Annotated in this window: 52 protein-coding genes (2 of these 52 cut by a window edge); 24 read left to right on the top strand and 28 right to left on the bottom strand. The window is 72.6% G+C overall.

All coding sequences use genetic code 11. The features are described from left to right. The 3 genes from ACZ52J_RS15450 to ACZ52J_RS15440 all read right to left on the bottom strand — a co-directional run. On the bottom strand, positions 1-388 hold the beginning of the coding sequence (locus ACZ52J_RS15450) for a hypothetical protein (protein WP_465619011.1). The gene continues 392 nt to the left of window position 1, outside the view; the window shows 388 of its 780 coding nt (coding positions 1-388); the start codon lies at positions 386-388; its stop codon lies off the left edge, out of view. An 18-nt stretch (positions 389-406) separates the two neighbouring features. Then, positions 407-670: an ABC transporter permease gene (locus ACZ52J_RS15445; protein WP_465619009.1), complete on the bottom strand. Its 264-nt coding sequence runs from the start codon at positions 668-670 to the stop codon at positions 407-409. Between the two features lie 378 nt (positions 671-1,048). Beyond that, positions 1,049-1,675 carry a TetR/AcrR family transcriptional regulator gene (locus ACZ52J_RS15440; RefSeq protein WP_465619007.1) on the bottom strand — a complete coding sequence of 209 codons (627 nt, stop codon included), beginning with the start codon at positions 1,673-1,675 and terminating at the stop codon, positions 1,049-1,051. A 158-nt stretch (positions 1,676-1,833) separates the two neighbouring features. Here ACZ52J_RS15440 and ACZ52J_RS15435 point away from each other — a divergent pair, with 158 nt between their 5' ends. The 4 genes from ACZ52J_RS15435 to ACZ52J_RS15420 all read left to right on the top strand — a co-directional run bounded on the left by ACZ52J_RS15435 (position 1,834) and on the right by ACZ52J_RS15420 (position 5,379). Further along, the gene (locus tag ACZ52J_RS15435; protein WP_465619005.1) at positions 1,834-2,592 is read left to right on the top strand and encodes an SDR family oxidoreductase; all 759 of its coding nucleotides are present in this window, start codon (positions 1,834-1,836) and stop codon (positions 2,590-2,592) included. Then, on the top strand, positions 2,589-3,377 hold the full coding sequence (locus tag ACZ52J_RS15430) for an SDR family NAD(P)-dependent oxidoreductase (RefSeq protein ID WP_465619003.1): 789 nt from the start codon (positions 2,589-2,591) through the stop codon (positions 3,375-3,377). The genes ACZ52J_RS15435 and ACZ52J_RS15430 overlap by 4 nt, the downstream gene beginning before the upstream one ends. Then, complete coding sequence (locus tag ACZ52J_RS15425; RefSeq protein WP_465619001.1) at positions 3,374-4,345, top strand: NADPH:quinone oxidoreductase family protein; 972 nt, start codon at positions 3,374-3,376, stop codon at positions 4,343-4,345. The genes ACZ52J_RS15430 and ACZ52J_RS15425 overlap by 4 nt, the downstream gene beginning before the upstream one ends. An 80-nt stretch (positions 4,346-4,425) precedes the next feature. Then, complete coding sequence (locus tag ACZ52J_RS15420; protein ID WP_465618999.1) at positions 4,426-5,379, top strand: ADP-ribosylglycohydrolase family protein; 954 nt, start codon at positions 4,426-4,428, stop codon at positions 5,377-5,379. Between the two features lie 194 nt (positions 5,380-5,573). Here ACZ52J_RS15420 and ACZ52J_RS15415 read toward each other — a convergent pair whose 3' ends face one another. After that, positions 5,574-6,395, bottom strand: coding sequence for an NAD(P)H-binding protein (locus ACZ52J_RS15415; protein WP_465618997.1), 822 nt, complete (start codon positions 6,393-6,395; stop codon positions 5,574-5,576). 80 nt (positions 6,396-6,475) lie between these two features. Here ACZ52J_RS15415 and ACZ52J_RS15410 point away from each other — a divergent pair, with 80 nt between their 5' ends. Continuing rightward, positions 6,476-6,889 (top strand): winged helix-turn-helix transcriptional regulator, encoded by a 414-nt coding sequence (locus ACZ52J_RS15410; RefSeq protein ID WP_360506992.1) that lies wholly within the window; start codon positions 6,476-6,478, stop codon positions 6,887-6,889. A gap of 282 nt (positions 6,890-7,171) precedes the next feature. Next, positions 7,172-7,555, top strand: a complete 384-nt coding sequence (locus ACZ52J_RS15405; RefSeq protein ID WP_360506981.1) for a VOC family protein — start codon at positions 7,172-7,174, stop codon at positions 7,553-7,555. Between the two features lie 116 nt (positions 7,556-7,671). Here the strand turns inward: ACZ52J_RS15405 and ACZ52J_RS15400 are convergent, their stop codons facing one another. The 8 genes from ACZ52J_RS15400 to ACZ52J_RS15365 form a co-directional block, all read right to left on the bottom strand. Next, positions 7,672-8,115: a hypothetical protein gene (locus tag ACZ52J_RS15400; protein ID WP_465618994.1), complete on the bottom strand. Its 444-nt coding sequence runs from the start codon at positions 8,113-8,115 to the stop codon at positions 7,672-7,674. 254 nt (positions 8,116-8,369) lie between these two features. Continuing rightward, complete coding sequence (locus ACZ52J_RS15395) at positions 8,370-10,268, bottom strand: Ig domain-containing protein (protein ID WP_465618992.1); 1,899 nt, start codon at positions 10,266-10,268, stop codon at positions 8,370-8,372. A gap of 406 nt (positions 10,269-10,674) precedes the next feature. Further along, positions 10,675-11,952 carry an alpha/beta hydrolase family protein gene (locus tag ACZ52J_RS15390; protein WP_465618990.1) on the bottom strand — a complete coding sequence of 426 codons (1,278 nt, stop codon included), beginning with the start codon at positions 11,950-11,952 and terminating at the stop codon, positions 10,675-10,677. 261 nt (positions 11,953-12,213) lie between these two features. After that, positions 12,214-13,443, bottom strand: a complete 1,230-nt coding sequence (locus ACZ52J_RS15385) for an acyl-CoA dehydrogenase family protein (protein ID WP_465618988.1) — start codon at positions 13,441-13,443, stop codon at positions 12,214-12,216. Positions 13,444-13,446: 3 nt separating this feature from the next. Next, entirely contained in the window at positions 13,447-14,475 is a 1,029-nt protein-coding gene (locus tag ACZ52J_RS15380) for a phosphotransferase family protein (RefSeq protein ID WP_465618986.1), read from the bottom strand. 131 nt (positions 14,476-14,606) lie between these two features. After that, positions 14,607-15,119, bottom strand: coding sequence for a hypothetical protein (locus ACZ52J_RS15375; RefSeq protein WP_465618984.1), 513 nt, complete (start codon positions 15,117-15,119; stop codon positions 14,607-14,609). Positions 15,120-15,346: 227 nt separating this feature from the next. Beyond that, entirely contained in the window at positions 15,347-15,556 is a 210-nt protein-coding gene (locus ACZ52J_RS15370) for a DUF397 domain-containing protein (RefSeq protein ID WP_465618982.1), read from the bottom strand. 3 nt (positions 15,557-15,559) lie between these two features. After that, positions 15,560-16,384, bottom strand: a complete 825-nt coding sequence (locus ACZ52J_RS15365) for a helix-turn-helix domain-containing protein (RefSeq protein ID WP_465618980.1) — start codon at positions 16,382-16,384, stop codon at positions 15,560-15,562. 106 nt (positions 16,385-16,490) lie between these two features. Between ACZ52J_RS15365 and ACZ52J_RS15360 the strand changes: the two genes are divergently transcribed. The 3 genes from ACZ52J_RS15360 to ACZ52J_RS15350 all read left to right on the top strand — a co-directional run bounded on the left by ACZ52J_RS15360 (position 16,491) and on the right by ACZ52J_RS15350 (position 18,429). Beyond that, positions 16,491-16,841, top strand: a complete 351-nt coding sequence (locus ACZ52J_RS15360) for a recombinase family protein (RefSeq protein WP_465618978.1) — start codon at positions 16,491-16,493, stop codon at positions 16,839-16,841. Continuing rightward, on the top strand, positions 16,838-17,050 hold the full coding sequence (locus ACZ52J_RS15355; protein ID WP_465618976.1) for a hypothetical protein: 213 nt from the start codon (positions 16,838-16,840) through the stop codon (positions 17,048-17,050). The genes ACZ52J_RS15360 and ACZ52J_RS15355 overlap by 4 nt, the downstream gene beginning before the upstream one ends. 107 nt (positions 17,051-17,157) lie before the next feature. After that, a complete protein-coding gene (locus ACZ52J_RS15350; RefSeq protein ID WP_465618974.1) occupies positions 17,158-18,429 on the top strand; it encodes a polysaccharide deacetylase family protein in 1,272 nt (423 codons plus the stop codon). Positions 18,430-18,472: 43 nt separating this feature from the next. Here ACZ52J_RS15350 and ACZ52J_RS15345 read toward each other — a convergent pair whose 3' ends face one another. Next, positions 18,473-20,344 carry a transglycosylase domain-containing protein gene (locus ACZ52J_RS15345; protein WP_465619234.1) on the bottom strand — a complete coding sequence of 624 codons (1,872 nt, stop codon included), beginning with the start codon at positions 20,342-20,344 and terminating at the stop codon, positions 18,473-18,475. 333 nt (positions 20,345-20,677) lie between these two features. Here ACZ52J_RS15345 and ACZ52J_RS15340 point away from each other — a divergent pair, with 333 nt between their 5' ends. Next, complete coding sequence (locus ACZ52J_RS15340) at positions 20,678-21,787, top strand: hypothetical protein (RefSeq protein ID WP_465618972.1); 1,110 nt, start codon at positions 20,678-20,680, stop codon at positions 21,785-21,787. Between the two features lie 166 nt (positions 21,788-21,953). Here the strand turns inward: ACZ52J_RS15340 and ACZ52J_RS15335 are convergent, their stop codons facing one another. The 3 genes from ACZ52J_RS15335 to ACZ52J_RS15325 form a co-directional block, all read right to left on the bottom strand. Next, positions 21,954-22,853 carry a Gfo/Idh/MocA family protein gene (locus ACZ52J_RS15335; RefSeq protein WP_465618970.1) on the bottom strand — a complete coding sequence of 300 codons (900 nt, stop codon included), beginning with the start codon at positions 22,851-22,853 and terminating at the stop codon, positions 21,954-21,956. A 32-nt stretch (positions 22,854-22,885) separates the two neighbouring features. Beyond that, positions 22,886-23,557 carry an O-methyltransferase gene (locus ACZ52J_RS15330; RefSeq protein WP_465618968.1) on the bottom strand — a complete coding sequence of 224 codons (672 nt, stop codon included), beginning with the start codon at positions 23,555-23,557 and terminating at the stop codon, positions 22,886-22,888. Positions 23,558-23,672: 115 nt separating this feature from the next. Beyond that, the gene (locus tag ACZ52J_RS15325; RefSeq protein ID WP_360503082.1) at positions 23,673-24,338 is read right to left on the bottom strand and encodes a DedA family protein; all 666 of its coding nucleotides are present in this window, start codon (positions 24,336-24,338) and stop codon (positions 23,673-23,675) included. A 540-nt stretch (positions 24,339-24,878) separates the two neighbouring features. Between ACZ52J_RS15325 and ACZ52J_RS15320 the strand changes: the two genes are divergently transcribed. Beyond that, positions 24,879-26,381, top strand: coding sequence for a tyrosinase family protein (locus ACZ52J_RS15320; protein ID WP_465618965.1), 1,503 nt, complete (start codon positions 24,879-24,881; stop codon positions 26,379-26,381). 171 nt (positions 26,382-26,552) lie between these two features. On the opposite strand, the gene ACZ52J_RS15315 is transcribed toward ACZ52J_RS15320, so the two are convergent. The 3 genes from ACZ52J_RS15315 to ACZ52J_RS15305 form a co-directional block, all read right to left on the bottom strand. After that, positions 26,553-27,392, bottom strand: a complete 840-nt coding sequence (locus tag ACZ52J_RS15315; protein ID WP_465618963.1) for a class I SAM-dependent methyltransferase — start codon at positions 27,390-27,392, stop codon at positions 26,553-26,555. Between the two features lie 214 nt (positions 27,393-27,606). Continuing rightward, the gene (locus ACZ52J_RS15310) at positions 27,607-28,467 is read right to left on the bottom strand and encodes a spermidine synthase (protein WP_465618961.1); all 861 of its coding nucleotides are present in this window, start codon (positions 28,465-28,467) and stop codon (positions 27,607-27,609) included. Then, complete coding sequence (locus ACZ52J_RS15305; protein ID WP_465618959.1) at positions 28,464-29,510, bottom strand: alpha/beta hydrolase; 1,047 nt, start codon at positions 29,508-29,510, stop codon at positions 28,464-28,466. Before ACZ52J_RS15305 ends, ACZ52J_RS15310 begins: the two co-directional genes overlap by 4 nt. A 416-nt stretch (positions 29,511-29,926) precedes the next feature. On the opposite strand from ACZ52J_RS15305, the gene ACZ52J_RS15300 reads away from it, so the two are divergent. Then, the gene (locus tag ACZ52J_RS15300; RefSeq protein WP_465618957.1) at positions 29,927-31,315 is read left to right on the top strand and encodes a selenium-binding protein SBP56-related protein; all 1,389 of its coding nucleotides are present in this window, start codon (positions 29,927-29,929) and stop codon (positions 31,313-31,315) included. Positions 31,316-31,382: 67 nt separating this feature from the next. On the opposite strand, the gene ACZ52J_RS15295 is transcribed toward ACZ52J_RS15300, so the two are convergent. Then, a complete protein-coding gene (locus ACZ52J_RS15295; RefSeq protein ID WP_465618955.1) occupies positions 31,383-32,303 on the bottom strand; it encodes a helix-turn-helix domain-containing protein in 921 nt (306 codons plus the stop codon). A 189-nt stretch (positions 32,304-32,492) separates the two neighbouring features. Here ACZ52J_RS15295 and ACZ52J_RS15290 point away from each other — a divergent pair, with 189 nt between their 5' ends. Beyond that, positions 32,493-33,614: an NAD(P)-dependent alcohol dehydrogenase gene (locus ACZ52J_RS15290; protein WP_465618953.1), complete on the top strand. Its 1,122-nt coding sequence runs from the start codon at positions 32,493-32,495 to the stop codon at positions 33,612-33,614. Positions 33,615-33,713: 99 nt separating this feature from the next. Here the strand turns inward: ACZ52J_RS15290 and ACZ52J_RS15285 are convergent, their stop codons facing one another. From ACZ52J_RS15285 to ACZ52J_RS15275, 3 genes are all read right to left on the bottom strand, one after another. Continuing rightward, positions 33,714-34,238: a DUF6114 domain-containing protein gene (locus ACZ52J_RS15285; RefSeq protein ID WP_396287964.1), complete on the bottom strand. Its 525-nt coding sequence runs from the start codon at positions 34,236-34,238 to the stop codon at positions 33,714-33,716. A 65-nt stretch (positions 34,239-34,303) separates the two neighbouring features. Further along, a complete protein-coding gene (locus ACZ52J_RS15280) occupies positions 34,304-34,957 on the bottom strand; it encodes a DUF6230 family protein (RefSeq protein WP_360503066.1) in 654 nt (217 codons plus the stop codon). A gap of 139 nt (positions 34,958-35,096) precedes the next feature. Further along, complete coding sequence (locus tag ACZ52J_RS15275; RefSeq protein ID WP_465618951.1) at positions 35,097-35,903, bottom strand: TetR/AcrR family transcriptional regulator; 807 nt, start codon at positions 35,901-35,903, stop codon at positions 35,097-35,099. Positions 35,904-36,419: 516 nt separating this feature from the next. On the opposite strand from ACZ52J_RS15275, the gene ACZ52J_RS15270 reads away from it, so the two are divergent. The 3 genes from ACZ52J_RS15270 (at position 36,420) to ACZ52J_RS15260 (ending at position 39,702) form a co-directional block, all read left to right on the top strand. After that, on the top strand, positions 36,420-37,088 hold the full coding sequence (locus ACZ52J_RS15270; RefSeq protein ID WP_360503061.1) for a Tat pathway signal sequence domain protein: 669 nt from the start codon (positions 36,420-36,422) through the stop codon (positions 37,086-37,088). Positions 37,089-37,339: 251 nt separating this feature from the next. After that, positions 37,340-38,227, top strand: coding sequence for an AAA family ATPase (locus ACZ52J_RS15265; RefSeq protein WP_465618948.1), 888 nt, complete (start codon positions 37,340-37,342; stop codon positions 38,225-38,227). Then, entirely contained in the window at positions 38,224-39,702 is a 1,479-nt protein-coding gene (locus tag ACZ52J_RS15260; RefSeq protein WP_465618946.1) for a vWA domain-containing protein, read from the top strand. The genes ACZ52J_RS15265 and ACZ52J_RS15260 overlap by 4 nt, the downstream gene beginning before the upstream one ends. 41 nt (positions 39,703-39,743) lie before the next feature. On the opposite strand, the gene ACZ52J_RS15255 is transcribed toward ACZ52J_RS15260, so the two are convergent. Continuing rightward, positions 39,744-40,724: an alpha/beta fold hydrolase gene (locus ACZ52J_RS15255; protein ID WP_465618944.1), complete on the bottom strand. Its 981-nt coding sequence runs from the start codon at positions 40,722-40,724 to the stop codon at positions 39,744-39,746. Between the two features lie 157 nt (positions 40,725-40,881). Next, entirely contained in the window at positions 40,882-44,391 is a 3,510-nt protein-coding gene (locus tag ACZ52J_RS15250) for a S8 family serine peptidase (protein WP_465618942.1), read from the bottom strand. Positions 44,392-44,832: 441 nt separating this feature from the next. Between ACZ52J_RS15250 and ACZ52J_RS15245 the strand changes: the two genes are divergently transcribed. Together ACZ52J_RS15245 and ACZ52J_RS15240 are read left to right on the top strand one after the other, a co-directional pair. Further along, entirely contained in the window at positions 44,833-45,123 is a 291-nt protein-coding gene (locus ACZ52J_RS15245; protein WP_465618940.1) for a hypothetical protein, read from the top strand. A gap of 166 nt (positions 45,124-45,289) precedes the next feature. After that, positions 45,290-47,083, top strand: coding sequence for a S8 family peptidase (locus ACZ52J_RS15240; RefSeq protein ID WP_465619232.1), 1,794 nt, complete (start codon positions 45,290-45,292; stop codon positions 47,081-47,083). Positions 47,084-47,123: 40 nt separating this feature from the next. Here ACZ52J_RS15240 and ACZ52J_RS15235 read toward each other — a convergent pair whose 3' ends face one another. Further along, positions 47,124-47,321 (bottom strand): hypothetical protein, encoded by a 198-nt coding sequence (locus ACZ52J_RS15235; RefSeq protein ID WP_360503044.1) that lies wholly within the window; start codon positions 47,319-47,321, stop codon positions 47,124-47,126. Positions 47,322-47,509: 188 nt separating this feature from the next. On the opposite strand from ACZ52J_RS15235, the gene ACZ52J_RS15230 reads away from it, so the two are divergent. From ACZ52J_RS15230 to ACZ52J_RS15220, 3 genes are all read left to right on the top strand, one after another. Beyond that, positions 47,510-48,925, top strand: coding sequence for a D-alanyl-D-alanine carboxypeptidase family protein (locus ACZ52J_RS15230; protein ID WP_465618938.1), 1,416 nt, complete (start codon positions 47,510-47,512; stop codon positions 48,923-48,925). Between the two features lie 52 nt (positions 48,926-48,977). Then, positions 48,978-49,391, top strand: coding sequence for a PPOX class F420-dependent oxidoreductase (locus tag ACZ52J_RS15225; protein ID WP_360503041.1), 414 nt, complete (start codon positions 48,978-48,980; stop codon positions 49,389-49,391). A 107-nt stretch (positions 49,392-49,498) separates the two neighbouring features. Further along, the gene (locus tag ACZ52J_RS15220) at positions 49,499-49,897 is read left to right on the top strand and encodes a PIN domain-containing protein (protein ID WP_465618936.1); all 399 of its coding nucleotides are present in this window, start codon (positions 49,499-49,501) and stop codon (positions 49,895-49,897) included. Positions 49,898-49,923: 26 nt separating this feature from the next. On the opposite strand, the gene ACZ52J_RS15215 is transcribed toward ACZ52J_RS15220, so the two are convergent. Beyond that, on the bottom strand, positions 49,924-51,435 hold the full coding sequence (locus ACZ52J_RS15215) for a TROVE domain-containing protein (protein WP_465619230.1): 1,512 nt from the start codon (positions 51,433-51,435) through the stop codon (positions 49,924-49,926). Between the two features lie 565 nt (positions 51,436-52,000). On the opposite strand from ACZ52J_RS15215, the gene ACZ52J_RS15210 reads away from it, so the two are divergent. Genes ACZ52J_RS15210 through ACZ52J_RS15200 form a run of 3 tightly spaced genes read left to right on the top strand, consistent with a single transcriptional unit; the run spans position 52,001 to position 55,091 of the window. After that, entirely contained in the window at positions 52,001-52,162 is a 162-nt protein-coding gene (locus ACZ52J_RS15210; RefSeq protein ID WP_360503033.1) for a hypothetical protein, read from the top strand. After that, a complete protein-coding gene (locus ACZ52J_RS15205; protein WP_465618933.1) occupies positions 52,159-54,525 on the top strand; it encodes a heavy metal translocating P-type ATPase in 2,367 nt (788 codons plus the stop codon). Before ACZ52J_RS15210 ends, ACZ52J_RS15205 begins: the two co-directional genes overlap by 4 nt. Before the next feature lie 50 nt (positions 54,526-54,575). Then, the gene (locus ACZ52J_RS15200) at positions 54,576-55,091 is read left to right on the top strand and encodes a copper chaperone PCu(A)C (RefSeq protein ID WP_465618931.1); all 516 of its coding nucleotides are present in this window, start codon (positions 54,576-54,578) and stop codon (positions 55,089-55,091) included. An 88-nt stretch (positions 55,092-55,179) separates the two neighbouring features. On the opposite strand, the gene ACZ52J_RS15195 is transcribed toward ACZ52J_RS15200, so the two are convergent. Then, a protein-coding gene (locus tag ACZ52J_RS15195; RefSeq protein ID WP_465618929.1) for a universal stress protein crosses the window boundary here: on the bottom strand, positions 55,180-55,547 show its final stretch. Its footprint extends 511 nt past the window's final position; only the last 368 of its 879 coding nucleotides appear in the window; its start codon lies beyond the right edge, outside the window; it ends in the stop codon at positions 55,180-55,182.

Below are 55,547 nucleotides of genomic sequence, written 5' to 3'. Positions count from 1 at the left end.
ACGGCATCTCGTCGGCGGTGGTCGCGGCGAGCGCGATGTGGGACTGGACGGCCGCTGCGGGCAGCCGGCCGATCTCGGTGACACCCAGGCCTTCGCCGTAGACCAGGCCCTGGGTGAAGAACGCGGCCGTGTCACCGACCTTGAGCAGATCGGCGTCGGGCGCCAGTTGGACGGTGACCTCGCTGCCCGCGAGCTGCCGGAAGGCGTCGGGCGCGTGCAGCACCTCGTCCACCTTCACCACCGCCGTCCGTTCGTTGCGGTCCTCGACCGGAACGGCCGCCAGGGACGTACCGCCGACCCTGGTCACGGTGCCGCGGAAACTGAGCGGGGCCTGCCGGACGAGTGCGGTCAGCTGGTCGTGCTCGGCAGTCGATGTTGCGTCAGTCATGACGATCTCCCTCCCCCCTCATCGCGCGGCGCGGACCGAGGAAGGGTGCGCCCGGCGCCACTCGATCCGCGCGCCGAGCAGGCAGGCGGCGGTGACGGCGGCCGCGAGCGCGACCACGAGCCACTCCGCCGCGCCGCTGCCGGCGTCCGGGTCGATGCCGAGGAGCGTCTCGATCCACTGCGGCCACACCAGGGTGAGCAGGAACAACAGTCCGGACAGCCCGCCGAGGGCCGTCTCCAGCCAGAAGCGGGGCCGGACCGGATTCGATTGTCGGAAGGGCATCACTGCGCCTCCCCTTCTCCAACCGCCCGGGCCGCGCCGCGACGCAGTGCGCGCCGTTCCCGTGCCGCCGCACCGTGGCGGCGGCACGGGCCGGCCGGGCCGGCCCGGGTCGGGGGTCGCTCCCCTCGGCGCCGCCGGTCGGGGGCGCGGTCGCCGTGGGAGATGGGTTGCTTCGATCCGCAGTGTCGGGCTGCGGTGGGAGTGCGTCGGGGAGGGCTCGCGGTGTGACGCTGCGTGCCGCTCCCAGCGCTGTACGCCTACGAGGCACACGTACTTCGTATACGAGTCTGCGCGCCGCGCCCGGCCAGGTCAAGGGCGGGGCGGGGCGGGGCGGGGCGGGGCGGGGCGGGGTCGGGCAGTCGGCGGACGGGGCTCGGGTCAGATCCGGGCGCCGAGCATCCGCAGCACCAACTCACCGTAGCGGCGGCCGAGTTCCTCGGGCGTCTCGGTCGAGCGGTCGGTGTACCAGCGGGAGACGTCGATGCCCAGCGAGGTGACCGCGCGGGCCGCCGTCCGCACCTCCGAGACCTGGAACTCGCCGGCCGCCGCGCCCGCCTCGATCAGTGCGCTGACCTCGCGCTCGATGTCCAGCCGCAGTGCGGCGACCACCGCGTAGGCGTCCTCGGGCAGCGCGTGCAGCTCGTAGTTGACCACGCGGCCGACCGTCCGGGCCCGGGCGTGCCAGGCGGTGAACTGCTCGACCAGTCGCCGCATCCGCACCGCCGGGCCGCCCTCGCCGACCACCGCGTCCCGCACCAGGGCCAGCGTGGCGGCGTGCCCGGCCTGGCTGATCTCGGCCAGCAGCGCGGCCTTCGACTGGTAGTGGATGTACAGCGCGGCCGGGCTCATCCCGGCGGCGGTGGCGATGTCCCGGGTGGTGGTGGCGTGGAAGCCGCGCTCCGCGAACGACTCGACGGCCGCCTGGAGCAGCCGGTACGCCGCTTCGGGGCGGGTATCGGCGCCGGGCAGGGTCGGCCAGAGGTCGGCCATCGGGGTGCTCGTCATGGCGTCATCCTCCCAGAGAACCCACACGGGGACTCGCACAAACTTTCCCACCGGCCGGGTCGGCGGGCTGTTGACAGGCTCCCGCACCGACACCATGCTGAGCAAGCGCTTAGTCAGCGATGGTAAGCCGGATCCTCGCACGAAAGGCAGGACGCTCCGTGGTGCACTCCTTCAAGGGCCGGGTGGCCGTCGTCACCGGATCGAGCCGGGGCATCGGCCTCGGCATCGCGCGCGAACTGGTCGACCGCGGCGCCAAGGTCTGCCTCACCGCCCGCAACCCCGAACCGCTGGCCGAGGCCGTCCAGGACCTGGGCGGCCCGGAGAACGCCATCGCCGTCGCGGGCAAGGCCGACGACCCGGCCCACCAGGAGGAGGCGATCGCCCGCACCCTGGAGGCCTTCGGCCGACTCGACCACCTGGTCAACAACACCGGCATCAACCCGGTCTACGGGCCGGTCCTGGACACCGACGAGGACGCCGCCGCCAAGATCATCGCCGTCAACGTGCTCGGCCCGCTGGCCTGGACGCGCCGCGCACACGCCGCGTGGATGGGCGAGCACGGCGGCTCGATCGTCAACGTCGCCTCGATCGCCGGCATCCGCGCCTCCGCCGGGATCGGCATGTACGGCGTCAGCAAGGCCGCGCTGATCCGGCTCACCGTCGAACTCGGCGCCGAGCTGGGCCCGCAGGGCATCCGGGTCAACGCCGTCGCACCCGCCGTGGTCAAGACCAGGTTCGCCGAGGCGCTGTACGAGGGCCGCGAGGAGCAGGTCGCCGCCGCCTACCCGCTCGGCCGGCTCGGCGTCCCCGAGGACGTCGCGGGCGCGGTCGCCTTCCTGCTCTCCCCGGACGCCGGCTGGATCACCGGCCAGACCCTGGTCGTCGACGGCGGGGTCACGCTCGGCGGCGGGCTGTGACGGCCGGGGCGTTCCACGACCAGGGCGTCGTGGTCACCGGCGCCGGGCGGGGCATCGGCGCCGCGCTGGCCCGGGCCTTCGCCGCAGCCGGGGCCCGGGTGGTGGTCAACGACCTCGACGCCGAGGCCGCCCATGCCGTCGCCGAGGACTGCGGCGGCACCGCCCTGCCCGGGGACGCCGCCTCCGCCACCGGCCTCGCCACGCTCGTGGACCGGGCCCGCGCGGCCCTCGGCGAGATCGACGTGTGGTGCGCCAACGCGGGCGTCGCCCCCGTCGGCGGGGCCGACGCGCCGGCCGCCGCCTGGGCCAGCGCCTGGGAGGTCAACGTGCTCGCCCACGTCCGGGCCGCCGAACTGCTGCTCCCCCGCTGGCTGGAACGCGGCGAGGGCCGCTTCCTGTCCACCGTCTCCGCCGCCGGGCTGCTCACCATGCTCGGCTCGGCCCCGTACGCCGTCAGCAAGCACGGCGCGCTCGCCTTCGCCGAGTGGCTCTCCGCGACCTACCGCCACCGGGGCGTACGGGTGCACGCGCTCTGCCCGCAGGGCGTGCGCACCGACATGCTCGCCTCCACCGGGGCGGTCGGCGAGGCCCTGCTCGCGCCGACCGCGCTGGACCCCGAGGACGTCGCCGAGGCGGCCCTGGCCGGGCTGCTCGAGGACCGCTTCCTGATCCTGCCGCACCCCGACGTCGCCGAGTACTACCGGGTCCGGGCCACCGAACCGGACCGCTGGATCGCCGGGATGAACCGGCTCCAGCAGGGACTGGAGAGGAGTGAGGCACTGTGAGGGCCTGGCAGGTGGGAGAGCTCGGTGAGCCGGCCGCGGTGCTGCGGCTCGTCGAGGACGTGCCGCGACCGGTGCCGGGCCCGGGGCAGCTGCTGGTCCGGGTGCGGGCCGCCGCCGTCAACTTCCCGGACGCGCTGATGGTGCGCGGGCAGTACCAGGTGCGCCCGCCGCTGCCGTTCACGCCCGGAGTGGAGCTGTGCGGCGAGGTCGCGGACGGGCCGAGGCAGGGCGAACGGCTGATCGGCAACCCGGTGCTGCCGCACGGCGCCTTCGCCGAGTACGCGCTGCTGGACGCCGCGGCCGCCTTCCCGGCACCCGAGGCGCTGGACGACGCCGAAGCCTCGGCACTGCACATCGGCTACCAGACCGCGTGGTTCGCCCTGCACCGCCGGGCCCGGCTGCGCTCCGGCGAGACGCTGCTGGTGCACGCGGCGGCCGGCGGCGTCGGCAGCGCGGCCGTCCAACTCGGCCGGGCCGCCGGGGCCAGGGTGATCGCGGTGGTCGGCGGGCCGTCGAAAGCGGAGGCCGCGCGGGCGCTCGGCGCCGACCTGGTCGTGGACCGGAAGGCCGAGGACTTCGTCACCGCCGTCAAGGAGGCCACCGGCGGGCGCGGCGCCGACGTGGTCTTCGACCCGGTCGGCGGCGACGCCTACACCGGCTCCACCCGGTGCGTCGCCTTCGAGGGCCGGATCGTGGTGGTCGGCTTCGCCGCCGGGCAGATCCCGGCGCCGGGGCTCAACCACGCGCTGGTGAAGAACTACGCGATCCTCGGCCTGCACTGGGGCCTCTACAACACCCACGACCCGCGCGCCGTCCGCGCCGCGCACGACGAGCTCACCAAGCTCGCCGAGCAGGGCACGGTCCGCCCCCTGGTGAGCGCCCGGGTGCCGCTGGCCGGGGCCGCGGACGCCGTCCAGCGGGTCGCCGACGGGCTGAGCACGGGCCGGATCGCCGTCCTGGGCGACTGACCCCGGCCCGCGCGGGCGGAACCGGCTGCCCGGCCGGTAATCCGGCTGCGCGGGCACCACGGCCCTGCCAGGATGCCGGGATGACATCCTTTTCCGCCGCTCGCGACTCATTGGAGGGCCTGGCCCTCGGGGACGGATTCGGGGAGCGCTGGTTCCCCCTCTTCCGGTCGCCCCAGGAGGCGTTCGAGCAGATCCGGGCCCGGCGCACGCCGGAGGAAGGGCCCTGGCACTGGACCGACGACACCGCGATGGCGCTGTCGGTGTACGGGATCCTGACCGCCTTCGACGCGGTCCACCAGGAGCGGCTCGCCCGGGCCTTCGGGGCCTCCTACCGGGCGGACTCGGGCCGCGGCTACGGGCACGGCATGCACCTGCTGCTGCCCAAGCTGGCCGAGGCGCCCGGGAGTTGGCGCACCGAGGCGCGGGAGCTGTTCGACGGCCAGGGCAGCCTCGGCAACGGCGCGGCGATGCGGGTGGCCCCGCTGGGCGCCTGGTTCCACGACGACCTGGACGAGGCGGCGGAGCAGGCGGCGCTGTCCGCCGAGGTCACCCACGCGCACCCGGAGGGCGTCGCCGGGGCGGTGGCCGTCGCCCTGGCGGCAGCCCTCGCCGCGCGCGGCCGCTCCGGGCCCGCACCCGCTCCCGCTCTCGCCCTCACCGGCGCCGAACTGCTCACCGAGGTCGCCGAGCGCACACCGGCCGGCGAGGTCCGCGACGGGCTGCACCGGGCCGCCGGGCTGTCCGCCGGCACCGAGCCGTGGCGGGCGGCCGACCTGCTGGGCAACGGGCAGCAGATCCGGGCGGGCGACACCGTCCCCTTCGCGCTGTGGTCCGCCGCGCACCACCTGGACAGCCTGACCGACGCCCTGTGGACCACCGCCGAGGGCCTGGGCGACGTGGACACCACCTGCGCCATCACCGGCGGTGTGGTCGCCGCCCGCACCGGCCTCGCCGACGTACCGCAGGAGTGGCTGGCCTGCCGCGAACCGCTTCCCGACTGGGTCGCCAAGGCCGAGGCGGAGGCCACTGTCTGACGCTCCATCGGGTCGGAGTCCGGTCCTGGGCCCAGTCGGCCGGGACCGGGCTCCGGGCTGATGCCGCACACCTCGCGCCTCGCGCCTCGCGCCTCGCGCCTCGCTTCTCGCTTCTCGCTTCTCGACGGCGATCCGGAACCGACGGCGATCCGGGACCGGCGGTGTGACGACAGACCGTGACCGCCCGAGCGGCCTCATCGCCCGGCGGCGATGACCTCCAGGGCCGGGCGGGGCGGGCGGCCGAGCAGGGTCGCGAGGTCGCCCGGCTTGCCCGGCCCGGCCAGGAAGCCGTGGGCGATCGCCGAGTAGGTGGCCACCACCATCGGCACCTGGAAGTCCAGCGCGTCCGAGGCCGCCACCGCCGTACGGGCTTCGGCCAGTCGGCCCGGCCGGTACTCGGCGCCGAGCGCCTCGGCCACCTCCGCACCGCCCAACGCCCGCTCCCCCACCAGCTCGTACGTCCGGCCGGTGTGCTCCTCCGGCGCCAGAGCCACGTTCACCGCCGCTTCGGCGAGGTCGGCGCGGGCCACGGCCGCCAGCTTCCCGTCCCCGAGCGGCGCGGTGATCACCCCGTCCGGGTCCGGTGCGGCGACCGCGGCCAGCAACTCCGCGTACAGCCCGTTGCGCAGCACCGTCCAGCGCAGGGATGCCGACTCGCGCAGCCGCCGCTCGGTCCAGCGGTGGGCGAGGGCGAACGGCAGGTGGTCGCCGTCGCCCGACAGGCTGGTGTAGACCACCTGCCCGACGCCCGCCTGCTCCGCCGCCTCGATCGCCGCGCCGTGCCGGGCGATCACCACATCGTCCTCGGCGGCGCCGGCCGAGATCAGCAGCAGGGTCCGTACCCTGGCGAAGGCCTCGGCCAAGGTGTCCGGGCGATCGAAGTCCACCAGCCGGGCGGGTGTGCCGCCCGGCGCCTTCTCGGGAGTGCGGGAGCCGGCCACGACCCCTTCCCGTCCGGCGAGGCGCTCCAGCACGAGGGCGCCCAGACCTCCGTTGACACCGGTGACGAGCAGCATGGGTTCCTCCAGGGGTGATCGGCGGTCGGCGACGTGACCATCCTCGATAGCCTGGGCGTTCGGCATAAGGAGGCACTTTCATGTCAGCAGGGCACAGCGCGGTAACCACCCCCCGCCCGGTGGTCTGGTGCGAGGACGGCGTGGACTGCGGGATCCGCGACCTTCTGGACCGTCTGGGCGACAAGTGGTCGGTCCTCACCGTCGTCGAACTCGCCCAGGGCGTACGGCGGTTCCGTGAGCTGCAGCGCGCGCTGCCGGGGATCTCGCAGCGCATGCTGACCCTGACGGTGCGCCGCCTGGAGCGGGACGGCCTGGTGTCACGGACCGTCCACCCGACCGTCCCGCCGCAGGTGGAGTACGAGCTGACGCCGCTCGGCCACAGCCTGACCCACCTGGTCCGGGCGATGGCGGACTGGTCCTACGGCCACCACGACGCGATCGTCGCCTCCCGTCGCGACTGGGACGAGGCCAATCCGGGCTCGGAGATCCGGTAGGACCTGCGCCGGGGCTCGCCCCTCGCGCGCCACGGTGCCGCTCGGCGGGGCCGCTCGGCGGGGCCGCTCAGCAGTGCCAATCAGCGGGCCAGGGCCCGGGCGCCGTGCCGTTCCCGTCAGCTGTGGCGGCCTGGTCGGCCGGGTCCGTCGTGTCATCCTCACGGCTGCTGAACGCGATGGGCGACGCACCGGGTTGCCTGCTGAGCGAAAGAATTTTACGGCGGGGCGGAACGAGCAGGAACCCGGTGGCATCCGGGGTGGAAATCGGGAAGGCTCACCCGCATGGTCTCAGTACTGCAGAACGTGGCGATCGACTGTGCGGATGCCTACGAGCTGGCCCGGTTCTGGAGCAGGGTGACCGGCCGGCCGCTGCATCCGGAGGACGAACCGGGTGTTCCGGAGGCTCAGGTGATGCTGGCGGACGGCCCGGTCCTGTACTTCAACCAGGTGCCCGAGGCCAAGACGGTCAAGAACCGGATCCATCTGTGCCTGCGCCCGGAGACCTCGCGTGAGCAGGAGGTGGAGCGGCTGCTGGGCCTCGGCGCCACCTTCGTCAGCGATCACCGGAATCCCGATGGCTCCGGTTGGGCGATCCTCGCCGATCCCGAGGGCAACGAATTCTGCGTTCTGCGCAGCGCGTCCGACCGGGCCGCCACGACGTCCTGACCTTGCTGGGGCCGTGCTGACGTTGCCGGGCCGTCCTGACGTTTCCCCGACCGTCCTGGCCGGCCCGGCTGTCCCGGCTGTCCCGGCCGGCCTGACGGGCGGGTCCCCCGCGGACCTCAGCCGGTGACCTCGACCGTGACGTCGTAGGCGCGCTGCTCGGGCGGGCAGTTGAGGGCCTCGCCGCAGCTGGTGCGGGTGGCGGTGAGGTGGGCGCTGCCGGGGGCGTGGGCGGCGAAGGAGGCCGTGACGGTGCCGCAGCCGCCGCCGGGGCGGCAGGAGGGGGACGGGGCGGTGGTCGGGGTGCCGTTCGGGGTGACGACGTCGGGGGCGGAGCTGGCGGCGGCGGACCAGTAGGTGTTGTGGAGCGCGAGCGTGATGGTCGTGCCGACGGCGACCTTCACGGTGGTGTGGTCGGCGTGCTCGTCCACCGTGACGGTCGCCGGGCTCGGGGTGGTCGCGGCGGGGGCGGTCGCCGAGGGGCTCGTCCCGGTGGAGGCGCAGCCGGCCAGGGTGAGCAGGGCGGCGGCCAGGGCCAGGGTGGCGGGTCTTCTCAGGTTCACGGTGGTTCCTTCTGCCGGTGTGCGAGCGGTACCGGTGGGTGAGCGGTGCTGACGGTGTCGATTCGACGCACCGGGGGCCTGATCGGATCCACGATTCCCGATCCCGGTTCCCGATTCCGGATCCCGACCCCGGATCCCGGTTCCCTCCGAACAGACGGACGGACAGACAGGCGGACAGACGGACGGACGGACAGACGGAAAACGGCACCGGGGCGGGCGCTGGGCCCACCCCGGTGCGTTCGGCGCGGTGATCGTCAGGAGACGGTCACGTCGTCGTAGTAGGTGTAGGTCGGGTCACCCGGGTAGTTGTCGTCGTGGTTGCTCAGGGTGAGCGTGTAGGAGTGGCCCGGGGTGACGGTGGCCGTCTTGTTGGTCCAGCTGCCGGTGGTGGTGCAGGTCTTGGCGAGGACCGTGGTGGTCGTGCCGGTGGTGTTGTCCTTCAGGGTGGCGGTGGCCCAGTCGTAGGTGACCGTGTCGTTGCAGGTGTTGCTGTACCAGAAGGACAGCTTGCTGGAGCCGGTCGGCGCGGTGAAGGTCTGGGCGAGCGAGGAGTCACCGGTCGGGTTGGCGGAGCCGACCATGGCGCCGTAGCTGCCGCTGTGGGCGGCGCCGGTGGTGGCGGAGGTGGTGCCGGCGGCGGTCCAGCCGGTCAGGTTGCCGGTCTCGAAGGTGCCGTTGGCGACGGGGTTGCCGCCGCCACCGCTGGTGGACTCGGTCCAGCCGAAGCTGGTGCTGCCGGTGGCGCCGGTGGTGTCGGTGGCGGTGACCGTGACGCTGGAGGTGCCGGCGGCGGTCGGGGTGCCGGAGATCAGGCCGGTCGAGGAGTTGATCGACAGGCCGGCCGGCAGGCCGGTGGCCGAGTAGGTCAGGGTCTGGCCGGAGGCCGAGTCACTGGCGTTGATCTGCAGGCTGGCCGCGGTGCCGACGGTGCCGGTCTGGCTGCCCGGGTTGGTGACGGTGACCGTGTTGCCGTGCGTCAGGATGGCGTGCGAGATCGCGCAGGAGTTGGTGTCGTTGGACCAGCTGGCCTGCTCGGCGTAGCTGCCGAAGGAGCCGAAGGAGATGTTGGCGGCGCCGCCGGTGCTGCCGGGCCGGATCCAGGCGCACTCGTCGGAGTTCTCCTGGCCGTTGTAGCTGCTGCCGGAGACGTGGTTGGTCCAGCCGCCGGCCGGGTTCTGGTCGGACATCATCTCGTGCCACTCGTGGCCGAGGGTCATCGTCCAGCCGTCCAGCGTACCGGGCGAGTTGACGAAGCCGACGCCGCAGTTGGCGCCCGCGTCGATGTTGTACGGCTGGTTGGAGAACGCGATGTCGCCGTAGGGCGAGTTCGCCGCACCGCCGGTGAGGGTGGTGTCGCCGTTCCAGTCGTGCCAGGCGCAGTACCCGGTGCTGGGGTTCTGGTAGTCGTCCGGGTTGGTGCCGTGCGGCGACAGGACGATGTAGTAGGCGTCCCGGTTGGCCGCGGCGGTGGTGTTGCCGAAGTGGCCGGCGGCCTTGACCGCTTCCTGGGCGAGCTGGTTGCCGGTGGCCTGGCTCGGCGAGGCGGCCGCGTTGTCGTACCAGACGCCGGACAGCACGCCGCCGCTCTGGTACGGGATGAAGTTGGCGTTGGACGGGCAGCTGACGGCGCCGGTGGCGACGTTGGGGCCGTCGCACCACTGGGTCAGGTCGGCCGACCAGGTCTCGCCGTTGGTGCCGATGCCCTTGAACATCTGCTGGGTGGCACCGGCCGCGCCGGCCGAGTCGTTGGTGAACTTCGCGTTGCCGTTGGCGTCGGTGCTCTGGGTGCCCCACTGGGTGCCGTAGAAGATCAGGTAGACCTTCGAGTGCCCGCTCTGCACGCCGATGCCGTCGACGCCGCCGCCGTAGGACAGCGTCTGCTGACCGGTGGCCGCGGCCTGGTTGTGGGCGTCCAGCCACTTCTTGTAGTTCTCGTGCTGGGACATGCCCGGCACCGCACCGTGCCGGTACGGGTGGCCGTTCTGCGGGCTCCAGGGGTTGAACTCGTTGCCGGTGCTGCCCTGCGAGCTGGAGATGTCCTGCGCGGAGGCCGGGCCGGCCGCGCCGGCCAGGCCGGCGGCGGCGAGCGCGAGCGACGCTATTCCGGTGAGCGCCGCGTACTTCGCGCGTCCGATTCTGGGGGAGTGACCCATGGGTGAGGGTGCCTCTCTTCTGCCGATCGCCCTGCGGCTAGGGGGAGGCCGCGAACGATCCCTTGTGGGGAAGGGAGCAACGGCGAATTCCGCCGGGAGTCGACTCCGTTCGGGGTCTTTCACCCACTCGGAATTGACTGTCCGTCGACTCGGCGCCGTCTGCTGGGCAGAAGGAAAGCAGTACTGATGAACACTGGTCAACGGCGAAGAGTAAGGACTGATTAAGAAACGCGTCCATGCAGGTAAAGGCGCAGATGGCCGGGGTGGGATGAACGCGGATCAACGCGCGTAGCTCATTCACTGAATGTGGATCGGAATACTGTTCCGCATTCGGCGGATCACCACTTTCCGGCGACTCCGACGATCGGTGAATCAGCGTCAGAAAATCCCGCCGCCGGCCGGTGCACTAACCCTCGTACGCCATCTCCGGGAAGCGCGGCGAAGGGCCCTCCAGCAGGTGGTCGTCGTGGTCGCGCAGCCAGCGGTCGAAGAAGGAGGCGACGTACGAGCGGGTGGCGAGTTCGGCGCGGCCCGGGCGGATGTCGCCGACGTCCGAGCGCAGCTGCTCCTTGGTCAGCGCGCCCTGCCGGGCGAGCTGCGGCAGCAGGGACTGGGCATCGGTGTACGAGCCGTGGCGGGAGCCGGTGAGGGTGAGGTCGGCGTGCCAGCCGGTGCTGTGCTGCCACAGGGCGTTCCAGCCGGGCTGCTTGCGGTAGTCCCCGGAGTCGTCACTGCCGGTGCCCATCAGCAGGAAGGGCCGGTCCAGGCCGTCCTCGGCGACGCTGGGCAGGAACACGCCGGTGTGGCCGTCCGGGCCGGGGAAGTGCAGTTGGCCGTCGAGGTTGATCCCGGCGGCGATCCGCGGGTCGTCGTGCATGGCCTGGAGGGCGGTGAAGCCGCCCGCCGAGTGGCCGACCATGCCGATCCGGTCGAGGTCGAGCGACCCGGCCAGACCGGCCGGCAGGCCCTTCCGGGCGCCCAGCCCGGCCAGCTCGTCCAGGACGAAGCGGGTGTCGTCCACTCGGGTGGCGAGGGCCTTGCGCAGCACGGCGCCGATGTCCAGATCCGGCCGGCCGAGCATGCCGGGCAGCACAGAGGAGGCCAACTCCCCGCCGGGGAAGGCGACTTCGGAGGCCTCGTAGGTGTGGTCGACGGTGACCACGACGTAGCCGCGCGAGGCGAGGTCCTCGACGAGCGCGGTCCCCCAGGTGCGCGGGTCACCGAGGCCCGGCGAGTACAGCACCACCGGGCGACGGCCGCCGGGCAGCGCCGGGGCGTCCTCGCGGGCGTGGGTGCGGATGCCCGACCAGTCGGTGCGGTCCGGCTCGGTGCCGTAGTTGACCCGGGCGAGGCCCTCGGCGCCGCCGAAGTGCGCCCCGGCGGCGGGCTCCATGTACGGGGCGCGGTCGGCGGGGCCGGCCGGGCGGGACGTCGGGTACCAGAGGCTGATCATCAGCTCGCGTCGGTGCCCGGGCTGCCAGGGGTCCTCGCGGCCGGCGTCGGTCAGGTGCAGCGAGGTCGTCCCGATCGGGTACGGCCCGGTGGGCTCCGGCAGCCATGCCCGCGCCTGCTGCCCGGCGCTCCCGCCCTCCCCCGCCGCCACCGCCGCGGGCGCGCCGACCGTGCCCAGCACCGCCGTCGCCGCCAGCAGAACCGCCGCCAAGGCCCGTCCCCCACTGCCCATGATGTGTCTCCTCGTGCCGATCGATCGAACACGCAGGACACTACGGGCGGAGACGGGCCTCCGCCGTCATACCAGGGAGCCAACCAGCCCCTGAATACCCGGGTATGACACCCCTAAGGGCTACCTCCGGTGCCGCGTCGGCTCCCCGGACGGCAGGTCAGTCCAGCCCGAGCGCCTCGGCGAAGTCGACCGCCTCCCGGAGGATCGGCTTCATGCGGGGGTGACCCGTGCCCGGGGCTGCCGGGCCGCCCCCTCCCCCGCCTAGCGGTACTTCTTCAGCTCCCGGCGGGCCAGCGAGCGCTTGTGCACCTCGTCCGGGCCGTCGGCGAGGCGCAGGGTGCGGTTGCCGGCCCAGAGCTGGGCGAGCGGGGTGTCCTGGCTGACGCCGGCGGCGCCGTGGGCCTGGACGGCCTTGTCCAGGATCCACTCGACGGTGCGCGGCGTGGCGATCTTGATCGCCTGGATCTCGGTGTGCGCGCCCCGGTTGCCGACGGTGTCCATCAGCCAGGCGGTCTTGAGGACGAGGAGCCGCAACTGCTCGATGCGCACGCGTGATTCGGCGATCCAGTCCTGGACCACGCCCTGCTCGGCGAGCGGCTTGCCGAAGGCCACCCGCTCGCTCGCCCGGCGGCACATCAGCTCCAGCGCCCGCTCGGCGATGCCGATGCCGCGCATGCAGTGGTGGATCCGACCCGGGCCGAGCCGGGCCTGGGCGATGGCGAAGCCCGAACCCTCCTCGCCGATCAGGTGGTCGGCCGGGACGCGGACATCCTCGAACAACACCTCGGCGTGGCCGCCGTGGTCGGCGTCGTCGTAGCCGAAGACCGTCATGCCGCGCTTCACCGTCACGCCCGGGGTGTCGCGCGGGACGAGCACCATGCTCTGCTGGCGGTGCGGCTCGGCGGACGGGTCGGTCTTGCCCATCACGATGAACAGCTTGCAGTCCGGGTTCATCGCGCCCGTGATGTACCACTTGCGGCCGTTGATCACGTACTCGTCGCCGTCCCGCTCGATCCGGGTGGCGATGTTGGTGGCGTCCGAGGAGGCCACCTCGGGCTCGGTCATCGCGAAGGCGGAGCGGATCTCGGCGTCCAGCAGCGGCCGCAGCCACCGCTCGCGCTGCGCGGCGCTGCCGAACTGGGCGAGCAGCTCCATGTTGCCGGTGTCGGGGGCCGCGCAGTTGAGCGCGGGCGGCGCCAACTGCGGGCTGCGGCCGGTGATCTCGGCGAGCGGGGCGTACTGCAGGTTGGTGAGGCCGGCACCACGCTCACCCGGCACGCCCTGCTGGTCCACGAAGAAGAGGTTCCACAGGCCCTGCTTGCGGGCCTCGGCCTGCAGCTCGGCCACGACCGGAGGGATCGTCCAGGGGGCGCGGGCCGGGTCGGCGAGCTGGGCGGCGAGGACGGCCTCGGCGGGGTAGACGTGCTCGTCCATGAAGGCGAGCAGCTGGGCCCGGAGTTCGTCGGTCCGGGCGTCGTAGGCGAAGTCCATCGGTCAGTTCTCCTTGAGGGTGCTCAGGCCGTGCCGGGCGAGGATCGGGGCCATCTCGCCCGCGCGCTCGAAACCCGCGCCGAGGGTGCGGCCCTGCTGGAAGCGGAAGTGGATGCCCTCGGCGACGGCGGCGAGCTTGAACGAGGCGAAGGCCACGTACCAGTCCAGGTCGGCGGCCTCGCGGCCGGTCGCCTCGGCGTACCGGGAGACGATCTCGTCGGGCTTCGGGAAGCCGGGGGCGGTCATCGCGGAGGGGATGATGCCGCCGCCGACGCCGGCCAGCTCGGTGTACATCACCAGGAGGCCGATGTCGGTGAGCGGGTCGCCGAGGGTGGACATCTCCCAGTCCAGGACCGCGGCGATGGTGTCATCCTCATCGACCAGCACGTTGTCGAGCCGGTAGTCGCCGTGCACGAGGGCGGGCGCGGGCGAGACGGGCAGCCGCTCGGCGAGCAGGGCGTGCAGCCGGTCCATCTCGGGCAGCTCGCGGCTGCGGGAGGCGGCGAGCTGCTTGGACCAGCGGCGCAGCTGGCGCTCCAGGTAGCCGTCCGGGTGGCCGAAGTCCTCCAGCCCCACCTGAGCCGGATCGATCCGGTGCAGGGCGGCCAGGGTGTCGACCAGCCTCTGCCCCAGCGCATGCACCCGCTGCTCCCCGAGAGCGGCCAACGGGGCGGCGTCCCGGTGCGCGGTGCCGGTGACGTGCTCCATGAGGTACCAGGACGCGCCGAGGACGTCCTCGGTGTGGTCGATCAACAGCATGCGCGGGACGGGCACCCCGGTGCCCCGCAGGGCCGACATCACCCGGTACTCGCGGCCCATGTCGTGCGCGGTGGCCAGCACGTGCCCGAGCGGCGGCCGCCGCAGTACCCAGCGGGAGGCCCCGTCGGAGAGGACGTACGTGAGGTTGGACCGGCCCCCCTCGATCAGGTCGGCCCGCAGCGGCCCCTGGACAGTCCCGGGCAGCTCACGGTCCAGGTGGACACGGAGACGCGCCAGGTCCAGGCCGGGCGGGTCGACGGGAGTCTCGGGCATCGGGCGGCTCCTCGGATCGGCAGGGATTGACTAAGCGCTTGCTTAGCATTCAACCGAGAGCTGCCCCTGTCAATGCCACAACCCCCCGGGCCACCCGGCCCAGGGGGTCGTCCGCACGGGCGCGACGCGAATCAGAGGCCGCTTTCCGCAGCGTCCAGGGCGTCCAGGGTGGCGGGGTCGAGGGCGATGGCGGGCTCTGCGGAGAGGTGCTCACGCCAGGGCTTGATCTGCACTCGGCGGATACCGAAGTTGAAGGCCCAGCTCTCGTCGGGGACGAGTTCTCCGCCCCGCTCGTACATGACGATGAGAGGCTCGAACGGATCCGGCAGGTCCGGTAGTTGCACTCCCGGAGTGTCCCGCAGGGTTGCCCACCGCACGGCCGCACGGCAGGCGTTCTCGGTCGAGATGCCGCCGACATGCGCCACGAGGAACTCCTCAAGCCGCTCGGCCACCTCGGGGTCCACCTGGATCTCCGGGGCGAGCGCTCCGGCGATGTCGAAGATGGGCCACTTCGGCGGACCGCCCAGCACCTCGGCCCAGAGCGAAGCCCGACGGAGATATTCGACCATCAGCCGGGACATCGAGATCGAATGCGCGTTGTGACCCTCCATGTTGGTCCACGCGATGGCGGTCAGACGGTCCACTAACGCATCAGCGGGATTTGTACTCATTCACACGCCCCCTCCCGCGAAGAGTCGTTCACTCTGCAACGGTCGGGTTCTGGGGGCGGAGGCGGGCCCAGCCCTGGCGTTTCCCTCCACGCACCCGTCGACCTCGATCACTCCCGTGACAAGGTCGACGAACGACGCGACAAGGTTTCAGCCTGATCGCGGGATACCGGTCACGTTCGTGACGAAGCGTTCGACGGCGGTCAGTTGCCGCCGAACTCGCCTGCGGCAGCGGCGGCGACGAAGGACCGCCATACACCGATCGGGAAGACGAGCGCGGGCCCTTCCGGGTCCTTGGAGTCGCGGACAGGAACGACGCCGGGGAAGTCGGGCGAGACCTCGACGCAGGAACCGCCGTTGCCGGAGTGCGACGACTTGAACCAGGAAGCGCGGGACAGGTCTGGCCGGATCATGGGTCAAAGTTCCTCTCGGGCCTTGCGGATCAGGTCAAGGGAAGCAGCTCTGGTCAGCGCTTCCACCTGCAACCGATGGTAGGCCGTTTCCCACTCCCTGACAGTCCTGTCCTCCCGCACGACAAAGCCGTGGTCCGCAGATTCCGTGTAGCCGACCACCGAACGGTCGGCAAACGTCAGCAAGGTGACGAACGCGCGGAACGGGGCATGCTCGGCCATGGCGAACGGAGCCACCTGAAAGATCACATGGGGCTTCATCACCATCTCGACCAGGTGATCGAGCTGGGAACGCATGGTCCCAGCGCCGCCCACCGGGCGCCGGATGCAACTCTCGTCTATCACTGCATGGATGACCGGCGGCTTGGCACGCTTGAGAAGCCCCTGCCGCTTCATGAGGAACTTCACTCGCTCCTCGGCCTGGTCAGGCGTACTACTCCCCCGCTGCACTGCCGCCGCCTCGATCGCGGATGCGTAGGCCTTGGTCTGGAAGAGCCCGGGGACGAGGTTCGGTTCGTAAATCCTGATCTCGGACGCCCGGGCTTCCTGCGCGGCATGCTCGGGGAAGCCCTCCAAGAACCCCTTGCGCCTCATCCCGAGCCACATCAGCTCCAGCGTCTGGCCCGTCCCGAGCGCCTTGTCGGCCGCCCTGACGAAGGCTCGGCTGGTGGATTTGCGGCCTGTTTCCACCGCCGAGATGTAGCTGTCCGAGTAGCCCATGGCTGCGGCCAGGTCTTGCTGGGTCCAGCCCAGTGCCTCGCGCGAGCTGCGAAGCAGGGCGCCGAAGGACTCTCGCGGGGATGACGTTGGATCAAGCTCTCTGCGGTTCAAAGCTCACACCCGATTCCACTTGAGACGCAGGCAAGTTGAACGATTGCCAAGCTTAGCCGACAGTGGGCACACCTGGTAGTCGAGTTACTACGGAGAGGAGTGGACGATGGCCAGTCCCACGTCCTGCGACAACCCCACCCCGCCCTTCCGGGTCGTGATGTACCTGGCGCGGAGCGGTTCCGGCTTCCCCGAGCGCGAGTTGAGCGTGTGTGAGGCCTATGCCGGGGCCTTCGACTGGGGCATCGACCTGATCGTGGTGGACGACGAGGTGAACCGGAAGGGGCCGGAGCACCGGCCCATGCTCCGGGCCGCCTTGCAGCGGGTCCTCGACAGGCAGGCCGGCGCGATCCTCGTCCCCCACAAGGCCGCGATCTCGCCGATCGAGGGCGAGTTCGACGACTTATCCAAGCGTGTGGAGAAGGCCTCCGGGTTCATCCAGGTGGCGACGCGGCGATGACCGACGGCCCCACCACCCCCACGGAGCTCGAGATCCGCGTGATCGACTCCCGGAGCCCGCACTTCTTCACCCTGGAGTGCTGGGCCCTCTGGGACCAGGTTCGCAACGACTACGTCCGCGTTCCCGGTTCCTCGGACCGGATCCGGCGCTTCTACACTCTCGCGGCTGCCGAGGCGTTCCAGCGGAGTCTCGGACACCGTTCAACGTAGGCCCGCCGCTTGGTGGTTCACCTCGGCAGGCGCAACCTTTCCCGCCCTCTCACACGTCGATCAAGGTGTTCTAATGATCGAACTTCAGGGCGATTTTCGGAGGTACGGTGCGGCTTGCTCGTGGCGCGACCGGTCTGCTGGCGGTGGGGGTCGTCTCGGCTCTCGTCCTGACCACGGGATGCTCCGACACCAGGAGCAGACCCACCGCCACCGGCACCACCCCCTCGAGCCCCGCACCCACCACCCCGAGTGGGGCCCCCTCCGACACCCCCGCCCCCACCCCGACCCCGGTGCCGACCTGGGACGGCCAGGTCAAGGTGCTGGGTGACGGCTCCACCTCCGACACCGGGCCGCAGCCCAAGCAGCCCGTGCCCGAGAAGCTGAAGCCCGGTGAGAAGCCGCCGCAGTTCGTCGTCTTCTCCTGGGACGGGGCTCTGGAGGGCGACGACCACCAGTTCTCCCACTTCCGCAAGCTGGGCCTGGAGAACAACGCCCAGATGACGTTCTTCCTGAGCGGCATCTACACCCTGCCCAAGTCGAAGCGCACGCTCTACCACCCGCCGCAGCACGACGTCGGCGCCACCGCCATCGACTTCGCCACCGACGGCCATCTCAAGGACACGCTGGAGCAGCTGCGCCTGGCCTGGCAGGACGGCAACGAGATCGGCACCCACTTCAACGGGCACTTCTGCGGCCCCAAGAGCGGTGGCGGCGGGGACTGGTCCACCGACGAGTGGAGGAGCGAGCTCGACCAGGCGGTCTCCTTCGTCACCAACTGGAAGACCAACACCGGCTACAAGGACCTCCCGCCGCTTCCCTTCGACTACACCAAGGAGCTGGTCGGCGGACGTGCCCCCTGCCTGGAGGGCCAGAAGAACCTGCTCCCGGCGGAGAAGGCGGCGGGCTTCCGCTACGACGCCAGCTCGCCCGGCGAGTTCCAGGTCTGGCCCGTCAAGAAGGAGGGCATCTGGAACTTCCCCCTCCAGATGCTGCCCTACCCGGGCACGTCGGCCCAGGTCCTCTCGATGGACTTCAACTTCCTCGCCAACCAGTCCGGGAACACCACCAAGGGCGACCCGAAGAAGTATGACGAGTGGGAGAAGAACACCCGGGACGGCTACCTGGCCGGCTTCGAGCGGGTCTACAACGGCAGCCGGGCGCCGCTCTTCATCGGCAACCACTTCGAGGACTGGAACGGCAGCATCTACATGCAGGCCATCGAGGACGTGATGAAGGGCGTCTGCAAGCGCGAGGAGGTGCGCTGCGTCTCCTTCCGCCAGGTCGCCGACTGGCTGGACGCCCAGGACCCCAAGGTGCTCGACAAACTGCGCCAACTCGACCCCGGGCAGCCGGCCGACTGGTCCCGCCTGGTGAAGTGACCGGCCCCGGGCGGCTGCGGGCTCCGCAGCCGCCCGGCCCGGCCTACCGCCCGCCCGCCGGCCCGCCCGCCGCCTTCATGTACGAGGTCCAGATCCGCGCGGGCAGCGCCGAGTCGGGGGTTTCCGGCGCCGCCCCGCCCAGTCCCTCCAGCGAGAGCAGCTTCATGTCCCGCAGGTCCGCCCGGAACACGGTGACCGCCGTCGACAGCTGCCCGTTGTAGCCGACGATCCACCCCGCCGTCCGGTCCGCCGTCGTGCCGGGCTTCGCGGCCAGGTCCGGGCCGGCCTCCGCCGCCGGCGTGGCGCTCCCGCCGCGGACGGCACCCTTGAGCGCGGCGTCCACCTCGCCCGCCACCGCCGCCGGCAGTGCCCGCGCGGCGGCCGGCAGGCGCAGCGCGAGCGGCGCGCCGTTGCGGGTGATCCGGAGCACCGAGTACGGGTCCGTCCGGTTCCCGCCGGCGGCGAAGGCGGTGTACGCGTCCGCCGTCCTGATGGCGCTGGGGGTGGAGTTGCCGGCCGCGAAGGCCGGTACCAGTTCGCCCATGCTGCCGGGGAGCAGGCCGAGGTCGGCGGCGGTCTTCTGGACCCGGTCCAGGCCGATGTCCATGCCGAGTTGCATCATCGGCCCGTTGACGGACTGCTCCACGGCACTTCTCAGACTCACCGGGCCCCAGTCGCGCTTGCCGTCGTTGGCGGTCTTCACGATCTTGCCGTCACGTCCCCAGTACGGCCCCTCCGGGGTCATCACGTTCACCCCGTTGTCCCCGTTGTAGGTGGTGGTGGGCGTGATCGGGGTGCGGTTGCCGCCGCGTCCGCGCTGGACGCCCTGGCTGAGCCCGGTGGCGTACACGACCGGGGTGAAGGCCGAACCGATCGGCACCGTCGAGGTGTTGGCGTTGTTGAAGCCCTGTTTCAGGTAGTTCGGGCCGCCGTAGAGCGCGACGATCCTCCCGTCGAGGCCGACCGAGGCGGCACCGACCTTCAGGGCTTTGTCGGCCTCGCGATTGTCGGGGTCGATCCCCTTGGTCGCTTCCTGCACCGCGACGGCCAGCGCGTCGACCCTGGGCTTCTCGAAGGTGGTGAAGATCTGGTGGCCGCCGAGGTCCAGCTGGGCCGGCGTGATGTCGCTGTGGCTCTCCACGTAGGACCGGGCCGTGTCGACGAGGTACCCGACCTGGCCGCCCAGGCCCGCCGACTTCGGCTGGGCCTTGGGCTCGGGGAACACCGTGTACCGGGCGCGTTCGGCGCGGGACAGCTTTCCGACCTCGACCTCCCGGTCCAGGATCCAGGACCACCGTTCCTCGGCCCTCTTCCGGTTCTCCGCGCCGAGCGCCGGGTCGTACTGCCCCGCGCCCTTCAACAGGGCGGCCAGGAAGGCGCCTTCGCTGGGGTCGAGCTGCGAGACGTCCTTGCCGTAGTACGCCGCGGCGGCGCGTTCGATGCCGTAGCTGCCGCGGCCGAACCAGCTGCTGTTCAGGTAGCCGGCCAGGATGTCGTTCTTGCTCATCCGGTCGTCCAGCTTGATCGCGATGACAGCCTCTCTGAGCTTGCGCGCGTAGTCCTGGTGCTGGTTCAGGTAGATGTTCTTGACGTACTGCTGGGTGATGGTCGAGCCGCCCTGGGTGTCGCCGCCCGAGAGCATCGACCAGAACGCGCGGCCGATGCCCTTGACCGAGATCCCGGGATCCGAGTAGAAGGTCTCGTTCTCGGCGGCCAGCACCGCCCACCGCACCGACTCCGGCACCTGTTCCAACGGCACCTCCTGCCGGTTGGTCTCGCCGATGCGGGCCATCTCGGTGCCGTCCGCCCAGAAGTAGACGTTGTTCTGCTGGGTGGCGAAGGAGTTCAGGTCGTCCGGCACCTTCGTGGTCGCGAAGAACCAGGCCAGCCACCCCGTCAGCGGCAAGGCCCCCACCCCGGCCACCAGGAGCAGCTGCCGCCAGGACGGGAGCCAGCGGCGGACCCCGCGCCGCCGCTGGCGCGGATAGTCGAGCCACCGCAACGGCCGCCGTCGCCGGCGTCGCCGCCGTCCGGGCTTCTCCTCCTCGGCCCCGCCACCTCGCTGTGGACGCACAGTCCGCTCTCCGCTTCGCTCATCCGACGGCCCTCTCGAACAGATAGACGAGATGAGGGCGGCATTCCGACGGCGGGGAAAGGATGTGATCGTCGTCATACTGCGCGCGACGGCGCGTCGGAACCGGACCGGGCCTCCGCCGCAACCGCTCCGGCCGACCGTCAGAATGGCGCCATGAGGTTGATCCACACCGTGATCGGTGCGCTGCTGCTCCTGCTCGTCGTCGGCAGCATCCTGCGCACGCTGGTCGTCCCGCGCGGGCTCTACTCGTCCCTGGTGAACCGGCTCTGGGCGGTGCTGCGGGGCGTGCTGCGGCTCTCCGCCACGCCGTTCGGCGGTTACCGCGCACAGGACCGGGCGCTCACCTGGCTCGCGCCGCTGGTCCTGCTGGGGATGCTCGGGCTGTGGCTCAGCGGGATGCTGGTCGCCTACACGCTGCTGCTGCACGGCACGTCCGACCTCAACTGGTCGACCTCGATCCGCGAGGGGGGCTCCAGCCTCTTCACCCTCGGCTACGCCAGCGGCGAGCGGCTGCAGCTGTCCGCGATCGACTTCATGGCCGCCGCCAGCGGCCCGCTGGTGGTCGCCCTGCAGATCGCCTACCTGCCGACCCTCTACGCCGCCTACCAGCGGCGCGAGACCGAGGTGACCCTGCTGCAGTCCCGGGCCGGCGAACCCGCCTGGGGCCCCGAGCTGCTGGCCCGCCAGTCCCTCGTCGACACCGAGAACGCGCTCCCCCAGCTCTACCGGGACTGGGAGCGCCTCGCCGCCGACATCGGCGAGAGCCACTCCAACTACCCGGTGCTGCTCTCCTTCCGCTCCCCGCAACCGAACCGCAGCTGGGTGGTCGGCCTGATCGCCGTGATGGACGCCGCCGCGCTGCACCTCGCCCTGTGCCCGCGCACGGCCCCCGCCGAGGCCCGGCTGGTGATCCGCGCCGGGTTCACCGCAATGCGCGACATCGCCCGCGCGCTGCGGATCCCCTTCGACCCGGACCCGGACCCGGAGGTCCCGATCCGGCTGACCTACGCCGAGTACCTGGGCGCCGTCGCGATGATCATGGCGGCCGGCTTCCGCCGCGAACGCCCGGTCGAGGACGCCTGGGCGCACTTCCACGGCTGGCGCGTCAACTACGAGGCCGTCGCGTACGAACTGGCCCGCCGCAGCGACGCCGTCCCCGCGCTCTGGACCGGCCCGCGCGACTTCCGCGCGGCCGTCATCCCCCCGGCCCGGCCCACCGACCGCCGCCCGGCCGGGTCCCCGCCGGCCCTGCCTCCGGCCTGACCGGCCCGACCGGCCCGACCGGGCTGACACGCCCGACACGCCTGGCGCGCCTGACCGGCCCGACACGCCCGGCGCACGAACGACACACGAACGAAGGACGCACGAACGCACGACGCCGGGTGGGGCACCGAAGCGCCCCGCCCGGCGTCACCGAGTCCGCGAGGCCTCAGACCTGCACCGGTCCGCCGACGGCCAGCGAGCGCTCGGCCGCGGCGAGGATCTCCACCACCCGCAGCCCGAAGTCCGCCCCGCACGGATGCGGCTCGCCGGAGGCCGCCGCGGACTGCAGGGCGTCCAGCGCCCGGTGCAGCGCGGCGAGCGGACCCTCACCGCGCTCCGGCAGGTGTGCCACGCCGTGCTCGCCGCGCAGCTCCAGGCCCGTCCCGCCCGCCGCGACCGGCGCCGTCAGACTGAGCGCGAGCGTGCTGGACGCGCCGCCGGCGTGCCGCAGCACCAGGTGCACGGTGTCCAGCGGGCCCGCCACCGCCGTCACCTGCGTCGCGTCGCCGAGCACCGGCAGCAGTACGGACAGCGCGTGCGGGCCGACGTCCCACAGCGAGCCCTTCTCCTTGCGCCACGGCGAGGCCGCGTACGGGCTGGAGCTGCCCGGCGCGAACACCGAGCCGAGCCAGTCCGAGCGGCCGGTGTACCAGCCGCCCAACGCCGCCTGCTCCTCGAGCCACGGGATCTGCGGGCCGCCGAAGCGCACCGTGAAGAACACCACCGAGGCGACCTTGTGCGCGCGGACCGCCTCGGCCACGGCCTCGGCGTCCGGCACGGTCAACGCGACCGGCTTGTCCAGCAGCAGGTGGCAGCCGGCCTCGGCGGCCCGCACCGCGAGGCCCGCCTGCACCGACGGGGGCAGCGCGATGGAGACCGCGTCCACGTCGGCCAGCAGCCGGTCGAGGTCGGCGTACCCGGGCACGCCGTGCGCCGCGCCCAGGGTCTCGGCCGCCTCCGGGCGGCGGCCCCAGACACCGGCGAACTCCAGCCCGGGATGCTCCGCCAGCACGGGCGCGTGCACCCGCTCCGCCCAGGGGCCGGTGCCCAGCAGTCCGATCCGCACGATGTCTCCGTTCCTCGGTGGTGCTGAAAAACTCAGCCCTGCACGCGGGCGAGCGTGAAGCCGTCGTAGCCCTTGCTGCCGACCGTCTGCACCGAGGTCGCGGTGACCCTCGGCTCGGCCGCGATCAGCTCGTGCAGGGCCCGGGTGCCGAGCACCGCCGGGTCGGTGCTGTCCGCGTCGGCGACGGCGCCGCCGCGCACCACGTTGTCGACGATGATCAGCGAGCCGGGCCGGGTCAGCTGGAGCGCCCGGCGGAAGTACTCGGGGTTGCTCGGTTTGTCCGCGTCGATGAAGACCAGGTCGAAGGGCTCCACGCCCTGCTCCACCAGCGCCGCGAGCGAGTCGGCGCCCCGGCCCAGCCGTACCTCGGCGACCTTCTCCAGTCCGGCGGCGGCCAGGTTCCCCCGGGCGACCTCGGCGTGCTTCAGGTCGATCTCCAGGGTGATCAGGGTGCCGTCCGCGGGGAGCGCCCGGGCCAGCCAGATCGCGCTGTAGCCGCCGAGCGTGCCGACCTCCAGAATCCGCTTCGCGCCCTGGGTCAGCGCCAGCAGGTGCAGCAGCTTGCCCTGGTTGGGGGCCACCGCGATGTTCGGCAGCCCGGCCGCGTCGGCGGCGGCCGCGGCCGCCTCCAGCGCCGGATCGTGTCCGACCAGCTGCTCGGAGAAGTACGCGTCCACCGCGTCCCAGGTCGGCTGCAACGTCATCGGGCCCTCCGGAGTGCAAGATCGGCAGGTACTCCGCCGATGCTACTCCGAGGGCCCGATGGCTCCGGGACGGCCGTCAGTCACGTCCCGTGGCGTTCTGCTGGGTTCCGTTCCGTTACTCCGGGACGGCGGTCCTGGCGGCGGCCGCGGCCGCGGCCGCCTCCTCCGCCTCGATCTTGGCGTGCGTCTTCGCGGCCCGACGCTTCATGATCCAGGCCGACAGGCCGCCGATCACGACGGCTGCCGCCAGACCGGCCCAGGAGAAGCGGGACAGCCACGGCTCGATGCTCTTGCCCACCTTGTACACCAGCAGCGTCGTGCCGCCGGCCCAGACGACGCCGCCCAGCACGTTGGCGATCAGGAACTTCCAGTACGGCATCTTCAGCGCGCCTGCCAGCGGACCGGCGAAGATGCGCAGCAGGGCGATGAACCGGCCGAAGAAGACCGCCCACATGCCCCACTTCTGGAACGAGCGCTCCGCGGTGGCCAGGTGCGAGGGCCCGAAGTGCTTGGGGAACTTGCGTCCCAGCTTCTCGAAGAGCGGCTTGCCCCCCTTACGCCCGATCGAGTAGCCGATCGAGTCGCCGATGATCGCACCCGCGATCGCGCAGCCCGCGACGCCCCACGGGCTCACCACGCCCTTGACCGCCATCAGGGACGCCGTGACCAGGGCGATCTCGCCGGGCAGCGGGATGCCCAGCGATTCGATCCCGATGATCAGGCCGACCACGGCGTACACCGCCGTCGGTGGAATGCCCTCGATCCAGGCGTCGATGTGCAAGGCCAGTACCTCCGTGGCAGGACGGGACCGGCCGCGCTCCCCGTGGAGCCGCGGGCCGGTCCCGGCAGTGGTCCGATGGCGGCAACGCCGCCGCTCCCCCTCAGGGCAGCGTAACGTGCCGGGCGGCCTGTCCCCCCGGCCGATAACCCGTGGTTTTCGACGTGCGGCCGCACGCCATGGTTCCAGTCCGACCGGCATTTCTTCAAGATTCGGCAAAGTACCTCTGCCCTCGAGAGCCCTCCGCTGCCTTCGGCTGACGCCGGCCTCGGCCCGCCTCGGTCGGATCATGCGCGGCACCGCGTCGAGCACCAACGCCCGGACCTCCGCCGGACGCAGGTCCTGAGGACTCGGAGTGAAGGCTGGGAGGAACAAGCGGAACAATTTGATTCCGCAAATCGCGGCGCTCATCAAATCGACTCGCGCCCGACGCTCCGGCAAGGCCGCCCCATCGGACCAGTCGACCTCGCCGCTGGTTGATACATCGTCGACCATTGGCCCTGTATCAACCGCAGCGCCTATTCGGAGCCCACCGGAGGAAGCATGACCACGACCCAGCACGGCCCGACCGATGATCAAGTCGTTGCAGCGCCGACTTATCTGGCGGACATTCGTTTCTTCTTCCGGCCTCAGGACCTGGACCACATGGCCACCATCGGAATCGATCTCGGCACCTATGAGGGAGTGAAGAGAAACGCGCTGGCGATTTACGCACAGACCTCTCCGCCGAACTCGCACATGCCCCCGGACGCGGAGGGGAAATGGAGTGCCGAACGCTCGCAGACATTCCGGAACTGGATCCTCAACGGATTCCCCCTCGGTACGGCGACCCCGGTCGAGCCACCACCGCCCGTGACGCCCCCGACCCGGCTCCGCAAGAACATCACGACGTTGAGCGACGCCGAGTTCGAGCTGCTGAAGACGGCGTTCACCGCGGTGATGGCCCGCCCTCCCGAGGCTCCGGACGGCTACTTCGCCATGGCCGGGCAGCACGGCCTCCCGGAGAAATGGTGTTTGCACCACGAAAACCGCTTCAACCCCTGGCACCGCGTTTACCTGCGGGTGTTCGAGGACGCGTTGCGTTCCGTCCCGGGTTGCGCGGAGGTGACACTCCCCTACTGGGACATCGCGACCGACCTGCCGGACCGGCTGCAGCATCCGCCGTTCGACCAGTACGTTCTTCCCGCCGATCCCGGCGCCACCGCCCTGCCGCCCAAGACCGGATTCTTCCCGTACACCACGCAACGCTTCTCGCCCGCCGACATCGCACAGAACGTGAAGGATTTGAGTGTCCTGGATGAAATCGCCACCTCGCTGAAGCAGTCGGTGTGGGGGGCGTCCGATCTGAACGGCTACCAGGACTTCTCGATCCAGGCCCACGACGGTGGCCACGGGTCGATCGGGCCGACGATGGGCAACCAGTGGGTAGCTTCCTTCGACCCGGTGTTCTGGTTCTTCCACTGCAACATCGACCGCCTCTGGCTGAGCTGGCAGACCCGCGTCGGCGCGACCACGCTGGCCGGATTCCGAACCACGCTGGGGCAGGACCCCAACTGGCCCACGGATCCGCTCGGCGGCGCGCTGCCACCGTTCACCGCGACCGCCGGCCAGACGATCGAAACCGAGGTCTCGTACGATCGGCTGGAACTCGCCGACCCCGCGGAGGGCGTGTTGGAGAATCTGTCCGGAAACATCGAGGCCGCCCGCACCTTCGCGTTCCGGAGCGCCAACCCTGTTTCGGTGCGGGTCAAGGGGATCGACCGGCTGAACATCCCGGGTTCGTTCATCGTGAGTTTGCTCGCGGACGGTGAGCCGATCGCGAAGCGCTTCTTCTTCCAACCGGACAATCCGCGGAACTGCGAGAATTGCGCGCAGCACGGCCTCGTCAACATCGACTTCCGGATGACACAGGAACAGCTTCTCGACCGGACGCTGTCCGTCCGCATCGACGTTCCCGGGCAACCCGAGGAAATCGGTACCGCCTTCCCGCTCTCCCAGGCAGGAAATCCCACCATCAATGCGCGGCTGCTGGTGCAGGAAGCGTAGCCGCCGGGCCCACCGGTACCCGGGCTCGGTGCCGCACGGCGGACGGTGACGGCCGTCGGCATGTTCTACATGCTGGTCGGCATGAGCTGACCGCAGCGCCCTGGGCACCCGGTCCACCGGCATTGATCAGGTGTTCGACGACTGCATGCTGTCCTACGACGGCTTGCAGTCCTAGGACTGCTCGGGCCGCTCGGCGAAGTCCAGGACGGTGACGGACGGACGGCGGGTGGCCAGTGGCGGGATGGTCAGCGCGAGTGGCAGCAGGGCGCCGACCAGACCGCGTCCGCCGGTCGGCCGGACGTCCCGCACCGCCGCCACCGCCGGACTGGCGGTGCGGAGCTTGTCCCGCTCACCCGCGTCCATCGCCCACGGCATCGGCGGCGGCTGGTAGCCGCGGGCATGCATCTTCCCGTTCAGGGTGAGTCGGCTGAACCAGCGCGGCACGGCGTCCAGCACGAGAGAGCCGCCCGGGAACCGCTCCGCGCAGCCCGCGATCAGGGATCTCACCCGGGCCGGCGGAAGGTACATCAACAAGCCTTGTGCAGTGACCAGTACCTCACGGTTGCGGTCCACCTCGTCGGCCCACCCCAGTTCGGCGGCGTCGGCGGCCAGGTAGCGCTGGCGCGCGCCGGGCGGCAACAGCTCCGAGCGCAGCGCCACCGCCTCCGGCAGGTCCACGCTCAGCCAGCGGGCCCGCCCGTTGTCGACCCGCCAGTACTGGGTCTCCAGGCCCTCCCCCAGGCAGACCACGGTGCCGCGCGGCTCCCGGGCCAGGAAGTCCGCCACCTCACGGTCGAAGCAGGCCGCGCGCAGCGCTTGCAGCTGGCTCACCATCGCGTTCCGGCCGAACCGCTCCGCGAACGGGAAGTCGATCCGGCCGACCAGCTCGACCGCCTTCGGGTCCGGCAGCACGGTGTCCGGCCGCCGCGCCTCCACCGCCCGGTGCCACAGCGTCCACAGCGCCGTCTCCGGCACCGCCTCCAGCTCGGGCCGCTCCGCGCCGCCAGTCATCGCTCGCTCCTTCGACGTGCTCCCCGGATGCCCGCGCGTGTGCCACGCGTACCCCGCGGGTGCCGAACGGGTGCCGCGCGGGTGTCTCGCGCTCGGGCATGAACCCGCCGATTCTGACACCCGGTCCGGACCGCCCCACCCGCCGACGCGCCGCTCGACCGGCGGCAGGAGAAGTCGACGTGGCCGACTTCTCGCGCACCACACCCGGCTCGGCTCAGCCGACGCTGAAGGCACCGTCCGGCGGAGGCGGGGAATCGGTGGCGTCCGCATCCGTGACCGGGGCCGTGCGGCCGACCAGAGCCGCCAGGTCGTCCCCCTCCACCAACCGGGCCGGGAAGATGTCACCCGCGAACAACCGGGCCAGCTCCGCCTCCGGCAGCGGCGCCGTCGACCCGGCCAGCAGCACATTGCCGTACCGCCGCCCGCGCAGCACCGACGCCTCCGCCACCAGGCAGACGTACGGGAACACCGCCCCTACCGTCGCCGCCTGTGCCTTGGCGAACGCCAGCGGCGGGCCGTCCGCCAGGTTGGCCGCGTAGCAGCCGCCCTCGCGCAAGGTGTCCGCCGCCAACCGCAGGAACTCCATCGACGTGAGGTGCGCCGGGGTGCGGGAGCCACGGAAGACGTCGGCGATCACCAGGTCCTGCGAGGCCGCCGGGACGTCGGCGAGGGCCGCCCGGGCATCGCCGACGGTCGCGGTGACGTCCGCGCCGGGCCCCTGCCAGGGCAGCCGTTCGGCGACCAGCTCCAGCAGCGGCCCGTCCACCTCCACCACCCGCTGCCGCGAACCCGGCCGGGTGGCCGCCAGGTAGCGGGGCAGGGTGAGCGCGCCGCCGCCGAGGTGCAGCACGTCCAGCGGCTGCCCGGCGGGGGCCAGCGCGTCCGCGAGGTGGCCGAGGCGCCGGGTGTACTCGAACTCCAGGTGCGTCGGATCGGCGAGATCGACGTACGACTGCGGGGTGCCGTCCAGGGTCAGCAGCCAGCCGCCGTCGCGGTCGATGTCCGGCATGAGCTTGGCGAAGCCGAGGTCGGTCCGCCGCCCCACCGGCACCGGCTCGTCGCGCTCGAAGGTCATGCGCTTTCCCCGGCCGGCCGCACGTCCCCCGGCCGCACGTCCACCGACTGCACGTCCGCCGGCTGCACGTCCGCCGCGTTCACGTCCACCGGCTGCACGTCCAGGTACGCCGCGAGCCAGTGATCCAGCTCGGCGAACACCTGGGTGCGAGCCTTCTCCCCGGAGAGCACCAGGTCGTGCATACCGCCCTCGATCCGGACGATCGTCACGTGCCGGCCGAGCCTCGGCCCCTGTGCGGCGATGTCGTCGGCGCGCAGCACCGCGTCCGCGTGGTGCAGCGCGTTGTGCCACTTCGTGGTGGCGATGGACTTGGTCGAGGCCATCAACAGCACCGGCACGTCGATGCCCAGCCCGTGCCGCAGCCGCCGGTGCCCCTGGTGGATCGCCGACAGCCAGCCCGCGAACAGCGGGAAGCCCTCGGCGGGCTTGAGCGTGAGGTCGAAGTCCCACTCGCCCCTGTGGTCCTTGTGCAGGCTGTGCGTGTAGTGCGGGTTCAACGTCGACGGCAGCACCCGGGTCGGCGCCAGCCGCCCGATCGCCGTCACCGCCGGCCCGCCGACGCTCCGTACGACCGGTGACGTCGGCATCGACAGGAACGGCGAGTTGAGGAACAGCCCGTCCACCAGGCCCCGCCGGGCCCGACGCCCCGCCCACAGCGCACCGACCAGCCCACCCGTCGAGTGCCCGTTCACCAGCAGCTGCCGGTGCCCGTCCACCTCCCGGATGATCCGCACCGCCTCGTCGATCTCCTCGTCGTACTCCACGAGGTCACGGACGAAGTTCGGCGACTGGTGCGGGCGCAGCGAACGGCCGTACTTGCGCAGGTCGAGCGCGTAGAACGAGAACCCGAGCGCGGTGTAGTGGTCGGCCAGGTTGGTCTGGAAGAAGTAGTCGTTGTACCCGTGGATGTAGAGCACGGCCCGCTGCGCGCCGGGGACCAGCCGACGCACCAGCGTCGCGCACACCGCCCCTTCGGCATCCGGCCGCAGCTCCAGCTCCGCCGCCTCGTAAGGGGCACCCAGGACGTCTTCCCGAAACTCCATCTGCGCCGCACCGATCCTCTGCTCCGCCCGCCGATGTGGCAGGTGACCACCCGTTCCGAGCCAGACGATACCGGCCGGTAGGTGCCCGGCGCTCGGCGGTGGCCGGTCAGTCGGCGGGGGTGTCCGAGGGAGGAGCCGCCGGCGCACAGCAGCGCGTGGCCGACGGCGATGGCCTGGATCGCCCTGCCGATGCCGCCGAGGCCGGTGACGGTGACCGCCGGCGGGCGAGCCTCGATCGTCACCTTCGCGGTATCCGCCTGGACGACCGGGCTGTGGAAGTCGCCTCCCCCGGTCATGCTGTCGTGCACCGGCTCACGGTGCGCTCCGCGCCTCCGTCCCACTCCTCGTACGCCTGCTGTGCGCCGGTGGTCGTGTGGAACGCTTCCCGGACAGGGCAGGCGAGTTGGGGAGTGCACATGGATCCGTCGCTGTACCGGTCGGCCACCGAGGCGATGGCCGCGCCGCCGGAGAAGCTCGCGTACGTCGCCGGGTTCGACCGGTGGGCTCAGCGGCCGGACGCGCTGCTCACGGTGGACACGGATCCGGCATCAGCCGACTACGGGACGGTGCTGAACTTCGCCGAACTCCCCACCCTGGGCGACGAGTTGCACCATTTCGGCTGGAACGCCTGTTCCAGCGCCCTGGCCCATGCCTGCCACGAGAATCCGGAGCGGCGGTTCCTGCTGCTCCCCGGGCTGCGCTCCTCGCGCCTGCACGTCATGGACACCCGGCCCGACCCCGTCCGGCCGCGCCTGGTGAAGACCGTCGAGGCCGCCGAACTCGCCGCCAAGGCGGGCTACTCGCGCCCGCACACCCTGCACTGCGGCCCGGAGGGGGTGTTCCTGTCGTGCCTGGGCGCCGGTGAGGGCACGGACGGACCGGGCGGGGTGGCGATCCTCGACCACTCCACCTTCGATGTGCTGCGCGCCTGGGAGACGGAGCGCGGGCCGCAGCACTTCGCGTACGACGTCTGGTGGCACCTCGGCACCAATGTGGGGGTGACCAGTGAGTGGGGCAGCCCGTGGATGGTCGAGGACGGGGTGGTGCCGGAGCTGCTGCTGGGCCGCAAGTACGGGCACGCACTGCACTTCTGGGAGCTGGACTCGGGGCGGCACCTGCAGCGGATCGACTTCGGCGACCAGTACCAGATGGTGTTGGAGCTGCGTCCGGCGCACGATCCGCAGGCGGAGTGGGGGTTCGCCGGGGTGGTGGTGAACGTCGAGGACCTCTCCTCCTCGGTCTGGCTCTGGTACCGGAACGGGCCGGCGTTCACCGCGCGCAAGGTGATCGACATCCCCGCCGAACCGGCGAAGGCCGAGGACCTGCCGCGCGCACTGCAGCCGTTCGGCGCGGTGCCGCCGCTGGTCACCGACATCAATCTGTCGGTGGACGACCGCTGGTTGTACGTGTCGGCCTGGGGCACCGGCGAGCTGTTCCAGTTCGACGTCTCGGATCCCTTCCACCCCCGGCTCGCCTCCTCCGTCCGGCTGGGTGGGGTCGTCGCCCGCACCCCGCACCCGGCCGAGCCGGGACGGCCGTTGAGCGGGGCGCCGCAGATGGTGGAGATCAGCCGGGACGGCCGGCGGCTGTATCTCACCAACTCCCTCTACGGCGCCTGGGACGACCAGTTCTACCCGGACGGCATCGAGCCGTGGATGGTCAAGCTGGACGCCGACCCCGAGGCGGGCGGGCTGAGCGTCGACGAGCGTTTCTTCCCGCACGGCGCGGATTTCCGGGGCCTGCGCGTTCACCAGACCCATCTCGCGGGCGGCGACGCGTCCTCGGACTCCTACTGCTTCCGCTGAGCGCTCAGCGCTGCAGCGCCTGGTCGTACCGGGCCTTGCCAGGAGCCCTTGCCAAGACCCCTGCCGACTACCGGGACTGCTCGGCGGGCGAACCGGCGGGCGAACCGGCGGGTGAGCCGGTCGTCCGCTCGGGCGGGTCGGTCTGGAACTCGGTGGCCACCCAACTGGCCAGCAGGCGCAGCGATTCGGCCGAGGACGAGCCCGGTTCGGCGTGGTAGGTGACCAGTACCTGGTCCGAGTCCCCGGCCGGACGCAGGGTCTCGTACTGCAGGCTGAGCCCGCCGACCACCGCGTGGTGCAGCCGCTTGGTGCCGTGGCCCTTGTCCTGGATGTTGTGGGTGGCCCAGAGGCGGCGGAAGTCCTCGCTCTTGACGGAGAGTTCGCCGATGAGCGAGGCCAGCCGGGGGTCGTCCGGGTCGCGCCCGGCGTCCAGGCGCAGGATGCCGACGACGTCGCTGGCCTTGCCTTCCCAGTCCTGGTAGAGCTCGCGCGCGGCCGGGTCGAGGAAGACGTTCCAGGCCATGTTGCGCTGCTCGGGCGGCATCGCGGCGAAGTCGCCGAGGAGAGCGGTGCCGAGGCGGTTCCAGGCGATGATGTCGAGGCGCCGGCCGAGCACGTACGCGGGAACGCCGTCCATCGCGTCCAGGAGCTGTTGCAGCGCGGGCCGCACCAGCTGCGCCCGGGCGGCGGCCCGGCCGGAGCGGCGGCGGGCGGGCTTGGTGAGCCGGCCGAGGTGGTCGCGCTCGGCGGGGCTGAGCCGCAGCACCCGGGCGATGGCGTCCAGCACGGCGGTGGAGACGTTCTCGCCGTGGCCCTGTTCGAGCCGGGTGTAGTAGGCGGTGCTGACTCCGGCGAGCTGGGCCAGTTCCTCGCGGCGCAGCCCGGGGACCCGACGCCGGGTGGTGGTGTCCCGCAGGCCCACGTCCTCGGGCCGCAGCCGGGCACGGCGGGATCGGAGGAACTCGCTGAGTTCGGTGCGCTGGTCCATGTCTGCAGTATGCGGGCGATCCGGTGCGCCGGGGGGCGGGTGAGGGTGATACTGCCGTGCGTACCTTCCGCGGGCGTACGTCCGGCCCGCCTACGTTCCGCCCGCCTACGTTCCGCTCCCCTACGTCCCGGGTTCGTACGAAGACCTCTGGTCTGGTTGGCCCGATCGCGCCGCAGCAGTCTTGAGGGCATGACGAACGAGACGACGAACACGACGAGCACGACGAGCACGACGAGCACCACGAGCACGACGAGCACGACGAACACCCGCACCGTCGCCGCCTACGCGGCGCAGCGGCCCGACGCCCCGCTGGCGAAGACCACCGTCACCCGCCGGGCCGTGGGCGAGCACGACATCGTGATCGACATCAAGTACTCCGGCATCTGCCACTCCGACATCCACCAGGTCCGCGAGGACTGGGGCACCGGCATCTTCCCCATGGTGCCGGGCCACGAGATCGCGGGCGTGGTCAGCGAGGTCGGCCCCGGCGTGACCCGCTGGAAGGTCGGCGACCGGGTCGGCGTCGGCTGCTTCGTCGACTCCTGCCGCGAGTGCGACAACTGCCTCGCCGGCCTCCAGCAGTACTGCACCCGCGAGGGCGGCGTCACCTTCACCTACAACAGCACGGGCACGGACGGCCTGCCGACCTACGGCGGCTACTCCTCGGAGCTGGTGGTGGACGAGGCGTACGCGCTGAGCATCCCCGACAACCTGCCGCTGGACGCCGCCGCGCCGCTGCTGTGCGCGGGCGTCACGCTGTACTCGCCGCTCGCCCACTGGGGCGCGGGCCCGGGCAAGAAGGTCGCGATCGTGGGCCTCGGCGGCCTCGGCCACATGGGCGTCAAGCTCGCCCACGCGATGGGCGCGGAGGTCACCGTGCTCAGCCAGTCGCTGCGCAAGCGCGAGGACGGCCTCAAGCTCGGCGCCGACCACTACCGGGCCACCTCCGACCCGGCGACCTTCAGTGAGCTGGCGGGCAGCTTCGACCTGATCGTCAACACCGTCTCGGCCGACCTCGGCCTCAGCGCCTACCTGCTCCTGCTGCGCACCGACGGCACCATGGTGCAGGTCGGCGCGCCGGAGAAGCCGGTCTCGGTCAACGCCCACGCGCTGATCACCGGGCGCCGCTCGCTGGCCGGGTCGATGATCGGCGGGCTGCCGGGGACCCAGGAGATGCTGGACTTCTGCGGTGAGCACGGCATCACCGCCGAGATCGAGCTGATCCGGGCCGACCAGATCAACGAGGCCTACCAGCGGGTGCTGGACGGCGACGTCCGGTTCCGCTTCGTGATCGACGCCTCGACCATCTGATCGACGCCTCGCGACGATCCGACGGAGCTCGCACGAGCCCGTCAGCGGGTGCCCCGCGTCCTGGTGCTCTCCCTTCACCAGGCGCGGGGCACCCGCGTTTCAGACGGAGGCCGTCTTGGCCGCCTGCCGCTCCTCGCGGCGGTCCAGCCGCCGCTGCCGGCCACGGCGCAGCGGCTGGTCGGGCAGCCAGCCGAAGGTGAGGCAGGAGCCCACCACCCCGAGCAGCATCCCGATCAGGAAGCCGCCCAGGTTGGAGGTGACCCAGCTGGCCAGCGAGGCCAGCACGGCGAGGATGGAGTAGAACAGCCGCTGCGCCGGGTTGAACAGGATCAGCAGGCCGCACAGCACCATCACCGCCGGCACCAGGTACCCAGCCAGTCCCTGCATCCCGATGTGCAGGACGACGGGCAGCGGGGCCCGCAGGGTGAACAGGATCTCGGCGCCGCCGAGCAGCACCAGCAGCCCGCCCCAGAACGGTCGCCTGCCCCGCCAGTCGCGCCGCTTGACCGGGCGGGTGGCGGGCTCGCCGGCTGTGGGCTCGGCGTCCGCGGCTGTGGCGGCAGCGGGCTCGGCGGCGGCCGTGGCAGCGGTGCCGGGCGTGGCGGCCGTCCCCTCGGCCGCCACCCCCTCGGCCCGCGCCGCGGTGCCCTCGCCGGCGCCGGCCGGCTCCGGTGCGGACTCCGCCATGCTCAGCAGCCCTGGGAGCTGAAGCTCAGCCGCAGGTTGGGCAGTTTGAACCCGACGGCGGTGCTCGCGTAGTTGTGCTGCTTGAGGTGCGTCAGCAGGACGGTGTCGGCCTGCTGGCCGAAGACACCCGGGTTGCCCTTGCCGACCGGTCCGGCCTTGTCGAAGGTGCTGGCGTCGCCGCCGATCTCGATGTTGGTGAACTCCGCGTCGCCGGACAGCAGATCGGAGTCGGTGGTGAGGTTGGTGGCGGAGACGGGGGTGCCGCCGTCGCCCGCGTGGATCACCAGGTTGATGCCGCCGAGGTCGACGCTCTGGCACAGGTTGGTGATCTGGGCGCTCTTGATCGCCGACACGGCGACCAGGACCTGGCCGCCGGTGGAGCCCGCGTTGGGGCTGTCGGGGATCATCGAGTCCAGCGCGCCGAACTGTGCGAAGCCCTGGCCGTCCAGCTTGTCGGCGGTGATGGTGAACGGCATGCCGGAGATGGAGAACTGCGCGGCGAGTACGCCCTGGGCGGTGAGCGCCATCAGGACGCCCCCGGCGGCGATGGCCGGCACGGCCATCAGGACGGTGCGCTTGAGCCGTACCCGGCCTCTTCTCGGGCCGGCCGGCTGTGGGGTCTCGGCCGCCGCGGCGGCGTCCTCGGACATGGCCATGTGTGCTCCCTGTGGGTGGATTGGGTGTGCAGGCACTGGCATGTTGCCCTGGCGCGGACAGCGTTCCGCGGCCCGACCGGATCACCCGCCCCTCGGCAGCGGGGCGGGTCAGGTCGGAGCGCGGTAAGTAACTGGGAAGCTACTGCCGGGTATTGGCCGGGTCAATACGGGTGCACGAAGGATCTTCACCAATCCCGGGCCCGAGCCGCTCGGCGGCCCCCGCCGGGCCGGTCCGCTCGACCGTGCCCGCCACCCCGAGCCGCTCGGCAGCCTCCGCCGGACCGAGGAACGGAGCCAGGCAGAACATGCTCAATACCGGTAGCAGCTCCGGTAGTTGATCGGTCCGGCCGGAGTCGATCCGGCGGTAGAGCGCGCTGTAGACGCCGCCCACCACGGCGTCCACCATCTCGTTCACCGTTACGCCGCCCGGCAGTTGGGGCACCTCGGCGAAGAACGCCCGGAACCTGGTGAGGAGTTGATCCCTCTCGCGCCGCCCCTCCGGGCCGACCGCCTCGATCTCGATCACCGCCATGGTGGCGAACGAGGGTGTCCCGGCGAGCAGTTGGAGCATCGCGCCGAGCGCCTGCCGGATCCCCCGGCACCAGTCGGATTCGGCCGCGAAGGCCGCCGCCATCCGCCGGAGCACCACCCCGGTGCCGTACCGGTGCGCGGCCAGGAAGGCGTCCTCCTTGCCGCTGAACAGCTCGTAGAAGACCGGCCTGGTCACACCCGCCGCGCGGCAGATGTCGCTCACCGTCGCGTGCCGGTAGCCGCGTTCGGCGACGGTCCGGACCAGCCCGTCCAGCAGCCGCTCGCGCTGGGTCGCGGCGACCACGCCCGCGGGCTGCCGGCGCGGGCCGGGCTTGATCGAGCGGGCGGGGTCGCGGCCGGTCCGCGCGCCCGGCAGCAGGACCACGTCGGCACTCCGGAGGTAGTTCCGATCCATCACCAACTCCTGTGTCCTGTATTGACATTGACGCAACACCGGGTTTACAACACTGACAGGTTTCCAACCGGTGGGCGAGCAGGCCCCCACCGGCCGACCTCCAGGGGCTCCCGTGGTCCGGGCGAACCGCCCGGACCACCGGACCACGGCGGGCGCGGGCCCGCGGCGGTGGCAGCCGCCGACGTGCACCCCCACAGCACCGCACGTCCGCACCGACTCTGCGCAGTGCCGCTGTGTCCCGCACCACCGGACGTCCACATCCGTACATCCACATCCGTACGTCCGTGCAGCGCCGTACACCGATACACCCGTACACCCGTACACCCGTACCACCCGTACACGGCTGTACGTCCGCACACCGCCGTACCGCACGAGCGGGCCCGTGGCGCCGGGCCCGCCCGCACCGCGGCCCCGCCGGAGCCCCCGGTACGCCATGCACCTCCCCCGTCGTGCACACCACCACACCCGCACGCCGGGATTCCCCCACCCGTCCCCCGGACGGAGAGAGGTACCCTCATGCGCATCCGTCGCACCCTCGCCACCGCCGCCCTCGCCGCACTCGCCCTCACCGGCGCGGCCGTGGCACCCGCCGAGGCCGCCACCGCCGTACTCACCACCGGCAGTTCGACCGGCCCGGCCGTCGCCGTCGGTGACGTCCTGTCCGCCAACCTGGCCTCCGGCAGCTACGCGACCTTCTACAACAGTGCCACCGGGACGAGCGGCATCAAGTGTGCCGCCTCCTCCTTCTCGGCGACCGTGACCGCCAACCCGGCCGCCCCGGGCAGCGCCGTCGAGCAGCTCAACACCCAGACCTTCGGCTCCTGCACCTCCAACGTCCTCGGTGTCACGGGCGTCAGGAGCATCACCGTCACCAACCTGCCGTTCACCAACACGGTCAGCGACGCCCCCGGCTACCCGGTCAAGCTCACCCCCGGCGCGGCCGGCGCGATGGGCACCACCGTGGTGCTCAGCACCATCCTGGGCAGCATCAGCTGCAACTACCAGAACGCCACCGGAATCAACGGCACCGCCTCGAACACCGGCAGCACCATCGGCTTCTCCGCCCAGCCGTTCACCCTGGTGTCCGGCCCGGGCCTGTGCTTCTCGACGGGCTACTTCAGCGCCACCTACGGCCCGGTCACCGACACCTCCGTCGCCGGCAGCCCGGTCCTCGTCGTCAACTGACGGTCCGCGTCAACTGACGGTCCGCGCCGACTGACGGTCCGCACCGCCGACTGACGGTCCGCGCCGTCGGCTGACGCGCAGCCCCACCCCGACCACGGCGGCGTACGGCACCGGCACCACGCCGTACGCCGCTGGGCCGTGCCCGGGCACACCGGGGCACCGGGGCACCGGGCGGGACACCGAGACAGCGAAGTGACCGGCCGGTAGGGTGGCGCCGCACACGGACGGCGAACCTTGAACAGGGCGGGCACATGGGCAGCGACGGAACGACGGCACGTGGCACGGGCTTCTTCACCTCGGTCGCGGACGCCGCCGAGCAACTCGCCGCCACCGGCTACCTCGCCTCCCCGGCCGTCGCCACCACCGTCTTCCTCGCCGACCGGCTCGGCAAGCCGCTGCTGGTCGAGGGACCGGCCGGGGTCGGCAAGACCGAGCTCGCCAAGGCGGTCGCCGCGATCGGCCGGGCCCGGCTCGTCCGGCTGCAGTGCTACGAGGGCATCGACGAGGCCCGCGCGCTCTACGAGTGGAACCACGCCAAGCAGCTGCTGCGGATCACCGCCGGCCGCGACGAGGGCTGGGAGGAGGCCCGCGGCGACATCTTCGGCGAGGAGTTCCTGCTCACCCGCCCGCTGCTCACCGCCATCCGCGGCGAGGAGCCGACGGTGCTGCTGATCGACGAGATGGACAAGGCCGACGTCGAGGTCGAGGCGCTGCTCCTGGAGGTGCTCAGCGACTTCCAGGTCACCGTCCCCGAGCTCGGCACGATCACCGCCACCCGCCGTCCCTTCGTCCTGCTCACCTCCAACGCCACCCGCGAGCTCTCCGAGGCGCTGCGCCGCCGCTGCCTCTTCCTCCACCTCGACTACCCGGGCGCCGAGTTGGAGCGCCGGATCGTCCGCCTCAAGGTGCCGGGACTGGACGACACCCTGGCCGAGTCGCTGGTACGGATCGTCGGCGCGCTGCGTGCGATGGAGCTGCGCAAGGCACCGTCCGTCGCCGAGACCATCGACTGGGCCCGCACCCTGCTCGCCCTGGGCGCGGACACCCTCGACGAGACGGCCGTCCGGGACACCCTCGGGGTGATCCTCAAGCACCAGGACGACATCCGGAAGGCCGCCCAGAAGCTCACCCTCGCGTGACCGCCGCACCCCAGGGCGCCGGCCCCACCGCGCCCCAGGCCACCGACACCGCCGGCCGCCTCACCGGCCTGGTCCGCGCCCTGCGCGGCCACGGCCTGCGGATCGGCCCGGCCGAGACGGTGGACGCCGCCGCCGTCCTCGACGTCCTCGGTTTCACCGACCGCGAGCAGATGCGGGCCGGCCTGGCCGCCGCCCTGCTGCGCTCCGACGGCCAACGGGTGGTCTTCGACGCCACCTTCGACCTGTTCTTCCCCCTCGGCGTCGGCACCCCCGAAGCCGTCCGCGCCGACCCGCCACCGGTCCCCGAGGACCCCGAGCCGCCACGCTTCGGCCGCCCCGACCCGCTCCGCGACGACCTGCGCGAACGCCTCGCCGCCGCCCTCGCCGCGGACGACCGCGCCGCCCAGGCCCGGCTCGCCGGCGAGGTCGTGGCAGCCTTCGGCCGGTACGGCGCCGGCGGCGCACCCGGCACGCCCGGCACGCCCGGCACGCCCGGCACCGACGGCTGGTCCGCCCAGCAGGCGCTCGGCCGGCTGTCCCCCGAGACGCTGCTGGCCCGGATCCTCGCCGCCCTGCGCGGCCGCCCCGGCCCGGCGGACGTCTCCGACCTGGTCCTCGCCGACGAGATCCGCCGCCGCATCCGGGACTTCCGCGCCCAGGTCGCCACCGAGGCCCGCCGTCGGGTCGCCGAACTGCGCGGCCCCGAACGGATCGCCGAGCGCGCCGTCGCCCCCACCGCCGACCGGATCGACTTCCTGTACGCCGGCCCCGACCAGCTCGCCGAACTGCGCCGCACTGTCCACCCGCTGGCCCGCAAGCTCGCCACCCGCCTGGCCGCCCGCCGCCGCCGCGCCGCCCGCGGCCGCATCGACCTGCGCCGCACCCTGCGCCGCTCGCTCACCACCGGCGGCGTACCGCTGCGCCCCGCCTACCGGCTGCGCCGCCCGGCCCGGCCGGAACTGGTGCTGCTCTGCGACGTCTCCGGCTCGGTGGCGGGTTTCGCCGACTTCACCATGCTGCTGGTCCAGGCGATGAGCGAACAGTTCAGCAAGGTCCGGGTGTTCGCCTTCGTCAACCGCACCGCGGAGGTCACCGACCTGCTCAGGAACGGCGACGACCCGGCCCGCCTGGCCGCCCGGATCCTCGCCGAGGCCAAGGTGATGGGCTACCACGGCAACAGCGACTACGGCTCCGCCCTCGGCGACTTCGCCGACCACCACCTGGACGCCGTCGGCCCGCGCACCTGCGTCCTGGTCCTCGGCGACGCCCGCAACAACCACCGCGACCCCAACCTCGACGCCCTCCGCCGGATCGCCGGTCGGGCCCGACGGGTCTTCTGGCTGAACCCCGAACAGCCGTCCCTCTGGCCGACCGGCGACTCCGCCGCCCACGCCTACGCCGGCGTCGTGGAGATGCACTCCTGCCGCAACGCCCGCCGCCTCGGCGAACTGATCGCCCGCCTCCTGCCGGTCTGACCCCCGCCCGGGCCCGGACGGGGGTGCCGCCGGAACGGGCGTCAGTCCAGCGACTTCAGGAAGTCCAGCAGCGCCTCGGTGACCTCGGCCGGGCGCTCCTGCTGCGTCCAGTGCCCGGTCTCCGGGAGCCGGACGTGCCGGTGCAGCCGAGGGGTCACGTGCTGCAGCAGGTACGCCACCACTTCACGCGGCACCATCGCGTTCACCAGGTCCTGCTCACCGGTCACGTACAGCGCGGGCGCCTCGATCCGCCGGCCGGTGAACGCCGCCATCAGCTCGTTGTTCCGGTCGATGTTGCGGTACCAGTTGAGTCCCCCGGTGAAGGCGCGCTCGCCGTGCAGGGCGTAGTCGGCCGCGAAGGCGTCGATGTCCGCCTCGGTGAGCCAGGAGGGCAGCCGCTCCGGCTCCGGAATGGTGTCCAGCAGGCTCCCGCCCTCGGGGGCGACCCACGGCTTCGGTTCCCCGTCCGGGTAGGTGCCGCCGAGGATGCGGCGGAACGAGGCCTTGGGGTCGGCCGCCAGCTCGGCGTCGGCACGGCCGGGTTCCTGGAAGTAGATCTGGTAGAAGCCGTCGCCGAACTTCTCCCGGGAGGCCGCCAGCGGCGTCGGTCCGGACGGCAGCGGCGGCACGCTCAGCCCGGCGACGCCCCGCACCAGGTCCGGGCGCAGCGCCGCGGTGGCCCAGGCGACGGGGGCGCCCCAGTCGTGCCCGACCACCACCGCCCGCTCCGCTCCGAGCGCGCCGATCAGCGCCGTCACGTCGCCGACCAGGTGCAGCAGGCTGTACGCGTCCACGTTCTCGGGCTGCTCGCTGCGGGCGTAGCCGCGCTGGTCGGGCGCCACCACCCGGTAGCCGGCCTCGGCGAGCGGCGCGAACTGGTGCCGCCAGGAGTACCAGCTCTCCGGGAAGCCGTGCAGCAGCAGGACCAGCGGCCCCTCCCCCTGCTCGGCGAGGTGCAGCCGCACCCCGTTCACCTCGACCTCGCTGTGCTTGATCGACTCGTACGACACGAAACTCACCATCCGCTAGGAAACGTCCGTCCGCTTCCGAACCTGCCCCGCCGACCGCCGTCGGAACCCCTCCTCGACCTCTCGTCCGCCCCGGGACACAAGCAGCCGAGGCCGCCCCGGAATCCGGGACGGCCTCGGCCTCATCGTGAAGCGGTGGAGTGGCTGAGCGTCAGTTCACCGTGTAGCTGTACGGGATCGCCGCGAGCACCGCACCGGTGGTGTTCAGGACGTTGTTGGCGGTGGCCACCCCGGTCGGGCCGGACACCAGGTACAGCACACCCTTGACCGTGCTGCCCTTCGGGCCGGTCGGGGTCAGGGTCACCTGCAGCGAGCCGGTGGCGCCGGGCGCGACGGTCACCGGGCTGGCGGCCTGGGCCGAGGCGTCCACCGAGGCGGCGTACGGGTCGCCGGTGCTGGAGGTCAGCGCCGGGTCGAAGGCCTGGGTGTGCGCGGTGGCCGTGATGGTGGAGGTGCCGGTCGGGGCGCCGCCGTTGCCGAACGGGCCGATCTGCTGCACGAAGGTGCTCCAGTTGCCCGGGACGACCGGCTGCTCGGCGGTGCCGTTGTCGGTCACGACCGAGATGGTCGAGCCGTTCTGGGCCTTCTTCAGGTCGCCGAACAGGTCCGGCGAGCCGGTGGTGGCGCTCAGCTCGATCTGCGCCGGCGTCGAGGACGCCGCCACGGCCTTGAGCTGGTCGGTGCCCGGCGGCACCAGGAAGGACGGCACCGTGGAGCTGAGGCTCAGCGGCAGGTTGACGCTCGCCGAGGCGCCCTGCGGCACCAGCGGGACGTCCACCCGGCGGTCCAGGCGGCCGTCGGCGGCGATCTTCTGGGCCGCGACGGTGTTGTTGGTGTAGTTCACCTGGACGGTGACCGGCTTGCCGGCCGCCAGCTTGGTGTGCGCGTCGTTCGGCAGACCGGCCGCGGTGGCCTGGTTCTGGTTGAACGCGACGGTGCCGGTGAAGTCCTGGGCGAGCTGCTGGCCGCTGACCGGGCCGAGCACGTTCAGGACGAACCGCCAGCGGCCGGCGGCCGGGTTGACGGTGGTGGCCGAGACGCCGGCCGAGGTGCCGGTCAGGTTGCCCTGGGCGTCGAACTGGCCGTTGCCCTCGATGTCGATCGGGGTGCCGTTCGGGCTGATCAGCGCGCCCTGCATGAGCAGGTTGGCGTCCTTGCCGACGGTGACGCCGACCCGCAGGTCCTTCTGGCCCTTCGGGACGTCGAAGCCGTAGGTGAAGCTCTGCGTCGGCGAGGCGCTGCGGCCGTTGCCACCGGTGATGGAGCCGGTGAAGGTGCCCTTGCCCTGGTTGACCGGGACGAGGCTGCGCAGCGTGACCGGGACGCTGGTGGTGCTGCCGTTGGAGCTGGAGACGGTGATCGCCTCGCTGGAGTCACCGCTGGTCGCCGGGGTGGTCAGCTGGACCTTGAGGGTCTTGGTCTGACCGGGCTGCAGCTCGGTGGTGCTCGGGCTCACGGCGCCGGCCGGCACCGCGCGCTGGGTGGCGGTGCCCAGCTGGACCGGGCCGGTGAAGCCGGCCTTGCCCGCCGGGGTGTAGAGGATCGCGGTCCACTCGCCGGCCACCGGGTGCGGGACGTCGACCAGGCCGAAGTTCGCCGGGGTGGCGCCGCCCTGCGGACGGGTGTTGGTCTCGAAGCGGCCCGACGGGTCGAGCAGCGTCATGCGGACGACCGGGCCGTTGGTGACCGGGTTGGGCGCACCGTGCCAGGCGATCGAGGCCGCGAGGCGGTCCGCGCCGGCCGGGACGGTGAACTTGACCTGCTTCTGCACCCAGTTCGTACCGTTGGTGGCGTACTTGAAGGTGTCCGTCGAGGACGAGTCCAGCTGGACGGTCTGCTGGTTGCTCGACTGCGGGGCGAAGCTGCGGGTCGCGGCGCTCACCGTCTGGGGCTCGTCACTGGTGTTGGTGACGGACACGTCGGTGCTGTGGGTCGAGCCGGGGGTGCCGGCGATGTCGACCTGGCCGGTGTTGACCACGACGGTGTTGGCGCCGTCGGTGCCGTCCCCGTCGTCGTAGCCGCGGGCGGCCTCGACGGCGGCGCGGACGTTCAGCAGGCCGGCGCCCTGCTCCTCGGCGGGGACGCCGAGGTCGCTGGCGGTGCCGGTGAGGAACTTCTTCACCAGCGCCGGGGTGGGCGAGTCACCGCCGTGGGTGTCGCGGTAGGCCTGGATGACCAGGGCCGCGGCACCGGTGACGAACGGGGCGGCCTGGCTGGTGCCACCGAAGGGCTGGATCGGCGAGGCCTTGCCGTTGAAGCCCGAGCAGTCGGTGTACTTGGTGAGGTCGGGGGTGCAGAGCGCCCAGTCCGACTCACCCGGCGCGACCAGGTCGACGGTGCGGCCGGCCTGGGTGAAGCCACCCGAGGACAGCGCGGAGATACGGCTGTTGTTCCAGGTCTTGTTGGAGAACTGGGAGGCCGCGTAACCGGTCTGCTGGTAGTTCTGGTTGTCGGTGGAGGCGCCGACCGAGATCACGTACGGATCGGTGGACGGCGTACCGACGGTGCCGCTGATGCCGGCGTCACCGGAGGAGACGGCGACGGTGACACCGGCCTTGACGGCCTGCTCGTTGAAGAGCGAGATGGTGTCGTGCGCGCCGCTGTCCGGGGTGACGTTGCCGCCGAAGGACTCGTTGAGCACGTCCACGTGGGCGACCCGCACCGCGTAGTCGATGGACTGCAGGATCGACGAGTTGGACATCAGCTCGCCGCCGGCCTTCAGGGCGACCAGGTCGGCGTCCGGGGCGAGGCCGCGGATGCGGATGTTGCAGCCGGCCGGCAGCGGGTGCGAGGCGTTGACGAACTGCGAGACGTCGTAGGTCTGGCGGCCCTGGGCGATGACCGCCGAGGCGTCACCGAAGGCCTCCGCCGCGCCGGTCGGCGCGTCCCAGCCGTCGCCCGCGAAGTCCTTGTAGTCGACCACGGCGTGCGAGCCGTCGGCCCGGATGAAGTCCGGGTTGTTCGGGTCGAGGCCGTCCGCGATGTAGGCGACCTTGACGCCCTTGCCGGTGGCGAGGTTCTCCACACCGGGCTTGCCGTTGCCGGTGTAGGCCCGGACCGAGTACAGACCCTCGGGCTCCAGCAGGGGCTTGCTGGGGTCGGAGGGGCAGACCGTGTTGGTCGCGTTCTCCTCGGCGCCCTGGCCGTTGCTGCCCGAAACGGCCTGCGGAGCGGCGGCGGCCTTGGGCGCCTTCGCGCCGTCGGCGGCCGCGGAGTCGGCGGCGTCCTTGGTCTGCTTCGCCTTGCCGGCGGCCGCCGGGGCGACCTGGACCTGGGTGTCCGCCACCACGGAGGAGACGGCCGGGTCCGCCTGCAGCTGAGCGCGCAGGGCGGGGCTGACCGTGGCCGAGAAGGCGTTGCCGACCACGAAGCTCTTGATGTTGGTACCGCCGGCCGCCTTGACCTTGTTCAGCAGCGGCGCCTGCGAGGAGGCGGTCTTCTGCTGACGGGCGCCCAGGTGACCGTGGTCGGCCGGGGCGTCCGCTATCTGGTCCTTCAGGATCACGATCACCGGCACCGGGGCCCCGTCCGCGGACGCCGCCTGGGCGTTCTGCGGGTCCGGGGTCGGAGCTGCGTTGGCGCCGGTCCCGAAGCTCAGGACCATGGACGCGGCGGTGACCGTGACGGCAGCTGCTAGCTGGGTTTTCCGCCAGCCGATCATGGACATCCTTTCGTCTGTTTTATGGCTGACGCAATCCAACGCACCTGAACGCGATCACGACAAGGGGGTAAATCCCCATCAGAAAGTAAAGTTGACCATCACTCGGTAAAACTCACGGGCGGAAATCGGGCCGAATCCACATCTTTCAGCCAATCGGCCTCGCCCGGCGCCGGACGCTCCCGCACCCGGGATTCCCGTGGCGAACTCCGGACACTGGCGAAACCTCGCCACCGGGCTGACCACATGTCGACACCGCGACATTCCCTTCCCCGCCGTCCGCTGCCGAAACCAGACCCGGCGCGGCGGGGAGGAGGAACTCGGCACCGGGAACGCCAGGCAGGCCCGGCGCCAGCCCATTCAATTGGTCACTTTTACTGTATAAACAGTTTTCTCCGGAGGCGATAATGTGCGCCGCCAGGAGATTCCGGATGACCGTCCGTCATGGCCGCGCTCGCGAGGCGCGCCGTGGGCGAACGACTCGGCCGCACCACGATGCCGCCCTACACGTACATGCCGGGAAAGGCCGGACGACTCGACCTGACGTACGACCGCGCACTGGCCCGACTCCCGGCCGATCCACCGCCCACGGACGACCGGCACGCGGCCGTCACCGCCGACGCCCGCGCCGCCGGCGGCACCCCGGACGGCCACCGGGAGGCCTTCGCCACCGGCCTCGGCATCCAGCTCGACGGCAGCGCGGCGGGCGTGGGCGGCTCGACGACCCTTCCGTGAAAAGTCGTCATGCGTAAAACCTTCCCCAACTCCTGGCCAATCTGGCATGTTTCCTTCAATTCCTGTGCGCTCCCCCTCGCGCACGGGCCGGATCGGAGGACACGTGTCACCCCTGATATCCCGGCGGCTCGGCCGCCCGGCCGCCGCCCTCGCCGTCGCCTCGGCCATGGCGCTCGCCACCCCCACGGCATTCGCGACCGCCGCCCACACGAGCACCACACCCGCCGTCCCCGGCAGCGCCACGGCCGCCGCCCCGACGGCCGCGCAGGCCCCCACGACCGCCACGGGCACCGCCACCAGCCCCGGCACCGCCGCCGGTTGGGCCGCCGGCACCCGCGCCTACCTGGTGATCAGCGCACCCGCCGACATCGCCGCCGCCAAGAGCGCCGTCGCCGCGAAGGGCGGAACGGTCTTCGCGAGCTACGACACGATCGGCGTCATCGTCGCCCACTCGACCGGCACCGGCTTCGCCGCCGCGCTGCGGACCGTCCCCGGCATCCAGCAGGTGGGCGCGACCCGCACCTCCGACGTGCCGGCCGACGCCTACAACCCGGCCCTGCCGGCCAACCCCGCCCAGTCGGCCACCACGCTCACCGAGTCCAACCGCTGGGACATGACCCAGATCAAGGCCGACCAGGCCTGGAACGTCACCACCGGCTCCCCCTCCGTCAAGGTCGGCGTGCTCGACACCGGCGTGGACGACCAGCACCAGGACCTCGCACCGAACTTCGACGCCGCCGACTCGGTCTCCTGCGCGTACGGCAAGCCCGACACCCGCACCGGCGCCTGGCGCGACGTGGACACCCACGGCACCCACGTCGCCGGCACCATCGCGGCCGCGAAGAACGGCAAGGGCGTCATCGGCGTCGCGCCGGGCGTGAGGATCGCCTCGGTCCGGATCGCCGAGCCGACCAGCACCCTGTTCTACGCCGAGAACACCGTCTGCGGCTTCATCTGGGCCGGCGACCACGGCTTCAAGGTGACCAACAACAGCTACTACACCGACCCGTGGCAGTTCAACTGCCCGAACGACCTCGACCAGGCGGCCGTCATCGAGGGCGTCAAGCGCGCCCAGGAGTACGCCGAGGGCAAGGGTTCGCTGCAGGTCGCGGCGGCCGGCAACGCCGACTACGACCTGGCCGCCAAGACCACCGACACCGCGAGCCCGAACGACTCCACTCCGGTCACCCGGACCATCAGCAACGCCTGCCTCGACATCCCCACCGAACTCCCCGGCGTGGTGACCGTCGCTGCCACGGGCAGCGGCAGCGGCAAGGCCTCCTACTCCAACTTCGGCCGGGGTGTCATCGACGTCGCGGCGCCCGGCGGCGACGGCGCGACCGCCGTCTACTCGACCCTGCCCGGCGGCAAGTACGGCACCAAGAGCGGCACATCGATGGCTTCCCCGCACGTCACCGGGGTGGCCGCGCTGATCGCGAGCACCGACCCGTCGCTCACCCCGGCCGACATCCGGGCCCGTCTGGCCACCCAGGCCGACGACCTGGCCTGCCCCGCCGGGGACAGCCGCTGCACCGGCACCACCGCGAACAACGCCTTCTTCGGCGAGGGCCAGGTCGACGCGCTGAAGGCGGTCGGCGGCACGACCCCGCCCACCGGGAAGTACTTCGAGAACCCTGCCGATGTGGCGATCGCCGACAACACCACGGTGGAGAGCCCGATCGCCGTCACCGGCGTCACCGGCAACGCGCCCGCGGCACTCAAGGTCGGCGTGGACATCAAGCACACCTACCGCGGTGACCTGGTCCTCTCCCTGGTCGCCCCCGACGGCACGGTCTACCTCCTGGAGGACTTCCCGGACAACGACAGCGCCGACAACGTCGCCAAGACCTACACCGTCAACGCCGCCGCGAGCGCGGCGAACGGCACCTGGAAACTCCGGGTGAAGGACGGCGCCTCCGGCGACACCGGCACGATCGACACCTGGAACCTCACCTTCTGACCCACCCTCGGTGCCTCGCCGCCCGCCGCCCGCCGCCCGGCTATCCGCGCCGGGCGGCGGGAATCGCCAGCAGGACGCCGAGCACCAGCAGGGTGGCGTACCCGACGGTCTCGTGGCCGTCGGGCACCAGGAAGCGGACGAAGCCGAACAGCCGGAAGCCCCCGATCCAACCGGACAGCAGGCCGGAGGCGCCGCCGAGGATCAGCACGAAACCGAGGTAGCCGAGCAGGGTCTTCATACCCCCGACCCTAGGAATCCGCCACCGCCCGGACATCCGACTTCCGGCGCGACCGGGCACCACCAAAGTCGTGGGCCGCGGCCACCCGGTCCGGAGCACCGTCCGGAGCTCGGCCCGAAGCACCGGACGGAGCACCGGACGGAGCAGCAGGCACGGCGGCCCGGCGGCGGCCCGGGTACGTTCGCCGTGTGCAGCCCACGCGCATATCGAAGAAGTCACCGTACGTCACCAGGGCCGCGGCCGGTGCCGCCGCCTCGGCCGCCCTGGTACTCGCCGTCGGCGCTCCGGCGGCCCTCGCGGCCTTCGGGCAGGACGCCGCCGGCGCCGCCGGTGTCGTCGGCGGGCAGCGGCTCGGCAGCCCGGACGTCCAGGTCGCGCCGCTCGCCGGGGCGCCCGCGCTGCCGTCCGCGCTGTCCGGCCGGTCCTGGCTGGTCGCGGACGCCGGGACCGGCGAGGTGCTCGCCGCCCGCAACGCCCATCTGCCGCTGCCCCCGGCCAGCACGCTCAAGATGCTGTTCGCGGACACCGTGATGCCCAAGTTCGACCGCTCGCTGGAGCACCTGGTCACCCCGGCCGAGCTGGCCAACCTCGGTGCCGGCAGCAGCCTGGTCGGTGTCAAGGAGAACCTGCCGTACCGGGTCGAGGACCTCTGGCGGGGCGTCTTCCTCAGCTCCGGCAACGACGCCGTCCACGTCCTCGCGCACATGAACGGCGGGCTCCAGCAGACCGTCGCCGAGATGCAGGCCCGCGCCGGGTCACTGCAGGCGAAGGACACCAAGGTGGTCTCCCCCGACGGCTACGACATGGACGGCCAGGTCACCTCCGCCTACGACCTCACCCTCTTCGCCCGCGCCGGGCTGCGCAACGCCGACTTCCGCTCCTACTGCGCCACCCGCACCGCGCACTTCCCCGGCGGGCTGGACAAGGTCACCGGCCAGCGCACCAGCTTCGACATCGCCAACACCGACCGGCTGCTCGGCAAGTACCCGGGCCTGATCGGCGTCAAGAACGGCTACACCACCAACGCGGGCGCCACCTTCACCGGCGCCGCCGAACGGGGCGGCCGGACCCTGCTGGTGACGGTGATGCACCCCGAGGCACAGGGCAAGGTCTACGACGAGGCCGCCAGCCTGCTCGACTGGGGCTTCGCGGCGGCCGGGAAGGTCCAGCCGGTCGGGCAGCTGGTCGAGGACACCGGCGCCCCGGCCTCCTCCCCCGCGTCCCCCGCCTCCCCCGGGGCCCCGGAGGCCGCGGCCGGCTCCCAGCTGCCGCCGTGGTCCCGGGCACCCGTCCTCAGCGGCGACGGCCCCGGCTTCGCCCCCGCCGTCTGGACGGCCGCCGTCCTCGGCACCACCCTCGCCGTCTGGGCCACCGCCCGTACCGCCGCCCGCCGCCGCACCGCGCCCGCCCACACCCCGGCCACCGCCCGCGCCTCCTCCGCTGCCGCCACCACCGCTGCCGCCGCTGTCCCGGTGCACCGCGGCGGCGCGACCGCCGTGGGCGGCGCCACCGGCATCGGAGGCCACGGCCGGCGCCGGCTGACCCGCCGCGCCCGCGCCATGCTGCGCACCGCCCGCACCGCCCGCACCCGCCGGACGCGCTGAGCCCGCCGACCTGCGGCCCGGTCCGCGGCCGGTCCCCTCTAGACTTCCGGCCATGACCACCCCCGACCCCTCCGCCGCGGACCGGCTCGCCCGGATCGTCCAGCTCTCCGCCGGGAGCTACCTGCTCGTCACCACGTACAAGAAGGACGGCACCACCGTGCCGACCCCGGTGTGGGTGGTCCGTGACGGGGAGGCGCTCGGCATCTGGACCGTCGCGGACTCCTGGAAGGTCAAGCGGATCCGCAACCGCGCCGACGTGCTGGTCGGCCCGTGCGACGTCAAGGGCCGGCCGACCGGTGCGCCGTACCCGGCGACCGCCGAGATCCTCGGCCCCGAGCGCACCGCCGCCTACCGCACGCTGCTGCGCCAGAAGTACGGCCTGCTCGGCGTGCTCACCCTGCTCGGCAGCCGGCTGCGGCGCGGCGAGCGCGGCACCGTCGGCATCCGGATCACGCTGGCGGACTGACGACGGGTACGGGTACGGGCCCGTCGGCGCGCCGCCGGGCCTGCCGGGGGTGTCGGGGGTGTCGCCGGTTCGGCCGGGGGCGGTCCGTGGTGGCAGGCTTGGCGGCCATGGGAGAGAACGAGGGCGCGCCGACGCTGCTGGTGGTGGACGGCGCGAACGTGGTCGGGTCGGTGCCCGACGGCTGGTGGCGGGACCGACGGGGTGCCGCCGAACGGCTGCGGGACACGCTGGTCGCCGTCGCCGGACGGGGGCTGCCGGACCGCCCGGGCCCGCTGGAGGTGGTCCTGGTCGTGGAGGGCGCGGCCCGGGGCGTCGCCGGGCTGCCGGAGGTTCGGGTGGTGGAGGCGAGCGGCAGCGGGGACGACCGGATCGTCGAGCTGGTCCGGGCGGCCCGCGCCGACCACCCCGAGCGGGACTGCCTGGTGGTCACCGCCGACCGCGAACTGCGCGCCCGTGTCGGCGCGTTGGGCGCCACGGTGACCGGGCCGCGCAGTGTGCGGCCCTGATGTTCGGCCCTGATGTGCGGCCCTGATCACTCCCAGGGCCAGGCGGCGGCTTGGCCGCGTTCGAGCAGCGGGATGAGTGTGAAGGACGCGTCGCTGAGGCCGCCGAAGGTGTAGCGCCGCGGGCCCGGGGCGGTGTGGCCGGTGGCGTAGCCGGCCAGGTTCCAGGTGTAGACCGGGACGTCCTCGGGGACGGGTTCGAAGACGTCGTACGGCGCCCAGTGGGTCTGCTCGTCGGTCACCACGACCACCCGGTCGTGGTCCCGGTAGTGCGTGCGGACCGCGGCGGCCGTGGAGGTACCGCCCAGGTTGCGGAAGCGCCGCAGGGTCCGCAGCACCGACGGCTCCGGTTCGACCACCCGGCTGCCGCTGCCGAACTGGACCAGGTCGGCCTGTTCGGCCCGCAGGGCGAGCGCGGTGCCGAAGATGGCGGCCGTGTCCGCCCGGTTGAGCTGGGTCCGCGCCGAGGGCAGGTCGAACATCGAGCCTGAGCGGTCCACCAGCACCAGTGTGCGGCCCGGCAACGCGGGCACCCTGGCCAGCGAGTGACCGAGGGCGGTCTCCAGGGCGTCGGCCCAGCGCGGCGAGCGCGTGGCGCGGTGGGCGGCCAGGAAGCGGAACGGGAACTGCCGGGACCGTCGCACCTCCTCCGGGTCGGCGACCCGGCGGGCCACCTCCGCCGCCACCTCGTCGCCCACGCCCGCCTCGTCGAAGTTGCGCAGGTTGCGGACCAGCGCCATCGGCCCCATCGAGGGGATGACGGCCTCCCAGACGGCGGCGTCCAGCGGGCCCCGCAGCCAGCCGGCCAGGGCCTCCCAGGTCATCCCGGCCTCGGCGAGGCGGTCCGCGCCGCCGGGGTCGGTGACCCGTGCGCGGCGGTCGGCCTGCGGAACACCGAGCAGGGCGTGGTGGGCGCTCAGCAGGCCCTCGTCGGCGGGCGGCAGGGCGCGCTCCGGGCGGTGGCGGCGGTCCAGGGCGTAGCGGAACAGCGCGCCCTGCCAGGGCTTGGCCGGGTCGGGCGCGGGGTGGGTGAGTTCCAGGACGTCGCCGAAGCGGTAGCGGTGCGACGGGGTGTCGTACTTCAGCAGGGCGCGGCCGGTGTAGAGGCGGCGGACGGCGTCGCCGATGCCGCGGCGCAGCGGCTGGGGCAGCCGGCGGCCGTACCGGGCGGTCCAGTGGGCCAGCAACTCCCCCGGCTCGTCGGGCCGTTGCAGCACGGCGTCGACGGCCTGCCGGGAGTACCCGGCGGCGCCGGCGGCGGTCCGCGCGTGGACGAACTCGGCCGCCCCGACCAGTGCGGCGGTCCGGATCCGGGCCTCGGCGCGCAGCCAGCGCAGCAGGCCGAGGGTCCACAGCGGGTCGCTGACGGCCTGCTCGCGGATCAGGCGGAGGTAGCGTTCGTCGCGCTCGACGGCCGCTTCGTAGAAGCTCTCCTGCCCGAACAGGTGGGAGACGGCGAGGAGGAACAGCTCCGACTTCGGCTCCCGGACGTACCCGGTGCCGCCCTGGTGGTTGATGACCGCCCCGCCCGGGCCGAGCATCCCACTGGGGGCGGCCTTCCTGCGCGAGATCACCGGAGGCGGTGCACACCGCAGGTGCCGGACCTCCGGGATCGGCCACTGGCCGTCGGTGGCGAGCGGGGAGGACACCCCGCGCCTGGTGAGTCCCGGTAGTTCTCGCTGGATCTCGGCCCTGGTGGCGGCCTTGGTCCGTTGGCGGCTGAACCGGGTCATGCAGAAGTCCCCCTGGTGGGTGGTCAGGCTGAGGCGCGGAGGGGTGGAGAGAGGCGGGGATGGCGGGGCTGAGGTGCGGGGCCGAGGTGTGCGGGCGCACGCCGGGACGGCGCCTCCCGGGATCAGAAGTGGCACCGGTGGCACTTGTTTTTGTCAGGAAGTAACCGGGGCCGGGCGCATCGGGAGGCGCCGTCCCGGACGCTACCGGGTCGGGCCCCGGCCCGTCATCCGAATTGTTCGGCTGGTTCGCGCGGGGACTTCGCCGGGGGATTCACCAGAGGATTCGCCAGGGGATTTCGGAGCGTACGGGAACCGATCCAGGGATCCGTCCGACTGCTGTGGGGTGAGTGCGAAATCGCCGGGTGTCCGGCCGTTGAGTGTGCTGGCAGGGTTCGCCCTGCTGCTGGTGGTGGTGTTCGTGGTGGCCTACGGGGTGGGCCGGCAGGTGGGGCCGGTGGCGCCCGGGCTGCGGCCGGGCAGCGGGGGCGGGGCGTCGCCGGGGATGGACGGGCACGGCATGGGCGGGATGCGATGAGCGCCGTCGCGGGGACCGACGCCGACGCCCTGGTGTCCACCGATCTGGCGGTGGGCGGGATGACCTGCGCGGCGTGCGTGGGCCGAGTGGAGAAGCGGCTGGGCCGGATCGACGGCGTGACGGCCGGGGTGAACCTGGCGACCGGGCGGGCCCGGGTCCTGCACCCGGCCGACGTGTCGGCCGCCGACCTCGTGGCGGCCGTCGAACGGGCGGGCTACACCGCCGCGTTGGCGCCGGCCGGGGTCCCGGTCGGGGCGGCGGCGGAGGAGCCGGACGAGCGGTGGCGACTGCTGGTGACGGCGCTGCTCGCCGTCCCGGTGCTGGTCCTGTCCATGGCGCCCGGGCTGCAGTTCACCGCCTGGCAGTGGGTGTGCTTCGCGCTGGCCGTCCCGGTGGTGACCTGGGGCTCGGCCGCGTTCCACCGCCGGGCCTGGCAGGGGCTGCGGCACGCGGCGGCGACCATGGACACCCTGGTCAGCCTGGGCGTGGTGGCCTCCTTCGGCTGGTCGGCGTACGCACTGGTGTTCGGCGGGGCCGGGGATCCGGGCATGCGGATGCCGTTCTCGCTGACCGCCGACAGCGGCGGCACCGCGCACGTGTACCTGGAGGCGGCGGTCGGGGTGCCGCTGTTCGTACTGGCCGGGCGTCTGCTGGAGGGCCGGGTGCGCCGGCGCAGCGGTTCCGCGCTGCGGGCGCTGGCCGAGCTGGGCGCCAAGCAGGTGTGCCTGCGGCAGGCGGACGGCGAGGAGCGTCTGGTACCGATCGAACTGCTGCTGCCCGGGCAGGAGTTCGTGGTGCGCCCGGGCGAGCGGGTGGCCACCGACGGGGTGGTGGTCGAGGGCGGTTCGGCGCTCGACCTGAGCCTGCTGACCGGGGAGAGCGTGCCGGTCGAGGTCGGCCCCGGGGACCGGGTGGCGGGCGCGACGGTGAACGTCGGCGGCGCGCTGGTGGTCCGCGCCACGGCCGTCGGCGCGGACACCCAGCTGGCCCGGATCACCGCCCTGGTGGCGGACGCCCAGGCCGGGAAGGCGCGGGCGCAGCGGCTGGCGGACGCGGTGGCCGGGGTGTTCGTGCCCTGTGTGCTGACGGTCGCGGCCTCCGTGCTGGGCTTCTGGTTGGGCGCGGGCGCGGCCCCACAGGCCGCGGTGACGGCGGCCGTCGCGGTGCTGGTGGTGGCCTGCCCGTGCGCGCTCGGGCTGGCCACGCCGACGGCGCTGCTGGCGGCGACCGGGCGGGGCGCGGAGCTGGGTGTGCTGGTGCGCGGCCCGGAGGTGCTGGAGAGCCTGCGCCGGGTGGACACCGTGGTGATGGACAAGACCGGGACGCTCACCACCGGCCGGATGGAACTGACCGCGGTGACCACGCTTGAGGGAGCTGCGGCCGAGGGAGCTGCGGCCGAGGGCGCTGGGGCCGACAGCGTCGCGGCCGACAGTGCGGCGGCCCACGGCGGTCCGGCCCACGGCGCCGGCGAGGAGGAGGCGCTGCGGCTGGCCGGCGCGGTCGAGCACCGCTCCGAGCACCCGATCGGCCGGGCCGTCGCGGCGGCGGCCCGGGAACGCTGCGGCGACCTGCCCGCCGTGGACGGCTTCGCGGCCGCCACCGGCCTCGGGGTGTCCGGGACGGTCGAGGGCCGGGCCGTCCGGGTGGTCCGCCCGGACGGCATCGCGCTGCCCCCGGCCCTGGCCGAGGCGGTGGCCCAGGCCGGGAACGCGGGCCGCACCGCCGTCCTGGTCGAGCTGGACGGGCGCCCGGCGGCCGTCCTGACGGTCGGCGACACGCTGCGCTCAGGCAGCTGGCGGGCGCTGCACCGGCTGCGCGGGATGGGCCTGGAGACCGTCCTGCTGACCGGGGACGGCCCCGGCGCCGCCCGGGCGGTGGCACAGGAGCTGGGCATCGAGCGGGTGCACGCCTCGGCGTCGCCCGAGCACAAGGCCGAGGTGGTGGCCGAACTGCGCGCCGCCGGACGGACCGTGGCCGTGGTCGGCGACGGCGTCAACGACGCGGTCGCGCTGGCCTCGGCCGACCTCGGGGTGGCACTGGCCTCGGGCAGCGACGCCGCGATCGGCGCGGCCGGACTGACCCTGGTGCGCGGCGACATCGAGGCGGTGGTGGACGCCGTACGGCTGGCCCGGCAGACCCTCGCGACGATCCGGGCCAACCTGCTGTGGGCTTTCGGCTACAACCTGGTGCTGATCCCGCTGGCCGCGGTCGGACTGCTCAACCCGATGCTGGCGGCGGTCGCGATGTCGCTCAGCTCGTTGCTCGTGGTGGGCAACAGCCTGCGGCTGCGCACCTGGGAGCCGGGGCGGGGCGGTTCGGCGCGCGGGATGGGCCTCGACCGCCGGAAGGGGGCCCGGCGATGAGCGCGCGGGAGGGAAGCCCGGCGACGGGCGCGCGGGAGGGAAGCCCGGCGATGACCGCGCGGAAACGGGTCTCGGCGATGAGTGCGCTGGAGCGGCTGAAGGTCGTCGGCCCGCCGGTCGGCGCGGCGGCGCTGGCGCTGGTCCTGCTCACCGGGTGGACGGCGGTGGGCGGGGCCGGCCGGACCCGCCCGGTCGAGGCCGGGCCGGGCTGGGTGCTGCTGCCGACGGCGGGCGCGGCCACGGCCACGTCGGCCTTCTTCACGATCCGCAACCCGGGCGACGTGCCGGACGAACTGACCGGCGCCAGCTGGGAGTTCGGCGGGCGGATCACCCTGAAGCGGCACCTCCACCAGGGCGCGGCGGGCCGCTGGGAACCGGCCCCGGCCCTGCCCGTACCGGGCGGCGGCGAGCTGGCGATGTCCCCGGAGGACGCGGACCTGATGATCGCCGACCCGCCGCCGCTACGGGCCGGCCAGTGGGTGGAGTTCACCCTCGCCTTCCGCCACAGCCCCGAACTACGGCTCAGGGCCCAGGTACTGGCACCGGCTGACCGGCCGCGCAACTAACCGGCGGGCTGCATGCGCCGGCCCCCGGCGGGCGACAGCCGTTCGGCTCTGTCTCCCGCCGGGGGCCGGGAGCCCCGCCGTGGTCGCCTCACTCGTGCGGGACGACCGCCACCGGCGCCTCCGCGTGGTGCAGCACCGCGTGCGCGACCCGGCCGAGCCGGGGGCCGAACTCGGCCGGGCGGTGGCGTCGGCCGACGACGACCAGCGCGGCCCCGGCCGAGGCCTCGACCAGCGCGCGGGCCGCGCCCAGCCGGACGTCCTCGACCACCGCGACGTCCGGGTACTGCTCGCGCAGCCCGGCCAGGGCCAGCGAAAGCAGCTTCGCCTCCAGCGCCTCCAACTGGGCGACCTCACCCTCCGGGACAGCCCCGCCCGCGTAGCCGAACAGCGGCGGCAGGTCCCAGCCGTGCACCGCCCGGACCCGGGCACCGCGCAGGGCGGCCTCGCGGAAGGCGA

This window comes from Kitasatospora sp. NPDC034035 (genome assembly GCF_055575755.1).
This window is presented reverse-complemented; position numbering and strand designations above follow the sequence as displayed.

What these genes read in the sequence shown, in the direction of transcription:
- ACZ52J_RS15420 (WP_465618999.1), top strand. Translation starts at nt 4,426, where the DNA reads ATGACATCCTTTTCCGCCGCTCGCGACTCATTGGAGGGCCTGGCCCTC.
- ACZ52J_RS15220 (WP_465618936.1), top strand. Translation starts at nt 49,499, where the DNA reads ATGGGAGAGAACGAGGGCGCGCCGACGCTGCTGGTGGTGGACGGCGCG.
- ACZ52J_RS15270 (WP_360503061.1), top strand. Translation starts at nt 36,420, where the DNA reads ATGCGCATCCGTCGCACCCTCGCCACCGCCGCCCTCGCCGCACTCGCC.
- ACZ52J_RS15300 (WP_465618957.1), top strand. Translation starts at nt 29,927, where the DNA reads ATGGATCCGTCGCTGTACCGGTCGGCCACCGAGGCGATGGCCGCGCCG.
- ACZ52J_RS15215 (WP_465619230.1), bottom strand. Translation starts at nt 51,435, where the DNA reads ATGCTCGGCCCGGGCGGGGCGGTCATCAACCACCAGGGCGGCACCGGG.
- ACZ52J_RS15275 (WP_465618951.1), bottom strand. Translation starts at nt 35,903, where the DNA reads ATGGATCGGAACTACCTCCGGAGTGCCGACGTGGTCCTGCTGCCGGGC.
- ACZ52J_RS15250 (WP_465618942.1), bottom strand. Translation starts at nt 44,391, where the DNA reads ATGATCGGCTGGCGGAAAACCCAGCTAGCAGCTGCCGTCACGGTCACC.
- ACZ52J_RS15340 (WP_465618972.1), top strand. Translation starts at nt 20,678, where the DNA reads ATGAGGTTGATCCACACCGTGATCGGTGCGCTGCTGCTCCTGCTCGTC.
- ACZ52J_RS15415 (WP_465618997.1), bottom strand. Translation starts at nt 6,395, where the DNA reads ATGCTGCTCGTCACCGGTGTCAACGGAGGTCTGGGCGCCCTCGTGCTG.
- ACZ52J_RS15265 (WP_465618948.1), top strand. Translation starts at nt 37,340, where the DNA reads ATGGGCAGCGACGGAACGACGGCACGTGGCACGGGCTTCTTCACCTCG.
- ACZ52J_RS15320 (WP_465618965.1), top strand. Translation starts at nt 24,879, where the DNA reads ATGACCACGACCCAGCACGGCCCGACCGATGATCAAGTCGTTGCAGCG.
- ACZ52J_RS15290 (WP_465618953.1), top strand. Translation starts at nt 32,493, where the DNA reads ATGACGAACGAGACGACGAACACGACGAGCACGACGAGCACGACGAGC.
- ACZ52J_RS15360 (WP_465618978.1), top strand. Translation starts at nt 16,491, where the DNA reads ATGGCCAGTCCCACGTCCTGCGACAACCCCACCCCGCCCTTCCGGGTC.
- ACZ52J_RS15280 (WP_360503066.1), bottom strand. Translation starts at nt 34,957, where the DNA reads ATGGCCATGTCCGAGGACGCCGCCGCGGCGGCCGAGACCCCACAGCCG.
- ACZ52J_RS15440 (WP_465619007.1), bottom strand. Translation starts at nt 1,675, where the DNA reads ATGACGAGCACCCCGATGGCCGACCTCTGGCCGACCCTGCCCGGCGCC.
- ACZ52J_RS15315 (WP_465618963.1), bottom strand. Translation starts at nt 27,392, where the DNA reads ATGACTGGCGGCGCGGAGCGGCCCGAGCTGGAGGCGGTGCCGGAGACG.
- ACZ52J_RS15310 (WP_465618961.1), bottom strand. Translation starts at nt 28,467, where the DNA reads ATGACCTTCGAGCGCGACGAGCCGGTGCCGGTGGGGCGGCGGACCGAC.
- ACZ52J_RS15370 (WP_465618982.1), bottom strand. Translation starts at nt 15,556, where the DNA reads ATGATCCGGCCAGACCTGTCCCGCGCTTCCTGGTTCAAGTCGTCGCAC.
- ACZ52J_RS15305 (WP_465618959.1), bottom strand. Translation starts at nt 29,510, where the DNA reads ATGGAGTTTCGGGAAGACGTCCTGGGTGCCCCTTACGAGGCGGCGGAG.
- ACZ52J_RS15225 (WP_360503041.1), top strand. Translation starts at nt 48,978, where the DNA reads ATGACCACCCCCGACCCCTCCGCCGCGGACCGGCTCGCCCGGATCGTC.
- ACZ52J_RS15255 (WP_465618944.1), bottom strand. Translation starts at nt 40,724, where the DNA reads ATGGTGAGTTTCGTGTCGTACGAGTCGATCAAGCACAGCGAGGTCGAG.
- ACZ52J_RS15245 (WP_465618940.1), top strand. Translation starts at nt 44,833, where the DNA reads ATGGCCGCGCTCGCGAGGCGCGCCGTGGGCGAACGACTCGGCCGCACC.
- ACZ52J_RS15355 (WP_465618976.1), top strand. Translation starts at nt 16,838, where the DNA reads ATGACCGACGGCCCCACCACCCCCACGGAGCTCGAGATCCGCGTGATC.
- ACZ52J_RS15235 (WP_360503044.1), bottom strand. Translation starts at nt 47,321, where the DNA reads ATGAAGACCCTGCTCGGCTACCTCGGTTTCGTGCTGATCCTCGGCGGC.
- ACZ52J_RS15405 (WP_360506981.1), top strand. Translation starts at nt 7,172, where the DNA reads ATGGTCTCAGTACTGCAGAACGTGGCGATCGACTGTGCGGATGCCTAC.
- ACZ52J_RS15205 (WP_465618933.1), top strand. Translation starts at nt 52,159, where the DNA reads ATGAGCGCCGTCGCGGGGACCGACGCCGACGCCCTGGTGTCCACCGAT.
- ACZ52J_RS15330 (WP_465618968.1), bottom strand. Translation starts at nt 23,557, where the DNA reads ATGACGTTGCAGCCGACCTGGGACGCGGTGGACGCGTACTTCTCCGAG.
- ACZ52J_RS15410 (WP_360506992.1), top strand. Translation starts at nt 6,476, where the DNA reads ATGTCAGCAGGGCACAGCGCGGTAACCACCCCCCGCCCGGTGGTCTGG.
- ACZ52J_RS15200 (WP_465618931.1), top strand. Translation starts at nt 54,576, where the DNA reads ATGACCGCGCGGAAACGGGTCTCGGCGATGAGTGCGCTGGAGCGGCTG.
- ACZ52J_RS15380 (WP_465618986.1), bottom strand. Translation starts at nt 14,475, where the DNA reads ATGCCCGAGACTCCCGTCGACCCGCCCGGCCTGGACCTGGCGCGTCTC.
- ACZ52J_RS15395 (WP_465618992.1), bottom strand. Translation starts at nt 10,268, where the DNA reads ATGGGTCACTCCCCCAGAATCGGACGCGCGAAGTACGCGGCGCTCACC.
- ACZ52J_RS15390 (WP_465618990.1), bottom strand. Translation starts at nt 11,952, where the DNA reads ATGGGCAGTGGGGGACGGGCCTTGGCGGCGGTTCTGCTGGCGGCGACG.
- ACZ52J_RS15385 (WP_465618988.1), bottom strand. Translation starts at nt 13,443, where the DNA reads ATGGACTTCGCCTACGACGCCCGGACCGACGAACTCCGGGCCCAGCTG.
- ACZ52J_RS15445 (WP_465619009.1), bottom strand. Translation starts at nt 670, where the DNA reads ATGCCCTTCCGACAATCGAATCCGGTCCGGCCCCGCTTCTGGCTGGAG.
- ACZ52J_RS15295 (WP_465618955.1), bottom strand. Translation starts at nt 32,303, where the DNA reads ATGGACCAGCGCACCGAACTCAGCGAGTTCCTCCGATCCCGCCGTGCC.
- ACZ52J_RS15240 (WP_465619232.1), top strand. Translation starts at nt 45,290, where the DNA reads ATGGCGCTCGCCACCCCCACGGCATTCGCGACCGCCGCCCACACGAGC.